This is a genomic window from Collinsella sp. TF05-9AC, assembly GCF_003438495.1.
In the GTDB taxonomy this organism is placed as follows: Bacteria; Actinomycetota; Coriobacteriia; order Coriobacteriales; family Coriobacteriaceae; genus Collinsella.
Genome location: NZ_QSSH01000015.1, coordinates 5,364 through 48,557, shown reverse-complemented (window position 1 = coordinate 48,557; position 43,194 = coordinate 5,364). Strand labels below are relative to the sequence as shown.

The following is a 43,194-nucleotide window of genomic DNA, read 5'->3' as shown; positions in this document are numbered from 1 at the left end:
GGCCCCGCACCATCTTTAATTCAGATTAATTATTGTTCGTTGTGACATCGCCGAGCCCGCAGGGCGGAGAGCAAGCTCCCTCCCGGCGCACTCCGCAGGACGCAAGAAGCCCTCGCCGCACGAAGTGCGCAGCTAGGGCTTCTTGCATGTCCGAGGACGCGCCGGGAGGGAACTTGCTCTCTGCCCGGATAGGTAAGACAGCTTACGCGACGGTGTAAACCCAGTCGTGCTTGTCCTCGACAGCACCGGACTGGATGCCCGTCAGGGTCTCGCGAAGCTTCTTCATCACAGGGCCGATCTCGGTGTAGCCAGCCGGGAAGGTCACGGTCTCGTCGGCGCCGTAAACCTTGTTGTCGATCTCGCCAACCGGGGAGATGACGGCAGCGGTGCCGCACAGGCCGCACTCGACAAAGGTACCGGCCTTGACCTCGGCCCACTCGACGGGACGCTGGTCAACGGTCATGCCCAGGTCCTGAGCGACCTGAACGAGCGAACGACGGGTGATGGAGGGCAGGATGGAGTCGGTGTGCGACTGCGGAACGACGAGCGTGCCATCCTCTTTCACGAACAGGACGTTGGCGCCACCGGTCTCCTCGACATAGGTGCGGGACTCGGAGTCGAGATACAGGTTCTCGGCATAGCCCTCGCGATGGGCCTCCATCGTGGGCTTGAGGGACATGGCGTAGTTCAGGCCGGCCTTGATGTTGCCGGTGCCGTGCGGTGCGGCGCGGTCGTACTCGGAAACGCGCAGCTTGACGGGCTTGAGGCCACCCTTAAAGTACGGACCGACCGGGGTCACGAGAATGCGGAACGTGTACTCAGGAGCGGGAGCCACGCCGATCACGTCACCGGAGCCGATCATAAACGGACGCACATACAGGGTTGCGCCAGAGCCGAAGGGCGGAACCCATGCGGCGTTGGCAGAAACGACCTGCTTGACGGCCTCAACGAACTTGTCCTTGGGGAACGGGGGCATCTCGAGGCGCTGGGCGGAGTTGTACATACGCTCGGCGTTCATGTCGGGACGGAAGCAGACGATGCTGCCGTCCTCGGCGGTGTAGGCCTTCAGGCCCTCAAAGACCTCCTGGCAGTAATGGAAGATGCCACCGCACTCGGAGACATGCAGGGTGTGGTCGGTGGTCAGGCCGCCCTCGTCCCACTCGCCGTCCTTCCAATGGGCCTCGTAGCTGTAATCGGTCTTCATGTAGCCAAAGCCGAGGCTACCCCAATCGATATCCTTCTTCTCGACAGTCATATGTCGCTCCTTACATACACGGTTGCATACTCGCGAACCCGCACGCAAGGACCGAAGCCGGCCGCGTCGCAACGTCGCATACCCGGAAGCGTAGAGCCGGGCAGGACACGCGGGCAGCATCAAAGCCGATGGCGCGTCGATTCGCATGCAGGTGATTTTACTCCCCGCACGCCTTGGATAAAACGCTTTTCTTTAACTAAGTAAAGTATTTTCATTTGCCTCCAACACAAAAGGCCCGCCATCGAATCCGATGACGGGCCTTGGAATTAACGTCAGAAAACAAGCTCGGACTAGGCGTTCTTTTTACCGAGCTTAGCCTTAACCAGACCGACCACGGTCGGGATGATCGACACGGCGACAATGCCGATGATCAGCAGCTCAAAGTGCTCCTGCACAAACGGAATGCCACCAAAGAAGTAACCCAGCAGCGTAAAGACCGTCGACCAGGTAATGCCACCTAGCACGTTAAAGACGACAAAGTTGCGCCAATGCATGCCGCCCATACCGGCGATAAAAGGCACAAAGGTGCGAATGAACGGGAAGAAGCGACCGAGGAAGATGGCCAGATGGCCCCACTTATCCAGGAAATCCTCGGACTTTTTGATGCGCTCGGGCGTCATGGCCTTTACCTTGCCCGAGGCGATAATCTTGCGGCCAAAGAAGTGGCCGATCATAAAGTTGCACTGATCGCCCAGGATGGCTGCAGCCCATGCGGTGGCCAGAAGCGCCACGATGTTAAAGCCGCCATTATGGGCAAAGAAGCCCGAGGCAAACAGCAGCGAGTCGCCGGGAAGGAACGGGAAGAACACCACGCCCGTCTCGATAAAGATGATTAGGAACACGCAGCCGTAGGCCATAAGCGGGCCGGCGGCGATCCAGCTGGCGATCGCGGTGCGCGGGTCCTTAAGCAGCTCGGCGATAAAATTGATGAAACCCATGAAGTAAAACCTCTCAGTTGTGGGCGCGGACACGTCCAAGTTGACCAGTATACGGTTGCGATGCGAGCACGGGCCAAACCCCTCAAAAGTCTTACTTCATTACCAGCAAGTTTGCATAACTGACACTTGTCGCCCAAAGCAAAGCAAGATCGCCCTTCCTAATCCCTAGCGAATCGCTATACTTTATTGAATCGCATTGCCATGGCGCTAAGGGAGGGCGGCCGGTGAGCTTTATCAATACCATTCGCGAGGACATCAAGACCGTCCAGGCGCAGGACCCCGCCGCGCAAAACGGTCTGGTCATCTTCCTTTCCTATCCTGGCCTGCACGCCAAGTGGAACCACGTGCCCGAGCACTGGCTGTGGGAGCACGGTCATCGCTCGCTCGCCCGTGTGCTCTCGCAAATCACCCGCCACATCACCGGCGTCGAGATTCACCCTGCCGCGCAGATTGGCAAGCACTTCTTTATCGACCACGCCATGGGCGTCGTCATCGGCGAGACCACCATTGTGGGCGACAACTGTGTGCTCTACCAGGGCGTCACGCTCGGCGGCACCGGCAACGAGACCGGCAAGCGTCACCCCACCCTGGGCAACAATGTCACGGTGGGCACGGGCGCCAAGGTGCTCGGCAACATCCGCATCGGCAACAACGTCAAGATCGGCGGCAACTCGGTCGTCGTTAAGGACGTCCCCGACAACTGCACCGTCGTGGGCGTGCCGGGACGTATCATCAAGCGCAACGGTTGCCGTGTGTTCGAGGAGAGTTTCGACGCCAAGCAGCATCGCGAGTACATGCCCGATGACGCCGCCGAGCAGTCCGCCCTCAACCGCCAGGGCATCACCGAGAATGCCCGCCGCGTCAAGGAACTCGAGCGAGAGGTGGCCGAGCTCAAGGCCCTCGTCGCCAAGCTCGTGGACGAACGTTAGGAACGCAAGCGGCACAAAACGACATCGGCACCGACGCAAAAGGCGCGCCAGGGAATCAATCCCCGGCGCGCCATTCCTTTTGATGTGACATGCGGGACTGTCCCTTTGTCGCATTATGCGAACTGACTCAGATAGAGGTCGGCGTAAGCGCCCTCGGCTGCGAGCAGTTCCTCATGCGTGCCCTGCTCGATAATGTTGCCGTGGTCCATGACCAGGATCAGGTCGGCATCCACGATCGTCGACAGGCGATGCGCGATCACAAAACTCGTGCGCCCATGCATGAGAGCGTCCATGGCACGGCCGATGGCGAGCTCGGTACGTGTGTCCACGCTCGACGTCGCCTCGTCCAGAATGAGAATCGCCGGGTTGTTGAGCAGCACGCGTGCGATGGTCAGCAGCTGACGCTGGCCCTGGCTGATGCTTTCGGCATCGTTGGCCACGCGCGTGTCGTAGCCCTGCGGCATGGTGCGCACAAAGAAGTCAACCTGGGCGGCGCGCGCAGCCGCCACGATCTCCTCGCGCGTCGCCTCGGGACAGCCGTAGGCGATGTTCTCGGCAATCGTGCCGTCGAACAGCCAGGCGTCTTGCAGCACCATGCCAAACTGCTGACGTAGCTCGCCGCGATCCATGCGGCTCGTATCCACGCCGTCGAGCGTAATACGCCCGCCGTCAATCTCGTAGAAGCGCATGAGCAGGTTGATGAGCGTCGTCTTGCCTGCGCCCGTGGTTCCCACCACGGCAATCTTCTGGCCCGGCTCGGCGGTAAACGACACGTCGCGCATAAGCGGCTTGTCGGGCGAATAACCAAAGCGCACGTGCTCAAAGGAGACACGACCCTCAACGCGACCCGGCAGCTTGGCGGCCTCGTCCGGCAGCGGATCGGCTTCCATCTCGGGCTCATCGAGCAGGTCGAACACGCGCTCCGCACTCGCCAGCGCGCTCTGCAGCGAGTTAAAGGTAAACGACAGCTGCGTCATGGGTTCGGACGCCTCGTAGATAAACTGGAAGAACGCCTGGAACACGCCGACGGTCATGTGGCCGGCGACCAGCATGCTGCAGCCCACGAGCGCGATCACGATCTGCGCCAGGCGACCAATAAAGCGAACCACGGGTCCGACGGCATTGATCAAAAAGTCGGCCTTGGTGCTCACGCGCGCCAGCTCGCCCGAGGCCTCGTGCACCTCGGCAGAGCTCTGGCGCTCGCGGTTAAACGCGCGGATCACCAGACGGCCCGAATAGCCTTCCTCGACCGCACTCGTAATCTTGGACACCCACTCCTGGCGCTCGCCCGTCACATCGTGTGTGCAGTGCGAGACGACCTTCGTCACCAGCAGCGACAGTGCCGTAAAGAACAGAAAGACGAGCGTAAGCTGCACGCTGAACACGAACATCACGCTCACAGCACCAACAACCGTGCCGATCGACACGAGCAGCTGCAGCAATCCGCGCTGCATACTCTCGGACATCTTGTCCAAGTCGTTGGTCGCGCGGCTGACCACTTCGCCGGGACGATGCGCGTCAAAGTAGGCGAGCGGCAGGCGGCTGAGCTTTTGCGCGATGCGGTTGCGCAGGCGCAGATTGAGACGCTCAGCGACGCTCGACATCAAAAAGCTCTGGAGCGCATAGAACGAGGCGGCGGCAGTCCAGATCATAAAGTAGACGAAAATGGTCTTGCCGCAGTTCTCCCAGGTGATGCTGAAAGTGGTGTCGTTGGCAAACGCCACCTGAATGTGGCCCCACAGCTCATCGATCACGCGGGCGCTATATGCCGGCGCGGCAGTGTTAAAGATGACATAGAACACAATGCTCGCGAACACGATATAGAAGCGCCAATGGTCGCCGGCAGCCTCGCTCCACAGGCGGCGCACCGTCGCCCAGGTATCACGGGGCGTCTCGTCCTCGTCTTCGTCGTCCACGTCGCGCATGCGCTCTGCCTCGGCGCGAGCACGCTCGTCCTCGGCGCGCTCGTTTTCCTCGTACAGCGCTTGGCGGCGAGCCTCACGCTCGGCCGCGGCCTTGGCAACGTCATCCAGCTCGGTCGGCGCGACAGCCTGCTCGACCGCTTCCTCGGCAGCGTCCGCAGCGGCGGCATCGATAGCGTCGCTGCGCTTCTTGAGCTCCTCGGTCATGCTACTCACCTCCCTTCATCTGCGATTCCGCGATGGCGCGGTACACCTCGCAGGTTTCCATAAGTTCCTCGTGCGTGCCCAAGCCCACGACCTCGCCGTCCTTGAGCACGACAATCTGGTCGGCGTGCAGAATCGTCGAGATGCGCTGCGCGATGATAAGCACCGCGGCGTCGCGCGTCTCGTCCTGCAGCGCATGGCGCAGGGCCGCATCAGTCTTAAAGTCCAGAGCAGAAAAACTGTCGTCGAAGATATACAGGTCGGCGCGCTTCATGAGCGCGCGAGCAATGGCCAGGCGCTGGCGCTGACCACCCGAGAAGTTCGTACCGCCCTGGGCAACCGGGGTATCGAGCCCCTGCGGCTGATCGAGCACAAAGGTGCTCTGGGCAACCTGCAGCGCATGAAGCATGTCCGCCTCGGTCGCGTCCTCGTTGCCAAAGCGCAGATTGCTTGCCACGGTGCCCGAGAACAGCCACGCCTTCTGTGGCACATAGGCAATGCGCCCGCGAATCTCACCTTGCGAAAGCTCGCGCAGATCGATGCCGTCCAAGCGAATGGCGCCCTTGGTGGCATCGTGGAAGCGCAGCAGAAGCTTTGCCACCGTCGACTTGCCCGAGCCCGTCGAGCCCACAATCGCGGTCGTCTGACCACGACGACAGGCAAAGCTCAGGTCGCGCAGGGTGTCCTCGTCGGCATCGTCAAAGCGAAACGACATGTGGTCGAACACGGCAACAGCATCCGCATCGTCCTCGGAGGCAGGCGCCCCGTCACCCAGCGTACGCTCGCCGTCCACGATGCTCGGCTCAATCTCCAGCACTTGCCGTGCACGGCTTAGGCATGCCGCGGCGCGTGGCAGCGTTAGCACCACCATCTGCGCCATCATCACAAAGAACAGGATCAGAAGCGCGTACTCCAGCACCGCCGAGATGCTCGCGATCTGCATGGCGTGGGCGCCCACGCGGTTGCCGCCAACCCACAGCACCGCTACCTCGGCGATGTTCATCAAAAAGAAGCTTGAGCTGTCGAGGCCCACAAACAGGTGGTTGACTTTGATGGCGTTGGCGGCGTAGTCGCTGAACACCTCGTCCAGGCGCCGCTCCTCGTGACGCTCCTTGTTAAACGCACGGATGACGCGCACGCCCACGATGTTTTCGCGCAGCACCACGTTCATGCGGTCGATAAAGCTCTGCAAGCGCATAAAGATCGGAGCCGCGTTGGCAACCGTAAAGACCGCCGCCACCAGCACAATCGCAACGACTACGCCCAGAAGCGTGCCCATGGCAGGATCGATAAACCAGGCGAAAATGATGCCCGCCACAGCCAAAAACGGCACGGGCAGCACCAGCTGAATCGTCTGCAGAATCGCCTGCTGAATCACGTTGATGTCGTTGAGCGAGCGCGTGATCATCGATCCGGTGCCAAAGCGCTCAAAATCGCTGGCCGCTAGCTCGAGCGATTTGTCGTACACGGCATTGCGGATATCGCAGGCCACGTTGGCGGCCAGGCGCGCCGAAAGATAGCAGCCCAGCACCGTGCCGCCGCTAGCCATGCTGGTCGCGATAAACATGTATAGGCCGTTGCGTAAAATGTAGTCGACATCGCCCGTGGTAATTCCGGTGTTGACCATGTTCGCCAGCATCGTGGGAACCAACAGCGTACCGACGTTATCCACCAGCAGCGCCAGCAGCGTCACTGCGGCAAGCCTGCGATAGGGCTTCATAAACTTCATTAAGAGTCGCACGACTCCCCCTCACCTTGATTCTCGGCTTGGCTCTCGGCAGCGATATGCTGCTTAAAAGCATCGCACTCATCGCCGAGCGCATGGGAAAATTTTCCGATTAGGCGCATAATCTCGCGTTGTTCACACGGCTCAAGCGCGCCAAAGGCTCGCTGCTCGGCCTTGAGTGCCGGCAGCGCATAGCGCTCGGCAAACCGCATGCCCGCTTCGGTCAAACACACAACCTTGTTCTTACGGCTGCCTTCGGCAAACTCCAACGTTGCGAAGCCCCGCGCCATCAAGGTTTTAATTGCCGAGTTGATGGTCTGTTTGCTATAGAACCATTCGCTTGTCAGACGACTCACAGCGATGCTACCGCCCGCCGTGCTGGTATCGACGAGCATCCAGTAAGCACAGTCCGAAAGGCCGCAGGCGCGCGAGAACTCCGAATAGATATGGTCGAGTCCATTGAGCAACCGATCGAAGTCGACCAGCGTAACCGCACTATTCATCTATCCCACCATTCGATTGTCCGAATTTTGACCAATTTTGTGTCTCTAGATTAGTCCGAGTTTTGACTATCGTCAACAGGCTCTCCGCAAATACCTGCACTTTTATGGCCTATCGGCAGAAAAAGACCGCCGGCGCGGGGGCGGCGCCAGCGGTCACGTGAAAATCGGGTTTTATTGCCTGTTAGGCGGCGACGGCCTCATAGACCGTAGCGCCCGAGAAGCTGTCATGCAGGCTCTTACCGGCAATCCACGGCAGCTCGACGACCTCGCAGACCGTGTTGACCAGCTCGGAGCAGTCAGTAAAGTGGCCCTTGTCGTTGAGGGCCTCGCAATCCTGAACACGCCAATAGCCATCGGTGTGCGTGATGTAGTACTCGTGATCGTTGATCGACACGAAAGCGCGCGTCTTGGAACGCAGCAGCTTCAGAAATCCTTCGAAATCGGTCTCGACGACATCTCCAGCCTGGAACATGATGTTACCTCCTGGCCCGGCGCCACCACGGCGCATTGATAAACGTTGGTACTCCTTTAGTAAAACCTTTATCAGAGGTTATGCGTTCGTCATTTAGGCAAGTGGTAAAAAACCGCAGGGTAGACGGGATAAAACGTTTAACCATCCCATTTGTTTGTCACATTCTGAAGGTACTTTTATGCAAACCCACTTTCCCAATTGGAATCTATCCTTTTGGCCGGGCAATTGACCGTCTATCGTTTGAGCCCGACGGGTATGAACGTGGCATCTGCAACGCCACCGCAAGGAGACACCATGGAGACTATCGAAGCACTCATTCACCGCCGCAGCTGCCGCAACTACAGCGATTGTCCCGTCGAGGCCGAAAAGCTTGCACGTATTATCGAAGCCGGCCAATATGCACCGAGCGGCATGGGCCGCCAGCCGGTGACGTTTGTCGCCGTCACCGACCCCGAGACCGTCGAGCGTCTCTCGCAGCTCAACGCCCAGGTCATGGGCAGCAACAGCGACCCCTTCTATGGCGCCAAGACCGTTGTGGTGGTGCTGGTTGACCGCAGCGTGCCCACACATCTGGAAGACGGCTCGCTCGCCATGGGCAACTTGCTCAACGCCGCCTATGCACTGGGTGTCGATTCGTGCTGGATTCACCGCGCGCATGAGGTCTTTGACTCGCCCGAGGGCCTGGAGCTGCTGGCCAGCTGGGGCCTGCCCGCCGACGGCAGCCTGCGCGGCGTCGGTCACTGCATTCTGGGCTATGCCGAAGACGCGCTTCCCGAGCCCAAACCCCGCCGCGACAACGTCGTCTACGTAAGGTAACCCAGGAGCGTCATAGGGGTAGCTAATTTGGGACGGGGCTATTTTAGCCACCCCACTCGCAACTTATATTGACATCGCCGTTGTCGTCGTTTCGTTCGTGTGGGTCGTTTCGGCGCCGTCGCCCTGTTCGCCGTCGTCCTTTTGAGCGTCGGCGATGGTGGAGGCCGCCGCAACGATACCGCGCTGGGGCGCGACGCCCGTCTGGGTCTGAGCGCCCTCGACAACTTCTGTGCCTGCATGCGCGAGCTCGGGCGATTTAAACACTGCGTCCAAGTTGGCGCCACCACCGGCGTAGCCAAGCGCTGCGAGCGCGATGACGATCACTGCAACGACGACCGCGATCGGAACATAACGATGCCAACCAGCCGGATTGAGTCCGCTGCGACGAGCCGCCCCGCGGCTGATGTAACCGAGCGTTCCGTCGTGCTTGAGCTTTGAGCCCACCACGCACTTGCGGCCCCACAACGAGGACTCTACTTGCATGGCCAAGCGAGCGCTTGCCGAAGGATATCCGTATTTAGTGCGCTTGAACGAGCCATCAAACCCCGAGGCGTGTTTGCCCCACGTCACCGATGTTGTGCGTCGGTTGACCGGCGCGGCGCTCCGCCTTCTGCGGCTCGGTTTTGAAGTCTCAGCCATATGCCCTCGCACGCCGTAACCAAATCGAAACAATAACGCTTTGGACTGTAGCACAGGCGTCGCGCGCGGTCACGGGCGCCTCGCTCAACGGTCATCGTCCTTCAGCAAGCGCCACAGCGTTGTTCGGCTTATACCCAGCACCTCCGCCGCACGGGTTCGGTTGCCGTGGAGATGGTCTACAACCAGATGCGCGATATCTCGCTCGGTATCGGCCAGCGATCGCAGGATATACAGGTCGCTTTCGAGTGTCGGGGCGCCAAAGGTTGCGGTCTTAATCACGTCCTCTTGGGCGAGCACTTCCTCCGCCACAGCGCGGTCCACCGTGCCCGTCCCCACCAATATATACAGTCGTTCCGAGACCTCGCGGAGCTGCAGATAATTGCGCGGCCAGCGGTAAGCATCGAGCGCCTTCGTCGCCGCGGCAGACAGCGTGGGCGCTGCCGTCCCAAATGCATCAGCGAGATATTCCAAATAGCACGCAACCTTCGTCGACGCGGCTCCCTGCTCGACGATTGCCGGCGCCACGCTCACCGCGCAGGCGAAGCGCTCGGTCACAAAGGCGGCTTGATCACTTTCGCTGCCACCCGGCATGTCATTCGCCGTCAACACCACATGGCAGCGCGTCGCCAACGCGGTGTCGGCCATCGTGGAAACGAGCTCGCGAAGGCGCTGGGGCCCAACCGCATTCCAGCCCGCAATGCAAAGTGTCAGCCCCGTTTGGAACAACGGCGATTCGACGCTTTTGAGCACGTGGCGCCAACCGCGATCGGTAAGCTCATCGAGCGCAACGGAAACAAAGGGTTGATCGGCAAAAGGACCGTCCAGATAGAGGCGCTTGGCGATCTCGACCTGACCCGCTCCCAGCTGGCCCTCGAGCATAAGGGGCACACCGCGCGCGTAGCTCTCGGCAACCGGCGCAGCCACCGAGGCCGCCCCCTCAACGATGCCGTACGCGCTCGATTCGTAGCGGGCCTCAACTTCGTCGGCGTTAAGCCACTCGATGCCCGCATGCGCGGCGGCGCCGCGCACCTCGCGGACCACGACGACCCAAAGGCACCCGCCCTCTTTGTCGGTGGGGCGAACGGTCAGGCTCAGGCGCGTACCCGCACGCCCCATAACCAGACGCCCGCCGTCTCCTATACGGTCGAGGCGCTCAGCGACAAAAGTCACCACATCCCGCTCAAGCGCCGCGTCATTCATGGTCGAGATCGCGACGTCCCCACGCGCATCAATTGCCAATGCCGAGGCCCCGGCAGCAGCCAGGGCCTCGGTCAAGATGTTCAGCTTGGCATCGCTATCCATGATTTGCCCCTGTCCGCAGCGACATGCAACCGCCGACGGTCCCACGACCGAGTGTTTCAAAATTGAACGATATTGCTCACCAAACACTATAGGACAGAAAGCGCCGTCCTGCGAGTATAGGTGTTGCCCCGCATCGCCATCCTGGCGGGGCGATAAGAGCTCTTCGGGACTTATAAACCTGCGGACAAGCCATACCCGCAAGAGCTCCTATCGCTCCACCGTGAGAATGCGCGCACCAGCACGCAGCACGCAAATCAGTTGCCTCTTTACCAGATTCCCAGCACGTGCTGCATCCCCAAACTTATGCACGCAATGCCAATCCAGCAGCAAAAGCCCAACGCGATGGGCTTGCCGCCCTTTTTGACCAGCTCGACGATATCGGTATTAAAGCCAATAGCCACCATGGCCATCACGATAAAAAACTTCGACAGCTCCTTGATGGGCGCCGTGATGAACACGGGAAGCTGAAGCACCGTGGTGATTACGCTCGCCAGCACAAAGAACAGCACAAACATGGGAAACGCGCGTTTAAGCGAGAACGTGCTTTTGGCGTCGCCCCCGGCCTTGCGCGCCAGATGCATCTGCCAGCACGCAAGGACCAACGTGATGGGGATAATGGCCAACGTCCTGGTGAGCTTGACCACCGTGGCGCTCTCGAGCACGTTGGCGCCGGGATGCATGCTGTCCCAAGCGCTCGCCGCAGCCGTTACGGACGAGGTGTCGTTGATGGCGGTGCCGGCAAACAGGCCAAAGCCCTCGTTGGTCAGTCCGAGCATGCCTCCGAGCGTCGGAAACACGAGCGCCGCGATAACGTTAAACAGGAAGATGACCGAAATAGCCTGGGCAATCTCACGATCGTCGGCATCGATGACGGGCGCGGTCGCGGCGATGGCCGAACCGCCGCAAATCGACGAACCCACACCCACAAGCGTCGCGATCTTGCCCGGCACGTTCATGACGCGGCAGAGCACAAAGGCGATGACAAGCGAGATCGAGATCGTCGCCACGATAATCGGCAGCGACTGGGCGCCCTTGGACAGAATCTGGGAGAGGTTCATGCCAAAGCCAAGCAGGATAACCGCGTACTGCAAGACTTTTTTAGACGTATAGGTAACGCCGGCGGCGAGCTGTTCGCGGCGATTCTTGGGAAAGACGAGCGCCAGAACCATACCAAAGAGGATGGCAAATACTGGCCCACCGACCACCTCAATCTGTTTGCCGAGCAGCGTTGCGGGGATAGCGATGATCAGGCAGAACAAGACGCCCTTCCAGCGCTCGCGTACGGTATTCGCCAGTTGCATATAGGATTCCTTCTTTCTATTTCACGTTTGCGACGGCTTTTTATACGGCAACATTGGGCATAGCCTTGCGCAAATACAGACTAAGATGCCGCAATAGTTCTCGGGCGACAGCCGAATTGCCCACCGCGGAGAGCTGATTCGCGGCATAATAAACAACTGACATATGAGTGTGAAAGAGTGGTTGCGAGGCACTATGGAAGAATCGATGCACGTCGGCGAGCAAGAAACAAGCCTACAGGACCAGTCCTACCACACCATTCGACGCAAAATCGTCTATCTGGACTATAAGCCGGGCGAAAAGCTCGGCGTCAAACAGCTTTGCGACGACCTAGATATGGGGCGCACGCCCGTGCGCGAGGCTTTGGTTCGCTTGGCGCAGGAAGGCTTGGTGCGCACCGTGCCCCAAAGCGGTACCTATGTTTCGCCCATCAACCTCACCCTTGCCGAAAGCGCCTGTTACATCCGCGAACATCTGGAAAAGCAGGTGATCGTGGAGTGCTGTGCGCGCGCCACGTCGGCCGGCATCGAGCAGCTCGACCGCGCCATCGCGCTGCAGGAAAAGGCCATGGCCGAAGAGGATCGCATCGGCTTCTTTTTGAGCGACAACCTCATGCATCACATGATTTTTAGCATCGCATGCCGCAGCACCGTGTGGTCGTGGCTCGAGGAGACCAATGCCGACCTGGAGCGCTTCCGCTGGCTGCGCGCTGCCACGCAGGTTCTCGACAATCAGGACATCGTGAACGAGCACAAGCAGATTCGCCGCGCTATCGCCGGTCGCGACCCCATCGAGGCGAGCTTTTTGGTCAGCAAGCACCTGCACATGATGTTCCGCAACCAAACCGAAGTTCTGGACCAGTTCCCCGAGTACTTCGAGACCAGCAAGCTCCGCTAACCTGCCAAAAAGGGACAGGTTTATTTTGGCAGGTTTTATCTGGGCAAATGCAACAAGGCCCGGCTCCGTCTTGATGCGGAGCCGGGCTTTGGTCGTTAGGACGGCGGAATATTAGTTATTCCACGGTCACGCTCTTGGCGAGGTTTCGGGGCTGGTCGACGTCGCAGCCGCGCAGAATGGCGACCTCGCGGGCGAGCAGCTGCAACGGAACGCTCGCCGTGATGGGGCTGAACACGTCGCGGACTGCCGGCACGCGGATGATGCAGTCGGCAATCTTGTTGATCTCCTCGTCGCCCTCGGTGGCAACGACGATGACCTTGGCGCCGCGCGCCTTGCACTCCATGAGGTTCGACACGGTCTTGTCGTAGGTGGCACTCTTGGTGGCCACAGCGATGACAGGGAAGCCCAGGTCGATCAGGGCAATGGGGCCGTGCTTCATCTCGCCGGCGGCGTAGGCCTCGGCGTGCAGGTAGCTGACCTCTTTGAGCTTGAGTGCGCCCTCGTAGGAAATAGCGGCACCCATGCCACGACCCACGAACAGCGCCGACTGCGCGTCCTTGCACAGCAGGGCGGCCTCATGCACGGCCTCGGTCTGGGTATCCAAAATCCACTGGATCTGCTCGGCCGTATCGGAAAGCTCGCGGAACAGCATGCGCGCCTGCTTGGTGGTCAGACGGTACTTAACCTGCGCCAACAGCAAAGCCAGTAGCGTAAGGCTCACGACCTGGCCGATGAAGCTCTTGGTCGAGGCGACCGCGATCTCCTTGTTGGCCTTGGTGTAGATGACGCCGTCGCTCTCACGCGCCACGGGGCTGCCCACCACGTTGGTAATGCCGAAGACCTTGGCACCCTTGATGCGCGCGTCGCGAATGGCGGCAAGGGTGTCGGCCGTCTCGCCCGACTGGGACACGGCCACGACAAGCGTCGTCGGCGTAATGATAGGATTGCGATAGCGGAACTCGCTGGCCGCCTCTACCTCGGTGGGGATGCGAGCCCAGCCCTCAATGAGATTCTTGGCAATGAGGCCAGCGTGATAGCTGGTGCCGCAAGCGATCACGTAGACGCGGTCGATGTCGTTGAGCTCCTCAAGCGAAAGGCCCAGCTCGTCGATGTCGAGCTCGCCGGCCGGCGTCATACGACCAACCAGCGTGTCGCGCACGACGCGCGGCTGCTCGTGAATCTCCTTGAGCATAAAGTCGGGATAACCGCCCTTTTCTGCCATGTCCAGGTCCCAGTCGATGTGGGTGACCTTGGGCTCGATAACGTTGCCGGCCTCGTCGGTGTACTCGACGCCTGCGGGCGTGAGCTTAGCAAACTGACCGTCCTCGAGCACCACGACATCGCGGGTGGCGTCGATGAGCGCGATGACATCGGAAGCAACATAGGAGCCGGTTTCGCCCACGCCGACTACGATCGGGGAATCCTTGCGGGCCACGGCGATCACGCCGGGCTCGTCAGCGCACACGGCGGCCAGACCATAGGCACCGACCACGTGGGTGCACGCCTCGCGCACGGAGACCATCAGGTCGTGCGTCTCGGCATAAGCCTCTTCGATCAGATGCGCGAAGACCTCGGTATCGGTCTCGCTCTTAAAGTGGTGGCCGCGGCCCTCCAGCTCTTCGCGCAGCTCGGCGAAGTTCTCGATGATGCCGTTGTGGACGATGGCGATACGACCGTCGCAGCTGGTGTGGGGGTGAGCGTTAACGACGGAGGGCTTGCCGTGGGTGGCCCAACGGGTGTGGCCGATACCGCAGGTAGCGTCGCTGTCGATGTTGGAAAGCTCGCTCTCCAAGCCCGCGACCTTGCCCACGCGGCGGATGACGTCGAGGTGCGCCGTGGCGCCCTCGCCCACCTCGAGCGCGACACCCGAGGAGTCATAGCCGCGATACTCCATACGCTTGAGGCCTGTGACCAGGATGTTCTTTGCAATATCAGAGCCGGTGTAGCCGACAATTCCGCACATAGGATAAATCCCTTCGTCCGCTTGACTGCAAAACGTCCACGCACAGGGGGCGCTGAGACGCATAACGTTCGAGTATTGTACTCACGCAAACGCAAGCTGATATACCAGAAGTGGTATCTCAACTTAGATACCACCCGATGCACACACGTCCAGCCGGTCCAGACCACCACAAAAGCGCCTGTCCCCCTTCGTGGTGGTCGCGTTGGCAACAGCGTTTCCCCAGATAAAACCTGCCAAAATAAACCTATCCCTTTTTGGTTGGTTTGGGATGCTACAATCTGGCTTGTACTTGAAACGCATCAAAGGGGCCGCTATGGCAAAGGTAAAAATCAGCGACGTCGCGCGCGAGGCCGGAGTTTCGCTGGGCACGGTTTCCAACGCGCTCAACCACCCCGAAAAGCTGCGCCCCGAGACCCTCAAGCTCATCAACGAGACCATCAATCGCCTTGGCTACCTGCCCAACCAAAGCGCCCGTCAGCTCGCGGGCGGCGCCACCAAGTCCTTTGGCCTGGTGCTCCCCCGTCTCGATCACGGCTTTTCGCTCCAAATCGCCAGCGGCGCCCACAACGAGGCCCGCAAGCACGGCTACGACTTGCTCATCGCCAACGCCGATAACGACGATATTCTCGAGGACCATTACCTGCGCTACTTTATGGGCACGCAGATGTCCGGCGTCATGGTTCAGCCCATGGCGTCCCCCGACTGGCATCCGGCCATGACTAAAATGCCCGTGCCGATCGTCCATCTGGACATCCACTGTTCCGAGCCCGGCTACTACGTAGCGGCCGACAACGAGGCCCAAGGTCGCATCATTGCCGAGCTCGCCATCGCCCGCGGCGCACACCATATTGTCGTCGTCGGCCGAGCAGCATTTATGCAGCTCACCCTACGCGTGCTTGGCATTCACAAGGCCCTCGCCCTGCACCCCGATATCAAGATCGAAGTCATCGACGCTGGCGAATGGAATACCGCTGCCGACGGCTACGGCATCGGTGCCCAAATCGCCGAGCGCCCCGCGAACGAACGCCCCGATTTTGTCGTCGGCCTGACCGACGTGTTGGCCTCGGGCGTTATCTCGGCGCTGGTCGACAAGGGCATCTCTGTCCCCGGGCAAGTACGCGTAGCAGGCTGCGATGGCAACCCGCTCGCTTGGAGTGGATCGGTCCCGCTCACTACGGTAGCGCCCCCGGGCTACGAGATTGGCCGCAAGGGCGTTCAATTGCTCATGGAGCAAATCGAGAACAAGGCCCCGGCAAAGACCAAGCACGTCCACATCGGCTCTGCCGCGCGCACCGTCACCGCAGTCACCGCCGCCGAGGATATCAACCGCCAAGAACTGGTACGTCCGTTCCTACTGGAGCGCGCCAGCACCCAGGCAAGCACCCAGACCGACGCCACGGCCATCAACCTCGGTGCGTATCTGTAGCACGCCCGCAAGTATGCTATGTCGCCGCCTAAGCAAAAGGGGCCCGACCATTGCCGGGCCCCTTTTGCTTAGGCGCAAACGTGGGCAATTGCTCGTTTCAACGCCGTAATTGTCTAGCGCGCGGCTTTAACTGCCGCCGAAAGGTCGAACAACGTATCGAGCACGGCCTCGCAGCCATCCACCACGTCCTGCGGCAGCGGCACGATATCAGGAACGGCAAAGACGTGGCATCCGGCCGTAATGCCCGAGACGCAGCCGTTGCGCGAATCCTCGACCACGGCACATTCCTCGGGAGCAAAGCCCGCGCGCTCGCAGGCGAGCAGATACATCTCGGGGTCGGGCTTGCCGTGCACGACGTCCTCGCCACACGTTACCGTTTCAAACTTGTCAAAAAGACCGACCATCTTAAGGTTGCGCTCGGCCGTAACGAGGCGCGACGACGTCGCTAGACCCACGTGATAGCCCGCAGCCAGCAGCTCGTCTAGGCACTCGGCGGCACCGGCCTTAAGTTCCAGTTCGGTCTTGACCATCTCGTCGCGAATCTCCTTGTGGCGACGATAGATCGCCTCGGTGGTTTCATGGCTGCCGTAATGCTCATCAAGGATGTCCATAACATCGGGCAGCGTGCGGCCGATAAACTGATGGATCAGCGCTTCATCAATCGCGAGCCCCAGCTCAGCGGCGCCTGCCTTCCAGGCCTTAATCCCCAAACGCTCGGTATCGACCAGCGTTCCATCCATGTCAAAAATAACAGCCTTGATCATATCGGTCCCCCATCGACTCTCGCTGTCGCATTGCCGCAACTCTACCGCATTTGGCAACTTGTATATAACGTATATACCATATTGCACTTTCGTTACACAGATAGAAGTCTTATGGCAAGTAACGCATTAGGATTATAGTTTTCGATCGAGTACTCAACGATAAGGAACGTTTCATGATTTTAGACACCACGGCACCCGCAGAGGAGCTTCAAGACAAGCTATCGGCGCTCGAACAGCTGCTTTTGGCATACGGGCGCGTGGCCATCGGGTTTTCCGGCGGCGTTGACAGCAGCTTTTTGGCCGCCGTGTGCGCCCGCATCATGCCTACCAATACCCTCCTCATCCATCTCACCACGCCGCTCATCGGCACGCCCGAACAGACTTCGTTTGAGCAGTCCGTTGATGGACAGGCCAATGAGGGGCCGCATTTTAAGCTCCCCGTGCTCAATCTTTCGGTGGATCAGCTGCAGCTCCCCCAAGTAGCCTGCAACGATGCTAATCGCTGCTACCACTGCAAGCACGCCGGCTTTACCGCCATCGTCAACCACGCCAAGTCGCTCGGCTTTCCCACCGTCATCGATGGCAGCAATGCAAGCGATCGCGGTGACTACCGCCCCGGCATGCGTGCGGCAGAAGAGCTCGGCGTACGCTCACCCCTTATGGAGGTCGGCTTTACCAAGGACGAAGAGCGCGAGCTGCTGCGCGCATGGGGCTATCCCGTTTGGAACCTGCCGGCGGGAGCATGTCTTGCCACCCGCGTCCCCACGGGCGAGGAGCTTACGCGCGAGAAGGTCGATTTAATCCGCGCCTGCGAGGATTACCTACACGATCTTGATCTGGCACAGGTACGCGCGCGCTTGATCGGCGGCTGCATGCATATCGAGGCCGCACCCGCAGATGTCGCCAAGATTGCTGCCCTCGGTGGCAACGCCGTCGATGCCGAGGGCAAAACCCCGCTGCCCGCCGTTATCGAGTCCGCGCTGCGCGAACTGGGCTGCGACCATATCTCCCCCGAGGTCACCCCCTACATTCACGGTGCCATGAACCTTTAGGTTACGCCGTTTTACAAACGGCGTAACTGCTCGGCGCTGCGTGGGCTCCGGGCACGGCAATCTGACGTTCAACTTCACGGGCGCGACCAAAAGGTCAGCGCCCGCTTGTTTCACGTCACCTTACCGCACCCGGAGCCTGCTCGCTCGCATATGCTCAACCTGGACTGCGTTAACTGACCTACCAAAAAGGGACAGGTTTATTTTGGCAGGTTTTATCTGGGGAAATATCGCGAGACAATCGCCCCCCCCTAGCACCCATCTCACTTCGAGAGACACAAGAGGGGCGACTCGCCTGCATCTACTTCTTCCGATAGCGGCGGTTGCGGCTCGTCGACGAACCCATTACTTCGATGAGTCCTTTATCCTCCATTTTTGGCAGATGGTAGCGGACGGACGAATTTTGGCATTCCGTCTCTCTAAAACAATAGATTTATCTCTCTAACGTTTCGTATATCTCTCTAACTTTAGAGAGATAAGCGCCTTGTTTTAGAGAGACATTTAGAGAGATGTATCGAATTCACTGTTAGATTGCCCAATGTTATCTCTTTAACTAGCTTTCTCTTTAGAGAGACATTTAGAGAGACGAGCGCAATCTCACTAATCAAGGGCTCCACTCTTTAAGGTGCACACTTCCTAACCGTGCCCTAAGTTGCGGTGAAATAGTCCCCGATTAACCTGCCAAAAAGGGACAGGTTTATTTTGGCAGGTTTTATCTGGGGAAACGCAAATAGGGCCGTGACACCCATACGGCGTCGCGGCCCTTTTCCTTGGAGAAGGATCAATTGATTGAACGGGATGACCGTTCTAGTCTTCGAGTCCGCTATTGATGAGCTCCGCAATCTCAACGGGATCGGTGCTCGCGCGCACCTTGTCACGGAAGCCGGCGTCCATCAGCATCACGGCAGCCTTGGAGAGCAAGCGCAGGTGCGTGGTTCCTGCCTCGCCGGCAGGCACGTACAGCGCGAGCGCAACATCGACGGGCACACCATCGAAGCTCGGCCATTCAACGGGCTCGACCAGCTTAAGCACGGCAACGCCCGGCGTGTGGATAGCATCGCTTTTGGCATGTGGAACGGCAAAACCGGCGACAAGGCCAGTCTCGGCCTCGTTCTCGCGAGCCATGAAGGCAGTCTCTACGGCAGATGCGTCGTCAGCAAAGCCGAGCTCGACGGCCTGATCGGACAAATAATGCAGGGCATCCTCGCGCGAGGCGGCGGTATACCCTATCGTCACTTGGTTGGCAGATACAAATCCCATGGAAACCTTCCTTACAACACAGACCTGACCGCAGCTTCGATGCCGTCGGCGTCCAAACCGTACTTGTGCAGCAAATCGACCGCAGGGCCGGACTCGCCATACACATCGCGCACGCCGACGCGACGCATCGGCACCGGATACTGCTCCGCTAGCACCGAGGCAACGGCCTCGCCAAGACCGCCGATAATCGAATGCTCCTCGGCAGTGACCACGCGACCGGTCTTCTTGGCGCTGGCTACAACCAGGCGTTCGTCGAGCGGCTTGATCGTATGCATGTTGATGACCTCGGCATCGATGCCATCGGCAGCGAGCGCCTCGGCAGCCTCAAGCGCCTCGGCGACCATAAGGCCACAAGCGATGATGGTCACATCGGACCCCTCGCGCACGACCACGCCGCGACCAATCTTGAACTCATAGTCCTCGCAGTCGTTGATGACCGGTGTTGCCAGGCGGCCGAAGCGCATGTAAACCGGGCCCTCAAACTCATAGGCGGCGCGCACACAGGCACGAGCCTCGACGTCGTCGGCGGGAACGACCACCGTCATACCCGGAATCGTGCGCATGAGTGCGATATCCTCGCAGCACTGGTGCGTGGCGCCGTCCTCGCCCACCGAAATGCCGGCATGAGTAGCGCCAATCTTGACGTTGAGGTGCGGGTAGCCGATGGAATTGCGGACCTGCTCGTAGGCGCGACCGGCGGCAAACATCGCAAAGGTGCTCGCAAAAGCAACGCGGCCCGTGGTCGCGATGCCGGCGGCAAGACCCATCAGGTTGCTCTCGGCAATGCCGGCGTCGTAGAAGCGCTCAGGGTGCGCAGCCTTAAACTTACCGGTCTGCGTGGCGGCGGCCAGGTCGGCATCGAGAACCACAAAGTCATCGCGCTCATTGCCCAGCTCGACAAGTGCCTCGCCATAGCTAACGCGCGTGGCGACTTTCTTGACGTCTGCCATTAGAGCTCCTCCCCTGCTGCTGCGAGCTCGGCCATGGCCTGCTCAAACTGTTCATCGTTGGGTGCCTTGCCGTGCCAGCCCACCTGGTTTTCCATAAAGGAGACGCCCTTGCCCTTCACCGTCTCGGCGATAATGGCCACGGGCGAGTCGCTCACTTTGCGGGCCTCGGCAAAGGCGGCGGCAATCTGCGCCATGTCGTTACCGTCGGCGAGCTCGATCACATGCCACTTAAAGGCGCGGAACTTGTCAGCGAGCGGCATGGCCGAGTTGACTTCATCGATCGTGCCGTCAATCTGCAAGCCGTTGTGGTCGACGACGGCAACAAGATTGTCGAGCGCATGGTTGCCGGCGAACATGGCCGCCTCCCACACCTGGCCTTCCTCGCACTCACCGTCGCCCAGCAACGTGTAGACACGGTAGCCGTCGCCCCAGTGCTTAGCGGCAAGCGCCATTCCAACTGCAGCAGAGATGCCCTGACCGAGCGATCCGGTGGACATATCGATGCCAGGGGCGTCGTTCATGTTGGGATGGCCCTGCAGTCGGCTGCCAATATGACGGAGCGTCTCGAGCTCTTCGACGGGAAAATAGCCGCGATTTGCCAACACCGAATACAGGCCCGGCGCCGCGTGACCCTTGGAGAGCACAAAGCGATCGCGATCGGCCTTGTGAGGGTCGGCAGGATCGATATTCATTTCCTCAAAGTACAGATACGTCATGATGTCGGCAGCACCGAGCGATCCACCCGGGTGTCCCGACTTGGCCGCGTGAACCGCAGTCACGACACCCTTCCTGACCTCATTGGCGACCTTCGCCAGCTCCTGGTTGGTCATACGAATTCCTCTCTTGAGAACAACCCCGGCACCGGATGACGCGATGCCGGGGCAATCCACTCGTTAAGCCTGAGCGACGACCTTCTGCCAGTCAGCCTCAAAAGAGGCGAGGCCCTGGTCGGTCAGCGGATGATGCAGGCACTTCTTGAGAGCGGCCATGGGCACGGTCGCAATATCGGCACCGAGTAGCGCGGCCTGGGTCACGTGGTTGGGCGTACGAACCGAGGCGGTGATGATCTCGACGGTGTCGTCGACGTTCTTGCCCGTCCAGTCGTAGTTCTTAATGCAGGTCACGACGTTGTCGAGCTGCGAGATACCGTCCTCGGCGATGTCATCGAAACGACCGACAAACGGGCTGATGTAGCGAGCACCGGCATTGGCGGCCATAAGGGCCTGCGTCGGCGAGAAGACGAGCGTCATGTTGACGCGCACGCCAGCATCGGCCAGTGCACGGCAGGCGGCAAGGCCGGCCTCGCACACGGGAAGCTTGACCACGATGTTGGGGGCGAGGGCGGCAAGGCGCTTGCCCTCCTCGATCATACCCTCGGCAGTGGTAGCGGTAGACTCGGCGGAAACGGGCAGGCCCTCGCAGAGCTCGGCAATCTTGAGCATATGCGGCTCAAAGTCGGCAAGCTTGCCGCCGGTCTTGGCGTACAGGGACGGGTTGGTGGTAACACCGGCCAGGCAGCCCCAGCTCTTGGCCTCGGCGATCTCGTCCAGATTGGCGGTATCGATAAAGAACTTCATGGTGCAAACTCCTTCGAAGGAATCCAAAACTCAAAAAATAGGACAAAGGGGATGTCCCTTTGTCCTATGTGCCGGGCCTGCGGCTGGGACATGCCCCAGGCCCGGCGTCGTGTAGGAAAAGCTACTTAGTCCTCGAGAGCCTTCTCGATGCGGCTCGTGACGCCCTTGAGGTTAAGACCGACGACGTACTGCTTGATCGGGCGCTTGATGTGCTCGATCACAAAGCGCTTGCCGTCGATGTCCTGGGCAGCGAGGTTGCGATAGAGCTTCTCGACCTGCTCCTTGACCTCGGGATCGTTGAACGCATAGTGGCCGGAGACATCCAGGATCTTCAGGCTGAGCTCATCGTCGGCAAGGATGTCATCGACCTGCAGGTTGACGTCGTCGCCAGTCATCCACTTGCGCCAGCGCTCGGTCTTGATAGCCTTGACCAGCAGCGTGTGATACAGGTCGGAGGGGTCATCGCACAGACCGTTGTCGACCAGGATCTGCTCGGTGGCGCAGAGCTTGAGGTAGGCGCGGGTCTCCTCGGTGCCATACTGCGGAGCGACGTTGGAGGCGGTCACGTGTGCCGGGATGTGCTCGAGCAGCGTCGCGTCGTCCAGATAGTCGGCGTTGTGCTCCTTCAGGCCCACGCCATAGCGCTTGGCCATATCGGCAAGCTCGCGGGCGTTCTTGAAGTTGTAGTGACCGACCTGCTCCGTCCAGCGGGTAAGGGTGCCGGTCTGGCCGACGATAAAGGTGGGCATGGGGCAGCCGCGCTTCTCGAGCTCGGGCTGCAGCTGAGAAATGAACTCCTCGTACTTATCGGTAGAGGTCAAGCCGCCATTGGTCTCCTCGGTACCGACCTCATAGGCGACCTCGGGCAGGTTATGCTCGCGACGGTACTGCTCAAGGTAGTCGATAAGATCGATCGTGCGGCGAAGCACCACGTCGAGCGGAATAACCTTGCCGATCTGATAGGGGTCCTTGGTGGGGTCGACCATCAGCAGGTCAAAGCCCGCCTCCATGTCGGCGACGAAGGACTTGCGGGCGAGCTCCATGGCCTCGTCCTCGGGCAGGTGGGCGTTACGCTCCTCGTCGCGCTGCCACGGACCGCCGTGATCGCGGCACAGGTAGTACGGACCGGTGTAACCCACCTCGTCGGCAACCTTCTTGATGTCGGCGGCAAAGCGCGTCTGGTCCCAACCGTTGACGTAGCCGGCGCCCATCTCGTCCATATCGACCTGGTTGCGGCTGGCGATAAACATGGGCGGGAAATCCTCGTCCTTGGCAAGCTCGAACACGGCCTGAATCAGGTTGGGGCTCATGGGGCCAATGCCGACCATGGTTGCGTGATCGCCGCTATCCTGCAGCTTGAGCATGCCCTGAACGGCCTGACGGATGGTGAGGTTGGACATTTTGTTCTCCTTCTCCAGAGGATTTTTGACAAAAGTTCCCTGGGACCCAGATGTGGGCCCTATCAGTACGGATGGATTTTGTTGTGTAGGGGCGGTTGTGCGGAGTCAAATCCATCCCTCCGCACAACCGGAGTCCTTAAAGGTTTACTTGGCCTGCTTATCGAGCGTGGGCTTCATGGCAATCAGGATTGCAGCGGCGACCACGGCGCCAATCACGATGTCCAGGCAGAACAGCGCGACGTTGTTGGTGGCAAGGGCGACGATAAAGCCACCGTGCGGGACGTAGCAGTCGATGCCCTGGAAGGCGGCAAGTGCCGCACCCACGGCAGAGCCGATGCAAATGCCGGGCAGGGTGTGACCGAGGTCCTTGACCGCGAAGGGGATAGCGCCCTCGGTAATACCGATGCAGCCCATGAACAGCGCGGAGATGCCCATCTGGCGGTCAGCGTCATCGAACTTGTTCTTGGCGATGAGCGCAGCGAGGCCACAGGCGATCGGGGGAACGGCGACGGCGACGCGGAACATACCGTTAGGACCGTAGATACCGGAGGCCATGATGGCCATGGTGAAGGTCGAGGCGGTCTTGTTGATGGGGCCACCCATATCGAAGGCGGTCATAACGCCAATGACCAGACCCAGGACAACTGCGGAACCGCCCTGCAGGCTGCCGAGCACGCCGGTGAGCCAGTCCATCACAAAGCCAAGCGGCGTGGCCAGGATGTAGATATAGGCCATGCCCAGGACAAGCGAGGTCAGAATCGGGATGATCAGGATGGGCATGATGGTCTGGATGGTGTTGTTGACCTTCCAGGTCTTCATCCAGCGGACAAAGTAGCCGCAGATGACCGCCATGATCATGGCGCCCAAGAAGCCGGTCGAAACGCTGTTGCCGTTAGGGGTAACGACTGCGTTATTGACCAGGTAGCCCAGGACAAAACCGGGGGCGAGCGCGGGCTTGCCGGCCATCGAGTAGGAGATGTATGCCGCAAGCACCGGGATCATCATGGAGATGCCGGCCATGCCGATGGTGTTAAGGCTCACCATCAGCGGGTTCGTAACCTCCATGCCGTTGGCGCCGGCGGTACCGGATGCCAGCGAGAAGGCAAGAAACACGCCGCCGATAACGACGATGGGGATAAAATAGGAAACGCCGGTATTGAATGCATTGAGCAGCGTCTTGCCAGGATCGGCAAAGATAGACTGCTTGGACGCCGGTGTCGGGGCCTGCGGGGCAGCGGAGACGGCCTTCTTCTCTGCCTTGGCCTCGGCCTTGGGCGCGTCAACGGCGCCACCCGTCGCCTTGATGATCTCAATGGCCTGGTCGATGATCTTTACCGGATCGGCGATTACATCAGAGGTGCCGACCTTCAGGAACTTGCCCTCGGCCATCTTCTGCTCAAAACGGTCCTCGTTCTCGACACCCACGTCGACGGACTCCAGGACCAGGTCGGCGGAGTCCACGTCTTCCTGCGTGAGCTCATTCTCGATACCCAGGCCACCCTGAGCCTCGACCTTGCACTCGATGCCACGGGCGGCGCATTCATCCTGAATCGCCTTCTGGGCCATATACGTGTGGGCGATACCCACAGTACAGGCGGCAACGCCTACGATCTTCATTGCTTCCCTCTTTTCATAGAGTTGCGTGCGCAAGACACCGTTTGCGGAGGCCTCCGGAGCATCCCCTGCCGTTTGGACTTGCTGTCTTTTCGACAAGAACAATATAGGTGCTCGTTTTTCTTAATGCCAGCTTATTTCGGTAAACGCGCAGGTCAGAGCGTTGGTTATGCGATTTAGTTATGCGTTTAACCAAAAATGAATCCTGCGATTTTGCCCTCGATTTCAAAAGTCAAGAAGTATTTGATTTTCTCGGTAGACGGCAGATGCGCATGCCGGTCACAAATTTCGACCCCACCCGTATGCCGCATTTGTTGCATACTCATATGAAAGGAAAAAGCCGCTCACCGAAGCGTATCCTTCACCAAGACTCAAAGTCATCATGTTGGAAAATGCTCATCTGTCGGAAGGAGTCGCTGTGGCAAAACAGCGCGTTACGATCGCAGACGTCGCTCGAGAGGCGGGAACCTCGACGGCAAGCGTCTCGTATTACCTCAACGACAAACGAGAAAAGCTTAGCGAGAAGACGCAGAACAAAATCGCGCGCGTCATTAAGGAACTCGGATACGTTCCCAACGCCCAAGCGCAGACGCTCACCGGCAAGCAAACCCACGTCATTGCCATCATCATTTTGGATAACACCAACAAATGGGCGGGGCTCGTTCTCAATGGCATGAAGCAGGTCATGCTCCCCGCGGGCTACCAGACGGTCGTTTGCACGAGCGACTTTAACCCCGAGACCGAGCTCATGTACGTCGACAAGATGCTCTCGCTGGGCGTCGATGGCTTTATCATCCAGCCCACGGCAAACTTCAAAGCCGTGCATGACCGCATTAGACGCGCCGGCAAGCCGGTCGTCTTTTTCGATGCGGCCATCTATAGCCCAGGTACCAGCTGGATCAAAACCAACCTTTACGACGGCGTGTACAACGCCACACAGGCACTCCTCGACGCCGGCTACGAAGATTTCTTTTCCATTGCCGCCAACATGACCGAAATGCGCACCCGCATGGAGCGTTTTCAGGGGTATGCCGAGGCGCTGGCAGCGAACGGGCAGCTCTACAAAGCGATTCCCATCGATCACAACAAGCCGTCAATCAACGAGCTCACTGAATACTTTAAATTCAAGTTCAATCCCGCCAAGCGAACCCTTATCTTCGTGCAAAATCAGTGGGCACTTCCCCGTGTCTACAAGGCCCTCCAGCCAATGGCCCATCTGCTTCCGCAGCAAATCGGCCTTTTGGGACTCAACTGCGAAGACTGGACTAATCTCACCACACCGACCGTCTCCACCATCATCGAGCCCGTCGACCAAGAAGGTCGCGAAGCAGCCGAGATGCTGCTCGCCCTACTTGACGGAAGCAGCGAACCCGGCGAGCAGCGCATTCTCGAGTGCAAGCTCAACTGGCTCGACTCCACCTCGATCTAGACCGCGGGACAAATGAATCAGTAGCGTTTGTCTCAAATCTTAAGTATTTGTTCGACAGAACGGCCCTTGCCGGCTCCTGCTAGACTGGTAGATTCCCAACCGTCCATCCAGGAGCCTCAATGTCGCGCAAGTCCGCCTACAAGCAAGTACTTTCCATCGGCACCGCCGTGGTGCTCGGGTTTGCGCTGTTTACGGGATCGCTCGACGGAGCGCCCAAGTTACTGTCGCCGCAAAGCGATGAGCAGGCGGCGGCTCTGGCCGAAAAACAAAACGAGAGTCCCAGCCGCACCGACGACGAGGCAGACCTGGTCGCTCGGCTCGAATCGGGAACGGCGAGCTCCCCGGACCCTCAAAACAGCCAGGACTCTGGCGATGGCTCCGATTCCGCCGCACCCGACACCGATGACGACGCTTCCGCGGACAGCGCCGCCGCCCCCATCGACGAGGTCGAAAACCCCGATCTTGACCGCGCCCGCGGCGTATACCTCAGCAGCATTCCCGACTACGCCGGCAACCCCTACGTTGCCCTTCGCGCCGACAGCATGCACCCGCTCGGCACGCCATCATTCACACTCGATGAATACGATCGCGCCACCGAAGAGGGCTGCTTTAAGAAATTCTCCAAGCTCGACAGCCTTGGCCGCACCCGCAAGGCGCTCGCCTGCGTGGGCCCCGAATCGCTCGGTCAAGGCAAGCGCGGCGATATCTCGCGTATCCATCCTGCCGGTTGGCACCAGCAGCGCTACGACTTTATTCCGAGTCAGAGTCTCTACAACCGCTGTCACCTCATCGCCTGGTCGCTCTGCGGCGAGAACGCCAATCGCAAGAATCTCCTCACCGGCACGCGCTATCTCAACGAGACGGGCATGCTGCCATTTGAAGAGCAGATCCTCGACTACATCCGCGACACGGACAACCATGTGCTCTACCGCGTCACGCCCATGTACAACGAAGAGGAACTCGTCTGTCGCGGCGTGCGTCTTGAGGCGCAATCGGTCGAGGACCACGGTAAGACCCTGTGCTTCCACGTGTACTGCTACAACCTGCAGCCGCATGTGCAGATCGACTACGCCACCGGCCGCAATCAAGCCTCGGGGGACTAGGGCCGACCAAGCTGCCACAAAACCTAAAATGATCCGTTTTCCTCCGTCCCCAAGGGATCAAAAAGGGCCGCCCCGGATTACCCGGAGCGGCCCTTGCATCGGTATGCATGTTGCAGGCAAAATCGCACGCTACTTGGCGCGACCCTCCTCATAGCGCTCGACCAGCTTGGCCTGAACGTCATAGGGAACCTGCTCGTAGCCAGCGGGCTTCATGGTAAAGTCACCCGTGCCGCGCGTGATAGAGCGCAGGCGCGTCGAGTAATCCGTCAGCTCAGCCAGCGGGGCTTGAGCGATGACCACGGTGTCGCCGCGCTCATCGGTCTCCATGCCTGTCACGCGACCGCGCGAGGCCGAGATGTCGCCCATCACGGCGCCGGCGTAGCTCTCGGGGATAGTCACCGTGATTTCCTCGATGGGCTCCAGCACCACCGGGTCGGCATCGGCGCATGCCTTGCGCAGGCCGATGCGAGCCGCCGCGCGGAACGCCATCTCGTTGGAGTCGACGCTGTGATACGAGCCGTCGTACACAGCCACGCGAATGCCCGTGAGCGGGTAGCCGGCAATGATGCCGTCCTTCATGGTCTCCTGGACACCCTTGTCCACGGCGGGGATGAGCGAGCGCGGAATACGGCCGCCTACGACCTCGTCTACAAACTCATAGCCATCGCTCGTGCCGTCGGGCCCAATGAGCGGCTCAACGCGCAGCCAGCAGTCGCCATACTGACCGGCACCACCGGTCTGCTTCTTGTGGCGGCCCTGAGCGCTCGCCGTGCGGCGGATGGTCTCGCGATACGGGATGCGGATCGACACGCTCTTGGCAACGACCTTGGTGCGGTCCTCCAGACGGTTGAGCAGCACCGAAACCTGCGCCTCACCAACGGCGGAGATAATGGTCTGGCCGGTCTCCTCGTCGCGGTCGATGCTCATGGTCGGATCGGCCTTGCAGGCCTTCTCGATAAACGTGTAGAGCTTCTCTTCGTCGCCGCGATTCTCGGCCTCGATGGCAATGCGGTACTGCGAGTTGGGGAACTTAAACGCCGCAGCCTCGACCTTGCCGGTAATCGAGAGCGTATCGCCCGTCTCGGCCGCCAGCTTGGGTGCCACGATAATGTCGCCGGCATAGGCGTGACCGACCTCGGTCATGTCGCGGCCGCACATCACATACAGGTGAGCCAGACGGTCGCCCTTGCGCGTGCGCGCGTTGACCAGCTCAAGGCCCGGCTCAAGCGTACCCGTCAGCACCTTGATAAAGCTGATGCGACCCTGCTGCGGATCGGCCAGGGTCTTAAACACAAACGCCACCGGACGGTCATCGTCGCTCGAGATCTTGAGCGAATCGCCGTCGATAAGCGGCATCTCGCCGTAGTCGGTCGGCGCCGGGAAGTACGTCGCAATGTCGTCCATCAGCGAGTTGACGCCCTGCTCCTTAATGCAATCACCCGCAAAGACCGGCACAAAGATGCGCTCGGCGATCGCCTTCGACAGCAGGCCCTCAAGCTCCTCCTGCGTCAGCGTCTCCTCGCCTTCCAGGTACTTCATCATCAGTTCGTCGTCAGCCTCGGCCACCAGCTCGCACAGATGGTCATGGGCCTCCTCGGCCTGGGCACGATACTCCTCGGGAATCTCCGACTCAACGGCTTCGGTGCCGTTGCAATGGCGCGCCTTCATGCGCACCAGGTCGATGATGCCATCAAAGTCCTCGCCCTCGCCCCAGGGAAGGGTCACGGCGCCCAGGCGCGTGCCAAAGCGCTCTTGCAGCAGGTCCATCGTGGTCGCAAAGCTGGCCTCGGAGCGCGACAGGCGGTTTACGAACACCGCACGCGCCAGTCGCAGGTCCTCGGCGGCATACCAGAGCTTAACCGTCGTAGGCTGCGGGCCGGCCTCGGCGTCGACCACAAACAGAGCCGTCTCGCAGACGCTCATCGCGGCAAAGGCGTCGCCGATAAAATCGGGGTAGCACGGGGCATCGAGCACATTGATGCGCGCGCCCTTCCAGTCGATCGGCGCGATGGTCGTCGAGATGGAAAATGCACGCTTGACCTCTTCGGGGTCATAGTCGAGCGTGGGCTTGGTGCCGTCGTGGCCGCCCAGGCGGGCGGTCTTGCCGGAAAGGTGGAGCATGGCCTCGGCGAGTGAAGTCTTGCCCACCCCGCCTTGGCCTACGAGCACCACGTTCCTTACGTTACCGGTCTTGGGAGCACCCATGATGACCTCCTTGCAGGGCCGCGCGCAATGCGCGACGCCAACGGGGAGAGTTCGCGGTCGGTGCCATCCCGGGAGCAGCATGGTCGGCAGCCGAGCCGACTCACCCTCCAAATGTCCTATGCCACCACCCTACCCTCACGGGCGGCTGTCCATGCATACCTTTCGGCGCACGTATGAATACAGGCGGCGAGAGGACAGAGCAAGTATGCCAGGCGATTATTAAACCCCATCGATACAAATAAAAGCCGCCGCAGTCCATAAGACCCGCGGCGGCTTCTTCTCAATACATAGCTGAGCTTAGCCCTCGATACGACTCAAGAACTCACGGGTACGTTGCTCACGCGGATGATCGATAACCTGCTCGGCCGGGCCCTCCTCGACAATGCGGCCTCCGTCCATAAAGACCACGCGATCGGCAACATCGCGCGCAAACTGCATCGCATGGGTCACGATCACCATCGTCATATTCTGCGCCGCCAGGTCTTTAATGACACGCAGCACCTCGGCCGTTAGCTCGGGATCGAGCGCCGAGGTCGGCTCGTCAAAGAATAAGATTTCCGGATCGAGCGCCAGGGCGCGGGCGATACTCACACGCTGTTGCTGACCGCCCGAAAGCTCACACGGCACCTTGTTCTCGTTGCCCGTCAGCCCCATTTGTGCAATCAGCTCGTGAGCGCGGGCTTCCGCCTGCTCGCGCGGACGCTTAAGCACGCGAATCGGCGCATCGGTGATGTTTTTCATCACCGTATAGTGCGGGAACAGGTTGTAATTTTGGAACACCAGGCCGAATCGCGAGCGCGCCTGCTTGGGCACATCGCCCTTCGCATAGACCGCGCCCGAACCCGCATCCGTCGCAACGGCAAGGTCGCCAAACGAGAGCGAGCCTCCGTCGAGTGTCTCGAGCAGCGTGGCACACCGCAGCAGCGTGGACTTGCCGCCACCCGAAGGCCCGATAATCGCCACGACCTCGCCACGCTTCACCTCAAGCGAGATATCCTTGAGCACCTCATTGCCGCCAAACGCCTTACGCGCGTTCGATATATTCATTACCGAATTAATCATGGTAGTAATCCAATTTTTTCTCGGCGGCGCCCAGCAGCATCTCAACCACAAAGTTAAAGACCCAGTAGATCAGCGCCGCAATCGCAAACGGCACCATGCTCACTTGCGAGGCGACCAGCGCCTTGGCCGTCGAGAACATTTCCCCCACGCCGATGGCAAACGCCAGCGACGTGTCCTTGACCAGCGTGATGATCTCGTTGCCCATCGCCGGCAGAATACGCTTGGCGACCTGCGGCATCACGATGTACAAAAACGTCTGCAGACGCGAGTAGCCCAGCACCTCGGCGGCCTCATATTGACCACGCGGAATCGACTGCAGGCCCGAGCGATAGATCTCGGCAAAGTAGCCGGCGTAGTTGATGATGAACGCCACAACGCACGCCGTCCACTTGGAATTGGGCGTGAGCGAGATGCCGAACACGTAGTACGGGGCAAAGTAGATGGCAAACATCTGCAGCATGAGCGGCGTGCCGCGCATCACCGAAATGTAGATGCGCGCAATCCAGCGGAGCGGCGCAATTTTGCTCATGCGCATGAACGCCACGGGGATTCCCAGCGGAATCGACCCGAGCAGCGTCAACACAAACAGCTGCAAGCTGACCAAGAATCCCTGGCCAAGCATCTGCATCATGACCTGAATAGACAACCCAAGCTCTCTTTCACAGCAACAGAACAGCGAACCCAATGCTAAAGCGGGTTTTCCAGGTGCCCGAGTTTGCCGTGAAAGAGGAGCGTCGCGTACTAAATGTACGCAAGCGACGGTTTGAACGGCAAAATCGGGTGCCTGGGAAAGCCGCTATTTCAAAACCCAGTTGTCGAAGGACAGACCGTAGCTTGAATACTCGTCGCACAGGTCCCTGACCGTGCCGTCCTCGTAGAGCGCCTTAAGCGACTCGGTCACGGCGTCGGCCGACTTGGTGTCGCCCTTCTTAAAGCCGACGGCGTAGTGCTCGCTGGACAGCGGCTCATCAAGCTGTGTATAGGCATCGGGCTTGGCGGCAAGCTGATACTGGGCAATCGAAAGGTCGCAAGCCACGGCATCGACCGCGCCGCTCTCGAGCTGCATAAAGGCCGTGTTGTACTCGCCGATCGTGTCGAGCGTGGCAAACGTCGCCGCCAGATCCTTCTGGTCGCCCTCGAGCACATCCTGCGCAGCGGAATCGGTCTGGGTAATCACGGTCTTGCCGGCAAGATCGTCCCAGCTCTTGATGCCCGCATCCTTCTTTACCACCAGCACCTGCTCGTTGAGCATGTACGGCTCGGAGAACGTGTAGTCGTCCTCACGGCCCTCCATGGTAAAGCCGTTCCAGATGCAGTTGATGGCACCCGAGTTGAGCAGCGTATCCTTGGCGTCCCAGTCGATGGCCTCGTATTTGACCTCCCAGCCCTGCTTATCGGCAACAGCCTTGGCCAGATCGAGATCAAAGCCGGTGTACTCGCCATCGTCGCCCACAAAGCCGTACGGAGGATAGGACTTATCAAAGCCCACCACGAGCTTCTTGGACTCCGCAGCGCCCTTCACATCCTTGGCCGCGGCAGAGCCAGCAGCGGAGCCCTTGCCGGCACCACCGCCGCAGCCGACAAGACCAAGGCCAAGCACCGTGGCGAGCGAGCCGGCTAGACCAACAAACTGACGACGAGACATATCGGTATTCATGGTATTCCCCCTTGGTGGCACTTTAGTTAAGTAAAGTGAGTCATGTAACGTTCAGAATCATACACTTTACCTTGATAGAGTACAAGGGAGGGTTTGCCCGGCGTGGGCGGGGAGCGGCGCGTAATTAAGTTTCCTGCTCTACAGTCCTGCGCAAGACGGAAAGCACATTAAGTGCTTTCCTTTGCGTGCGGAACTCGCGATAAACTTAATTACGCGCCGCTCCCCGCCCACGCCGGGCAAACATCGTTGGACTTATCACTGACATGAAATGGGCGCTTGCATATCGTCTGCCAACTTGGCACGGTACAATGCTTTCAGATTTCAATTTGTAAATTAGTGGGGTTAATTCATGGCAGAATCTCGTGCGGAGCGTAGGGCTCGTCGTGCTTTGGTGGAGGCGGCTGAGGGGTCGAAGGAGGAGAAATCTTCTACGAAATCCAAGTCTTCTAAAGCTGCAAAAAGCAAATCGACCAAGAGCAGGGCTAAGACCAAGCGTTCTGACTCTCGTCGAGGCGGGGACAAAGCGCCTCGGACTCGTTCCAAGCGCCCGCATAATGATTCGGTTTCGTCTGCGCGTAAGGCTGTGGACCCCAAGTCTCCCTGTTCGATCATGAAAGCCTGCGGTGGGTGCACGGCGCTCAATCGTCCCTATAAGAAGCAGCTCGCCGCCAAGCAGGCTGCTATGGAGGAGCTTTTTGCTGCTCTATGCGAGCGCGAGGGCATTAGCGTCGACCCCATTCGCGGTATGGGCGTCACCCTGGGCGACCCGGGTAAATATCCTGCGCCGCGCGGGTTTCGCCATAAGGCCGCCACTCCCTTTGCCCCCGGTAAAGAGGGCGCTGTCCGCTGCGGCTTTTTTGAACGTGGCACGCACAGAATCGTTGCTGTTCCCGAATGTCCCGTCGAGGCGCCGGGTGCCCGTCAGATTCTCAACGGCATCGCGCGTGAGGCTGAACGCCTGCACATTCCCGCCTTTAACGAGGACAAGCACCTGGGCTTGCTTCGCTATGCCGTCGTTCGCTGCGGCTGGCGCACCGACCAGATCATGGTCACCCTCGTGACTGCCCAGCGCGACCTGCCGCATGAACAGGATTTCTTTGAGGCCGTCGCTGTACTCGATCCGCGCATCGTCACCGTCGCCCAAAACATCAACGGACGTCCCGGCAACGCCATCCTCGGCGAGGAAACCCGCATTGTATATGGCGCCGAGTGCATGCGCGACCAGCTGCTCGGTTGCGAATTCGATATCTCCCCCACCGCGTTCTATCAGACCAATCCGCAGCAGACCGAGCTGCTCTATCAGCTCGCTATCGACGGCATGGATCTGCACCAGGGCGATGTGCTTATGGATGCTTACTGCGGCAGCGGCACCATCGGTCTTTGCGCAGCTAAAGATGCCCAGAACAAGGGGATCGGCATCATGCTGCTCGGTGTGGAGCGCAACCCGGCGGGCATTGCCGACGCACGCCGCAATGCCGAGCTCAACGGCCTCACCCGCAGCGCTTGGTTTATGGCCGACGATGCCACCGACTACGTCCTAGATGCCGCCGACAACAACGAGCGGGTCGATGTCCTTTCCATCGATCCGCCGCGCGCCGGCTCTACCCCCGAGTTCCTCGAAGCTGCCTGCGCGCTTAAGCCGCGCCGCATCACCTATATCAGCTGCAACCCCGTGACTCAAGAGCGCGACCTGCATCAGCTTCTCGACGGAGGCTATCGCCTGCTCAAGATCACGCCCGTCGACATGTTCCCTCACACCGACCACACCGAAACCGTAGTGGTCCTCGAACGCCGCTAACCAACCTCAGTATATTTTTGGGACAAGAAAGGGGGCGACCCGCCTGGGCCGCCCCCTTCGCTTGGTTTATAAACTCCGCTACATCCCATTGCGCAGATCGCACACGCCGGCTGCCGCCATCTCGCGCAGCAGCGTCTCGCGATCGCGCGTCACGATCAGATCCAACGGGAAGTGAATCTCGTCGAGCATCTTGCGAGCGTAATCGAGCTTACCAATTGCCATGCCAATGTGCGCATCGGTCGAAACGCCAATGCCCACGCCCAGCTCGGCGCAGCGCTCGGCAATCTTGCGGCATACGGCCCAATGCTCAGTGTCGACACCGTGTTCAAGACTATGGTTGTTGATCTCGATAATCTTGTGCTTGGCCTTAGCTGCCAACAGCACCTCGTCGATATCGAACGGCACGCCCGAACGCCCCGTGTGACCCAGCATGAACACCTTGGGGTGCTCCAGGGCATTGATATACATCTCGGTCGTCTGGGCCAGCGTCGCGCCCTCAGCAATCTGCGGATTATGCACGCTTGCAACCAAATAATCCAAATTACGCGTAACCAAATCGAACAGTGAATGCTGACGGCTGTACGAATCGCCGGCGATATCGAGCGTGACAGGAGTGTCCTCGCCAAACAGGCTTCCGTCCAGCGAAACGATATCGGCCTCGGCACCACGCAGCACCAGCACGCCGCTCCAAATGCGCGGCCAGATATCCTGGTTGATAAAGAACTGGTAACTGCGCAGGTCATTGGGGCAAGCCGTAACCATAGAGCTCAAATGGTCGGCAGATCCGAGCACCTGCAGACCACGCTCTGCCGCCCAGTACACATTCTCCTCAATGGTCGAATATGCATGCGCAGAGAACATCGTATGGGTATGAATGTCACAAGAAAGCAGGTAGGGCATCAGGTCTCCTTATCTGGCACGGCCGTCGCTTATATTCATTGTACGCATAGCCTTCGATAGTCGTAAAACCACTCCATCCCAAAGACACAACGTCCATGACAACGGGGTCCGGCTTAACACCAAACCCCGTTTCACGTAAAACATTGTAGGCAGAGCGCTTTACTTTTAACGATACTCGTCCGCCAACTGTTTCCAAGCGGGTAGCGAATTGACAATCGTTTCGTAGCTCACGCAATAGCCCAGGCGGAACCAACCCGGCATACCAAAGCTGTCCGAGGGAACCGCAAGCAACTCATACTTCTTTGCGCGCTCGCAAAACGCATTCGCATCGGGCTCGAGTGCCTTCACCCACAGGTAGAAAGCACCGTCCGGCTCAACATAGGTATAGCCGTAGTCCGTCAAAGCATCGGTGAGCGCCGTGCGGTTGCGGGCATAGGCATCGATATCGCTCGGCTCATCGATACAATCGATAATCACGCGCTGGAAGAGCGCCGGTGCGCATACAAAACCCAGTGTACGGGCAGCGCCCGCAACAGCCGGCATCAGACGCGCAGCCTGCGGATTAGTGTTGGGAACCAAGATCCAACCCACGCGCTCACCAGGCAGCGATAGCGACTTAGAATACGAGTAGCACACCACGGTGTTCTCGTAGATCGAGGGCACCCAGGGCACCTCGGCACCGTACACGATCTCGCGGTACGGCTCATCCGAGATGAGCATAATCGGATTCTCGGGATCGCGCTTGGCGTTAACCTCGCGCAAAACATCGGCCAGTCGCGTCAGCGTGTCGCGCGTATACACGGCACCGGTCGGGTTGTTGGGCGAATCGATAATGACGGCCGCTGTCTTATCGCTAATCGCCTTGAGCACGTTGTCCACGCTCAGCTGGAACGTGTCTTCATCGGCAGGCGCCTCGACACACGTGCAGCCTGCCTTCTCAATCCACACGCGATACTCCGGAAAGTACGGGGCGATAACAATAACCTCGTCGCCCGGGTTCGTAACGGCATTGAGCGTGCAGGTGAGCGAAGCCGCGGCGCCCACCGTCATAAAGACGTCCTTGCCCTCATAGCTCGTGCCAAAGCGGCGGTTGAGCGATTCGGCGACGGCTGCTCGACATTGCGGCAGACCCGGTGCGGGCGTATAACCGTGCAGCTGGTCGCTCGGCAGCTCCAAAGCCTTCTTAATGGACGCAGCCACAGCGGCGGGCGCCGGAACACTCGGGTTGCCCAGCGAAAAATCGAATACGTTCTCCGCACCGATCTGCGCCTTGCGCTCAAGACCATAGCTAAAGATCTCGCGGATGATGGAGCTTTCCGCACCGCGAGCATACATAGTTTCGTTGATCATCTGTTCCCCTTTCGCATAGGCGCTATTGTACGCTTTAGCCGAGCACAGTGCCGCAGCAATGTTGATTGGGGACAGACTTAAATGCGTGAAAACGCTCATTTAAGTCTGTCCCCAATCAACAGACAGCCCCATATCGCTCAAAAGAAAAAGCCTCCGCAGGTTTCCCGGCGGAGGCTTTTGTTAGAAGGACTATTTGTCGGTGTCGGTATCAGCGTTGACGGCACAGTCATCGCCGGCGTCATCGGATGCGGCTTCGGTATCTTCCTGCATGGCCGCCTGCGCAAAGGCCGCGGCATCAGCCGCCAGCTCCTCCTCGCTCATACGAGGCGCGCGCTTCTTGGTCGGCATGCCGGCCGCCTTGGCATTGCGCTCCTCCTTGGCCGCCAGGATATCGCCCTCGCGCTCAAGGTAGGCATTCCACTCGTTGTCGAGCAGGGCGTTCACGGCGTCGCCCTCGACGGTCTCGCGCTCAAGCAGCACCTTCGCCATCAGATCAAGCTGATCGCGACGGGCGTCCAGAATCTCGACCGCACGACGATGGGCCTCACGCATAATGCGCTGAACCTCGATATCGATGCGGCGCGCCGTCTCCTCGGAGTAATCCTGGTGATCGGCGTAATCGCGACCAAGGAACACCTGATGTTGCGCCTCGCCAAACACTTGCGTGCCCAGCTCCTCGCTCATGCCCAGGCGCGTGACCATCTCGCGCGCCATCTTGGTTGCGCGCTCCAGATCGTTGCTCGCGCCCGACGTAATATCATCGCACATGAGCTCCTCGGCAACGCGACCGCCCAAGAACACGGCGAGCTCGTCGAGCATCTCGTTCTTGGTCTTGAGGAAGTGGTCCTCCTGCGGAAGCTGCAGCGTGTAGCCCAGCGCCTGGCCGCGGCTGACGATCGAGATCTTGTGGACCGGATCGGAGTGCTCCAGGATGTGGCCCACCAGGGCATGACCGCTCTCGTGGTAGGCAATCGTGGTGCGCTCGGCCTCGGTCATCACGCGACCCTTGCGTTGCGGTCCGGCAATCACGCGCTCCATCGACTCCTCGACCTCGTCCATCGAGATCACGGAACGATGACGGCGAGCGGCCAGCAGCGCAGACTCGTTGAGCAGGTTCGCCAAATCGGCACCAGTAAAGCCAACGGTCATCTGGGCGAGCTTCTCAAACTTAACGTCCTCGTCCATCGGCTTGTTCTCGGCATGCACGCGCAAGATCTGCTCGCGGCCCTTCACATCCGGACGGTCGACCGTAACCTGACGGTCAAAACGGCCGGGACGCAGCAATGCCGGATCCAGGATGTCAGGACGGTTGGTCGCAGCGATCAGGATGACCGACTCGCTTTCCTCAAAGCCGTCCATCTCGACCAGCAGCTGGTTGAGCGTCTGCTCGCGCTCGTCGTGACCGCCGCCCAAGCCAGCTCCGCGCTGACGTCCCACGGCATCGATCTCATCGATGAAGATGATCGACGGGGCCTGGGACTTGGCCTCCTTAAAGAGGTCACGCACACGGCTGGCGCCGACACCTACGAACATCTCGACAAAGTCGGAACCCGAGATGCTAAAGAACGGCACGCCCGCCTCGCCGGCAACGGCCTTGGCCAGCAGCGTTTTACCGGTGCCCGGAGGGCCAACCAGCAACACGCCACGCGGGATCTTGGCGCCCAGCTTGCGATAGCGATCCGGATCGCTCAAAAAGTCACGGATCTCCTCGACTGCCTCGTCCACGCCGGCAACGTCTTCAAACTTGACCTTGGGGCGTGTGGCCTCGTTGGTCTTGGCGTTGGTCTTGCCAAACTGCATGTTCCTGTTGTTGGCGCCCATCATCTGGCGCATAAAGTAGAACATGATGGCGATAAGGGCGATCGTCGGAAGCACACTCATCGCCAAGTCGCCCCAAAAATCGGGATCGTTGGTGTTGACGATGTACTTGGTATCGGGGTGCTCCGCCATGAGCTCGGCAAGCGAATCGGAGCCGACATAGGTCGAGGAGAAGCTCTTGAGCTCGCTCGTATCGCCCTTGTCCTTCTTCGTCTTCCAGTAATGACCCGTCACGCTTCCGTCTTGAACCGTATAGGTCAGATCTTCGACGCGATCCTGCTTGATGGCGCTCACCATCTCGCTCGTCGCGAGCTTAACGGTATTGCTGGAATTGGCAAAGCCGGAGCCCATGTTAAAGAAGGCGTAGCCCAGAAGCGCGCAAGCCAAAATAAAATACAGCCAGCCCGTACGCGTGGGCTTCTTGCCTCCGGGCATCCCCGGGATCTTAGGCTCCCGGGGAGTCTGGGAATTGTTATCGTTATGGTCGTCGGGCATCTTACGAATAAACCTCCGGTTTCAAAATGCCCAGATACGGAAGGTTACGATAGCGCTCGGCATAGTCGAGGCCGTAGCCCACCACAAAGGCATCGGGGCAATGGGTTCCAACATACTTGGGCGTGATGGCCGAGACGCGGTCCTCAACGTCCTTCCACAGGAAGGCGGCGACCTCCAGAGAAGCGGGCTTGCGGCTCTCGAGGTTCTTCATCAGATACTTGAGCGTCAGGCCCGAGTCCAGAATGTCCTCGACGATCAGCACGTCGCGACCGCGGATGTCGATATCCAGGTCCTTAATGATACGCACGATACCCGAGGACTTCACACCGTCGCCATAGCTCGAAACAGCCATGAAATCGATGTTGGTCGGTAGCTCAATCTTGCGCATCAGGTCGCCCATAAAGACAACGGCACCGCGCAGAACCGCGATCAGCACCAGATCCTTACCCGCGTAGTCGCGCGTAATCTCCTCGCCCAGGCGAGAGACGATACCGTCGATATCCTCCTGCGTGAACAGAACCTTCTCGATATCCGGATGTTGAGAAGCCATGACAACCCTTTCTTGTGCTTATCGCCCACACACCGCCGTATGGACGCGAACTTCACATTCTAGCAGCGCACGGGGTAAATTTACCAGCCCGTGCGCCATCAGCGCGGGAATACCGTCAACGTCGCACAGAATAGCAGACGTGGGACGCTATTCCGCATCGACCACGCGGAGCAGATATGCCACGCGCGTTGCGGCCGTGCACTTAAAACGCTCGTCCGCGCGAACTCCGGCGACCCACACCACGGCACCTCCCGGCGCCGTCCTCACCATGGGCACGCCGGCGCGCTCGGAAACGGGAATGCGAGCCTCGCCTAGCAAGTCGGATACTTTCTTGCTTCGGCCACTCATCCCTAACGGGCACATCACGTCTCCCGGTGCGGGACCGTCCACCCACAGGCGCGCCAATCGCGCCTCGACAGGGATCTCGCCACGCGAGCCCGCCAGGATCCGCTCACTATCGCTGTCGGCAAAACCCAAGGCAGCCGCGTCTACCAAAGCTGTCACTTCCCCGGCAGCCGCACGCTCACGGGCGCGGCGCACGATATCGCATCCCAGCTCAACGGCCATCGGCTCTGTGACCAGCATACGTCCCCCGCCCAACGGCAAACGACCGGGTACGGTAACCCAGTCCGCGACCAGGCCCTCGCGAGCCACCGAGGCCTTAAACGCCAGCATGCCAAACTCAACGCGCGCGTCAATTCCCGCCGGAAGCGTGACCGAGCCGGCACCCTCGGCAACGCAGGAAAGGACTCGCTCAACATGCCGCATCTCGGGACGAGCGTCCGGATCGATGCGTTTGATCGCCAGTCGCACGATGCGCCGCGCGATTACCACCTCGGCCGCAGCAAGGCGCCTGGCATCGAGCACCAGTGCGCCCGCTGCCTCTTTGCACAAACAGCTTCGAAACGCCTGTGCCGACAGCTGGGATAGAAACGCATCTTCATCACCCAAGATCTCACAGGCGGCGCCAATCGTCTTGCAGACGCTCGCGTTGCGCTGCGCCACCACCGGCATCACTCGATGGCGCACGTAGTTTCGCAGATACGAGATATCCTCATTGCTCTCGTCTTCACGCCACGGCTGACCATGTACCTGTAGATAGCCCACGAGCTCGCCGTGAGTTAGGTCGAGCAAGGGACGCACCACGATATTCCTCCGGCGAGGAATGCTCGATAGGCCAGCGGGCCCCGAACCCTTAATCGCGTTCATCAAAAACGTTTCCGCGCGATCCGAAGACGTGTGCGCGGTGCAGATACGAGCCGCCGTTCGCGGTGCCCCCGTCTGGGCGCAGAGCTCGCGAACATACCTCCGCGCCGCGGCATAGCGCACCTCGCGGGCCGCGGCCTCAATATTGCCCGACTCCCCATCAAAATAAGCGTGCTCCACACACAGCGGTAAACCATATTGCGCGCAGAGCTCACGCACAAAGGCCTCGTCGCCATCGGACGCCTTGCCGCGCAGATGATGGTTTACATGCAGCACATGCAGGCGCTCGCGAGCAATGGGGGCGACACCGCGTCCGTCTTGGATATCCAGCTTTGATGTGCACGCCATAAGAAGCAGTGCCGTCGAGTCCGCGCCGCCTGATACCATGAGCACGACAGGAGCAGCCTGCTGCCTCGTCCGGGTCTCATCGACTGCCCCAGGCACGGCATGGTGTCCATAATGCTGAGATACCGTAGGCATTTGCTTCCTCCTCTATTCGTCCGCACCCATTGTATCCTTTGGAATCTTATGTCTCGTCTGCACCTTCATATCCTCGGCAGTGGCTCTAAAGGCAACTGCGCACTCATCGAGGGCCCGCAGGGGCTCATTATGGTCGATGACGGACTGTCTCGCCGCGAGACATTAAAGCGCATGGCAGAACTGAGGCTCTCGGCAGACAACGTCTCGGCTCTTCTCATTACTCATGAGCATAGCGATCACATCAAGGGCCTCGATGTCTGGTGCAAGCACTGGCACGGCCCCCTCTTTGCCAGCAGGGGCACTCTTTCGAGCAAAGAAAATCTTTCGCATCTGCCTGTCGAGGAATTCGATCCCGGTGACACCCTATCCATTGCCGGCATCCACGTGCAAACCTACTCAACGTCACACGATGTCATCAATCCAGTCGGCTATCGATTCGACACCCTCGATGATTCCATCGGCTTTGCCACCGACACCGGAGAGCTATCGAGCCAAGCCATGAACACCCTCAAAGATTGTCGAGTCCTCGCGCTCGAAAGCAACCACGATGTGACCATGCTGCGCGAGGGAGAATATCCCCGCTTTCTTCAGGAGCGCATCCTGTCTGCAAGGGGACACCTCTCCAATGGCCAAGCCGCCGAAGCCGCGCGCGAACTTGTTACCGATCGCACCGAACAGCTCATTGCCATGCATATCAGCCAAGATAACAATCGTCCGAGCCTTACCGTCAAAAGCTATGCCAAAACTCTGGCCGCAACTCTGGATGACGAGGTCGGCAGCTCCGCAACCCTTCTCCAAGGATCGCGAAAACTCTCGATACGCCCTGCGAGTCAGTATCAACCGGCAACCATTCAATAGACTGTCCTAGACAGCAAAAGGGGCCGAGAATCGCTTCCCAGCCCCTTTTGCTGTCTTTTAATAGCGCAGAACACCAACGAAGTTAGTCGATGGAGATCTTCGTAACGTTCTTCTTCTCGACGATCTTGGGAACCGTAACGGTCAGGATGCCGTCAGCGTACTTAGCCGAGAGGCCCTCGCTCGAAGCGTCCTTTAGATACACGCCACGCGTCGCGCTGTACGAGTTGAACTCCTTCTGCAGGAAGTTCTTGCCCTCGTTCTCCTCGTCTTCCTCGACATTCACGCTAATGGACAGACGGCCCTCGTTAAGCTCGACATCGATATCGTCCTTGGCGACGCCGGTCAGATAAGCCTTGACCTCATAGCCGTCGCCCTTATCCTCAACGTCAACGGGGAACGCCTTGGAAGCAATCGAGTTGTTTGCAAGGTCGGTCATATCATCAAACAGATCGAACAACGAGCTAGCAGAAGGACGAACGCCAAAAACCGAACGATAAGGAACCATGCTTGCCATGTTTACCACTCCTTTTAAGGACTGCCGAGTCATCTTCTAGGTGACTGGGACTTCTTTTGACGCTCTTATATATGCCCACCCAGTGCTCATATATACATCGACTATAAAGTTTTTTGAGTCCAGTACTATAAGCATATCTAAGTGTATTTGACTCAGGTTTTAATAAGGTTAAGGTTCTTTGAACCAGAGCTTAAATAACAAGTATGTTCACAGCTACAAATAGCAAGGGGCTTACAATGAGCGCGTACACGTTGTTGGTAACGAGCTAAAGGGCATCATGGACGACCAAAACCAGAACAAAATGTTTATGCCGACACGGGGGGAAGATACTTCCACGCAGCCGCCGCGGTTCCATCGCCCCCACATCTCGCAAGAGCCCATTAATGATCCGGAGCCCGAGTATGTGACGAGAAATCGATATCAAACACTCGAGGATGCCCAAACGGGACGTAAACATATGGGCGTCGCCTCGGGAGACCCTGTATATCTAAAAGACGCACCATTATCTAAAAACAGCGCAGCTAGTGATGAGCCACTGAAAGCATCAGCCGCTCATCAACAAAGAGGTTCTCGACCCAAGCAAACCTTGACGCATTCGGCTCGCTATCTCGAAACGCCAAAACAGGGAAAATCAATCTTCGTTTCGTCAAGTAAAAGACGCAAGCAGCATCGACTGACAATCCTGCTTTTGATCATTGTGGCCATAGCAGTTGCCCTTGTTATTAGATTTATCTTCTTTAAATAAGGGCTCAATACCAAAAACGATAAGATCGTCTGGTGTAATTGAGTCATTTACGCCCCATAAACGCAAAAAAGGGGGAGGCCGCGAGGGCTCCCCCTTCTCAGTTCAAGCGTACGGCTCGG

General features: G+C 59.4%; 37 protein-coding genes. 10 read left to right on the top strand and 27 right to left on the bottom strand.

Annotation, left to right across the window (positions count from 1 at the left end; genetic code table 11):
• Positions 1-202 precede the first annotated feature (202 nt).
• A complete protein-coding gene (locus tag DXC52_RS05720) occupies positions 203-1,255 on the bottom strand; it encodes a branched-chain amino acid aminotransferase (protein ID WP_089573513.1) in 1,053 nt (350 codons plus the stop codon).
• 290 nt (positions 1,256-1,545) lie between these two features.
• Positions 1,546-2,193, bottom strand: a complete 648-nt coding sequence (locus tag DXC52_RS05715) for a DedA family protein (RefSeq protein ID WP_117746503.1) — start codon at positions 2,191-2,193, stop codon at positions 1,546-1,548.
• 224 nt (positions 2,194-2,417) lie between these two features.
• Between DXC52_RS05715 and cysE the strand changes: the two genes are divergently transcribed.
• Positions 2,418-3,122, top strand: a complete 705-nt coding sequence (cysE, locus tag DXC52_RS05710) for a serine O-acetyltransferase (RefSeq protein ID WP_035138740.1) — start codon at positions 2,418-2,420, stop codon at positions 3,120-3,122.
• A 113-nt stretch (positions 3,123-3,235) separates the two neighbouring features.
• Here the strand turns inward: cysE and DXC52_RS05705 are convergent, their stop codons facing one another.
• The 4 genes from DXC52_RS05705 to DXC52_RS05690 form a co-directional block, all read right to left on the bottom strand.
• Positions 3,236-5,251 carry an ABC transporter ATP-binding protein gene (locus DXC52_RS05705; RefSeq protein WP_117746502.1) on the bottom strand — a complete coding sequence of 672 codons (2,016 nt, stop codon included), beginning with the start codon at positions 5,249-5,251 and terminating at the stop codon, positions 3,236-3,238.
• 1 nt (position 5,252) lies between these two features.
• Positions 5,253-6,989 carry an ABC transporter ATP-binding protein gene (locus DXC52_RS05700; protein WP_199409473.1) on the bottom strand — a complete coding sequence of 579 codons (1,737 nt, stop codon included), beginning with the start codon at positions 6,987-6,989 and terminating at the stop codon, positions 5,253-5,255.
• On the bottom strand, positions 6,977-7,477 hold the full coding sequence (locus tag DXC52_RS05695) for a MarR family winged helix-turn-helix transcriptional regulator (RefSeq protein WP_117746500.1): 501 nt from the start codon (positions 7,475-7,477) through the stop codon (positions 6,977-6,979). Before DXC52_RS05695 ends, DXC52_RS05700 begins: the two co-directional genes overlap by 13 nt.
• 181 nt (positions 7,478-7,658) lie before the next feature.
• Positions 7,659-7,949 carry a hypothetical protein gene (locus tag DXC52_RS05690; RefSeq protein ID WP_006235631.1) on the bottom strand — a complete coding sequence of 97 codons (291 nt, stop codon included), beginning with the start codon at positions 7,947-7,949 and terminating at the stop codon, positions 7,659-7,661.
• 294 nt (positions 7,950-8,243) lie between these two features.
• Between DXC52_RS05690 and DXC52_RS05685 the strand changes: the two genes are divergently transcribed.
• Positions 8,244-8,765 carry a nitroreductase family protein gene (locus DXC52_RS05685; RefSeq protein ID WP_117746499.1) on the top strand — a complete coding sequence of 174 codons (522 nt, stop codon included), beginning with the start codon at positions 8,244-8,246 and terminating at the stop codon, positions 8,763-8,765.
• A gap of 63 nt (positions 8,766-8,828) precedes the next feature.
• Here the strand turns inward: DXC52_RS05685 and DXC52_RS05680 are convergent, their stop codons facing one another.
• From DXC52_RS05680 to DXC52_RS05670, 3 genes are all read right to left on the bottom strand, one after another.
• Entirely contained in the window at positions 8,829-9,404 is a 576-nt protein-coding gene (locus tag DXC52_RS05680) for a hypothetical protein (RefSeq protein WP_147330600.1), read from the bottom strand.
• Between the two features lie 84 nt (positions 9,405-9,488).
• On the bottom strand, positions 9,489-10,706 hold the full coding sequence (locus DXC52_RS05675; protein WP_117746497.1) for a helix-turn-helix domain-containing protein: 1,218 nt from the start codon (positions 10,704-10,706) through the stop codon (positions 9,489-9,491).
• Between the two features lie 266 nt (positions 10,707-10,972).
• The gene (locus DXC52_RS05670) at positions 10,973-12,007 is read right to left on the bottom strand and encodes a YeiH family protein (RefSeq protein ID WP_117746496.1); all 1,035 of its coding nucleotides are present in this window, start codon (positions 12,005-12,007) and stop codon (positions 10,973-10,975) included.
• 193 nt (positions 12,008-12,200) lie between these two features.
• On the opposite strand from DXC52_RS05670, the gene DXC52_RS05665 reads away from it, so the two are divergent.
• Positions 12,201-12,902: a GntR family transcriptional regulator gene (locus tag DXC52_RS05665; protein WP_226790702.1), complete on the top strand. Its 702-nt coding sequence runs from the start codon at positions 12,201-12,203 to the stop codon at positions 12,900-12,902.
• Between the two features lie 115 nt (positions 12,903-13,017).
• On the opposite strand, the gene glmS is transcribed toward DXC52_RS05665, so the two are convergent.
• Complete coding sequence (gene glmS / locus DXC52_RS05660; RefSeq protein ID WP_117746494.1) at positions 13,018-14,865, bottom strand: glutamine--fructose-6-phosphate transaminase (isomerizing); 1,848 nt, start codon at positions 14,863-14,865, stop codon at positions 13,018-13,020.
• Positions 14,866-15,178: 313 nt separating this feature from the next.
• Between glmS and DXC52_RS05655 the strand changes: the two genes are divergently transcribed.
• Positions 15,179-16,291, top strand: a complete 1,113-nt coding sequence (locus tag DXC52_RS05655; protein ID WP_233504872.1) for a LacI family DNA-binding transcriptional regulator — start codon at positions 15,179-15,181, stop codon at positions 16,289-16,291.
• Between the two features lie 113 nt (positions 16,292-16,404).
• Here DXC52_RS05655 and DXC52_RS05650 read toward each other — a convergent pair whose 3' ends face one another.
• Positions 16,405-17,055: an HAD family phosphatase gene (locus DXC52_RS05650; protein WP_117746492.1), complete on the bottom strand. Its 651-nt coding sequence runs from the start codon at positions 17,053-17,055 to the stop codon at positions 16,405-16,407.
• Between the two features lie 173 nt (positions 17,056-17,228).
• Between DXC52_RS05650 and DXC52_RS05645 the strand changes: the two genes are divergently transcribed.
• Positions 17,229-18,107 (top strand): ATP-dependent sacrificial sulfur transferase LarE, encoded by an 879-nt coding sequence (locus DXC52_RS05645; protein WP_117746491.1) that lies wholly within the window; start codon positions 17,229-17,231, stop codon positions 18,105-18,107.
• 804 nt (positions 18,108-18,911) lie between these two features.
• On the opposite strand, the gene DXC52_RS05635 is transcribed toward DXC52_RS05645, so the two are convergent.
• The 6 genes from DXC52_RS05635 to DXC52_RS05610 all read right to left on the bottom strand — a co-directional run bounded on the left by DXC52_RS05635 (position 18,912) and on the right by DXC52_RS05610 (position 24,908).
• Complete coding sequence (locus tag DXC52_RS05635; RefSeq protein WP_117746490.1) at positions 18,912-19,364, bottom strand: PTS sugar transporter subunit IIA; 453 nt, start codon at positions 19,362-19,364, stop codon at positions 18,912-18,914.
• Between the two features lie 11 nt (positions 19,365-19,375).
• Entirely contained in the window at positions 19,376-20,314 is a 939-nt protein-coding gene (locus tag DXC52_RS05630) for a transketolase family protein (protein ID WP_006235618.1), read from the bottom strand.
• Entirely contained in the window at positions 20,314-21,144 is an 831-nt protein-coding gene (locus tag DXC52_RS05625) for a transketolase (RefSeq protein WP_117746489.1), read from the bottom strand. The genes DXC52_RS05630 and DXC52_RS05625 overlap by 1 nt, the downstream gene beginning before the upstream one ends.
• Before the next feature lie 63 nt (positions 21,145-21,207).
• Positions 21,208-21,891, bottom strand: a complete 684-nt coding sequence (gene fsa, locus DXC52_RS05620; protein WP_006235616.1) for a fructose-6-phosphate aldolase — start codon at positions 21,889-21,891, stop codon at positions 21,208-21,210.
• 125 nt (positions 21,892-22,016) lie between these two features.
• Entirely contained in the window at positions 22,017-23,291 is a 1,275-nt protein-coding gene (locus tag DXC52_RS05615; protein WP_006235615.1) for a class II D-tagatose-bisphosphate aldolase non-catalytic subunit, read from the bottom strand.
• Between the two features lie 144 nt (positions 23,292-23,435).
• Entirely contained in the window at positions 23,436-24,908 is a 1,473-nt protein-coding gene (locus DXC52_RS05610; protein ID WP_006235614.1) for a PTS fructose transporter subunit IIC, read from the bottom strand.
• A gap of 415 nt (positions 24,909-25,323) precedes the next feature.
• Here DXC52_RS05610 and DXC52_RS05605 point away from each other — a divergent pair, with 415 nt between their 5' ends.
• A complete protein-coding gene (locus DXC52_RS05605; RefSeq protein ID WP_233504871.1) occupies positions 25,324-26,334 on the top strand; it encodes a LacI family DNA-binding transcriptional regulator in 1,011 nt (336 codons plus the stop codon).
• Between the two features lie 119 nt (positions 26,335-26,453).
• Entirely contained in the window at positions 26,454-27,437 is a 984-nt protein-coding gene (locus DXC52_RS05600) for a DNA/RNA non-specific endonuclease (protein WP_117746487.1), read from the top strand.
• Between the two features lie 129 nt (positions 27,438-27,566).
• On the opposite strand, the gene DXC52_RS05595 is transcribed toward DXC52_RS05600, so the two are convergent.
• From DXC52_RS05595 to DXC52_RS05580, 4 genes are all read right to left on the bottom strand, one after another.
• Positions 27,567-29,642, bottom strand: a complete 2,076-nt coding sequence (locus tag DXC52_RS05595) for a translation factor GTPase family protein (protein ID WP_117746486.1) — start codon at positions 29,640-29,642, stop codon at positions 27,567-27,569.
• Between the two features lie 297 nt (positions 29,643-29,939).
• Positions 29,940-30,704, bottom strand: coding sequence for an amino acid ABC transporter ATP-binding protein (locus tag DXC52_RS05590; protein WP_055310177.1), 765 nt, complete (start codon positions 30,702-30,704; stop codon positions 29,940-29,942).
• Positions 30,697-31,350, bottom strand: coding sequence for an amino acid ABC transporter permease (locus DXC52_RS05585; RefSeq protein WP_233504870.1), 654 nt, complete (start codon positions 31,348-31,350; stop codon positions 30,697-30,699). The genes DXC52_RS05590 and DXC52_RS05585 overlap by 8 nt, the downstream gene beginning before the upstream one ends.
• A gap of 150 nt (positions 31,351-31,500) precedes the next feature.
• Positions 31,501-32,361, bottom strand: a complete 861-nt coding sequence (locus DXC52_RS05580; RefSeq protein WP_117746484.1) for a transporter substrate-binding domain-containing protein — start codon at positions 32,359-32,361, stop codon at positions 31,501-31,503.
• Positions 32,362-32,710: 349 nt separating this feature from the next.
• Here DXC52_RS05580 and rlmD point away from each other — a divergent pair, with 349 nt between their 5' ends.
• Positions 32,711-34,159, top strand: coding sequence for a 23S rRNA (uracil(1939)-C(5))-methyltransferase RlmD (rlmD, locus tag DXC52_RS05575; protein WP_117746483.1), 1,449 nt, complete (start codon positions 32,711-32,713; stop codon positions 34,157-34,159).
• A gap of 78 nt (positions 34,160-34,237) precedes the next feature.
• Here the strand turns inward: rlmD and DXC52_RS05570 are convergent, their stop codons facing one another.
• The 5 genes from DXC52_RS05570 to tilS form a co-directional block, all read right to left on the bottom strand.
• Entirely contained in the window at positions 34,238-35,059 is an 822-nt protein-coding gene (locus tag DXC52_RS05570) for a phosphatase (protein WP_055286222.1), read from the bottom strand.
• Between the two features lie 165 nt (positions 35,060-35,224).
• Entirely contained in the window at positions 35,225-36,409 is a 1,185-nt protein-coding gene (locus DXC52_RS05565) for a pyridoxal phosphate-dependent aminotransferase (protein ID WP_117746482.1), read from the bottom strand.
• 189 nt (positions 36,410-36,598) lie between these two features.
• The gene (gene ftsH / locus DXC52_RS05560) at positions 36,599-38,662 is read right to left on the bottom strand and encodes an ATP-dependent zinc metalloprotease FtsH (RefSeq protein ID WP_304485471.1); all 2,064 of its coding nucleotides are present in this window, start codon (positions 38,660-38,662) and stop codon (positions 36,599-36,601) included.
• 61 nt (positions 38,663-38,723) lie between these two features.
• Complete coding sequence (gene hpt, locus DXC52_RS05555; protein ID WP_022093938.1) at positions 38,724-39,272, bottom strand: hypoxanthine phosphoribosyltransferase; 549 nt, start codon at positions 39,270-39,272, stop codon at positions 38,724-38,726.
• 147 nt (positions 39,273-39,419) lie between these two features.
• Positions 39,420-40,958 (bottom strand): tRNA lysidine(34) synthetase TilS, encoded by a 1,539-nt coding sequence (gene tilS, locus DXC52_RS05550; protein ID WP_199409472.1) that lies wholly within the window; start codon positions 40,956-40,958, stop codon positions 39,420-39,422.
• Between the two features lie 48 nt (positions 40,959-41,006).
• Here tilS and DXC52_RS05545 point away from each other — a divergent pair, with 48 nt between their 5' ends.
• Positions 41,007-41,816 carry an MBL fold metallo-hydrolase gene (locus DXC52_RS05545; protein WP_055286216.1) on the top strand — a complete coding sequence of 270 codons (810 nt, stop codon included), beginning with the start codon at positions 41,007-41,009 and terminating at the stop codon, positions 41,814-41,816.
• Between the two features lie 82 nt (positions 41,817-41,898).
• On the opposite strand, the gene DXC52_RS05540 is transcribed toward DXC52_RS05545, so the two are convergent.
• Positions 41,899-42,330, bottom strand: a complete 432-nt coding sequence (locus DXC52_RS05540; protein WP_055286214.1) for an Hsp20/alpha crystallin family protein — start codon at positions 42,328-42,330, stop codon at positions 41,899-41,901.
• 277 nt (positions 42,331-42,607) lie between these two features.
• Here DXC52_RS05540 and DXC52_RS09935 point away from each other — a divergent pair, with 277 nt between their 5' ends.
• Complete coding sequence (locus tag DXC52_RS09935) at positions 42,608-43,075, top strand: hypothetical protein (protein WP_147330599.1); 468 nt, start codon at positions 42,608-42,610, stop codon at positions 43,073-43,075.
• Positions 43,076-43,194: the final 119 nt, after the last annotated feature.

Bases quoted from the DNA above. Each gene is read 5' to 3' on its own strand.
- DXC52_RS05720 (WP_089573513.1), bottom strand. From the start codon at position 1,255: ATGACTGTCGAGAAGAAGGATATCGATTGGGGTAGCCTCGGCTTTGGC.
- DXC52_RS05715 (WP_117746503.1), bottom strand. From the start codon at position 2,193: ATGGGTTTCATCAATTTTATCGCCGAGCTGCTTAAGGACCCGCGCACC.
- DXC52_RS05705 (WP_117746502.1), bottom strand. From the start codon at position 5,251: ATGACCGAGGAGCTCAAGAAGCGCAGCGACGCTATCGATGCCGCCGCT.
- DXC52_RS05695 (WP_117746500.1), bottom strand. From the start codon at position 7,477: ATGAATAGTGCGGTTACGCTGGTCGACTTCGATCGGTTGCTCAATGGA.
- DXC52_RS05690 (WP_006235631.1), bottom strand. From the start codon at position 7,949: ATGTTCCAGGCTGGAGATGTCGTCGAGACCGATTTCGAAGGATTTCTG.
- DXC52_RS05685 (WP_117746499.1), top strand. From the start codon at position 8,244: ATGGAGACTATCGAAGCACTCATTCACCGCCGCAGCTGCCGCAACTAC.
- DXC52_RS05680 (WP_147330600.1), bottom strand. From the start codon at position 9,404: ATGGCTGAGACTTCAAAACCGAGCCGCAGAAGGCGGAGCGCCGCGCCG.
- DXC52_RS05675 (WP_117746497.1), bottom strand. From the start codon at position 10,706: ATGGATAGCGATGCCAAGCTGAACATCTTGACCGAGGCCCTGGCTGCT.
- DXC52_RS05670 (WP_117746496.1), bottom strand. From the start codon at position 12,007: ATGCAACTGGCGAATACCGTACGCGAGCGCTGGAAGGGCGTCTTGTTC.
- DXC52_RS05665 (WP_226790702.1), top strand. From the start codon at position 12,201: ATGGAAGAATCGATGCACGTCGGCGAGCAAGAAACAAGCCTACAGGAC.
- glmS (WP_117746494.1), bottom strand. From the start codon at position 14,865: ATGTGCGGAATTGTCGGCTACACCGGCTCTGATATTGCAAAGAACATC.
- DXC52_RS05655 (WP_233504872.1), top strand. From the start codon at position 15,179: ATGGCAAAGGTAAAAATCAGCGACGTCGCGCGCGAGGCCGGAGTTTCG.
- DXC52_RS05650 (WP_117746492.1), bottom strand. From the start codon at position 17,055: ATGATCAAGGCTGTTATTTTTGACATGGATGGAACGCTGGTCGATACC.
- DXC52_RS05645 (WP_117746491.1), top strand. From the start codon at position 17,229: ATGATTTTAGACACCACGGCACCCGCAGAGGAGCTTCAAGACAAGCTA.
- DXC52_RS05635 (WP_117746490.1), bottom strand. From the start codon at position 19,364: ATGGGATTTGTATCTGCCAACCAAGTGACGATAGGGTATACCGCCGCC.
- DXC52_RS05630 (WP_006235618.1), bottom strand. From the start codon at position 20,314: ATGGCAGACGTCAAGAAAGTCGCCACGCGCGTTAGCTATGGCGAGGCA.
- DXC52_RS05625 (WP_117746489.1), bottom strand. From the start codon at position 21,144: ATGACCAACCAGGAGCTGGCGAAGGTCGCCAATGAGGTCAGGAAGGGT.
- fsa (WP_006235616.1), bottom strand. From the start codon at position 21,891: ATGAAGTTCTTTATCGATACCGCCAATCTGGACGAGATCGCCGAGGCC.
- DXC52_RS05615 (WP_006235615.1), bottom strand. From the start codon at position 23,291: ATGTCCAACCTCACCATCCGTCAGGCCGTTCAGGGCATGCTCAAGCTG.
- DXC52_RS05610 (WP_006235614.1), bottom strand. From the start codon at position 24,908: ATGAAGATCGTAGGCGTTGCCGCCTGTACTGTGGGTATCGCCCACACG.
- DXC52_RS05600 (WP_117746487.1), top strand. From the start codon at position 26,454: ATGTCGCGCAAGTCCGCCTACAAGCAAGTACTTTCCATCGGCACCGCC.
- DXC52_RS05595 (WP_117746486.1), bottom strand. From the start codon at position 29,642: ATGGGTGCTCCCAAGACCGGTAACGTAAGGAACGTGGTGCTCGTAGGC.
- DXC52_RS05590 (WP_055310177.1), bottom strand. From the start codon at position 30,704: ATGATTAATTCGGTAATGAATATATCGAACGCGCGTAAGGCGTTTGGC.
- DXC52_RS05580 (WP_117746484.1), bottom strand. From the start codon at position 32,361: ATGAATACCGATATGTCTCGTCGTCAGTTTGTTGGTCTAGCCGGCTCG.
- rlmD (WP_117746483.1), top strand. From the start codon at position 32,711: ATGGCAGAATCTCGTGCGGAGCGTAGGGCTCGTCGTGCTTTGGTGGAG.
- DXC52_RS05570 (WP_055286222.1), bottom strand. From the start codon at position 35,059: ATGCCCTACCTGCTTTCTTGTGACATTCATACCCATACGATGTTCTCT.
- DXC52_RS05565 (WP_117746482.1), bottom strand. From the start codon at position 36,409: ATGATCAACGAAACTATGTATGCTCGCGGTGCGGAAAGCTCCATCATC.
- ftsH (WP_304485471.1), bottom strand. From the start codon at position 38,662: ATGCCCGGAGGCAAGAAGCCCACGCGTACGGGCTGGCTGTATTTTATT.
- hpt (WP_022093938.1), bottom strand. From the start codon at position 39,272: ATGGCTTCTCAACATCCGGATATCGAGAAGGTTCTGTTCACGCAGGAG.
- tilS (WP_199409472.1), bottom strand. From the start codon at position 40,958: ATGCCTACGGTATCTCAGCATTATGGACACCATGCCGTGCCTGGGGCA.
- DXC52_RS05545 (WP_055286216.1), top strand. From the start codon at position 41,007: ATGTCTCGTCTGCACCTTCATATCCTCGGCAGTGGCTCTAAAGGCAAC.
- DXC52_RS05540 (WP_055286214.1), bottom strand. From the start codon at position 42,330: ATGGCAAGCATGGTTCCTTATCGTTCGGTTTTTGGCGTTCGTCCTTCT.
- DXC52_RS09935 (WP_147330599.1), top strand. From the start codon at position 42,608: ATGGACGACCAAAACCAGAACAAAATGTTTATGCCGACACGGGGGGAA.